Origin of the sequence: Rhodopseudomonas pseudopalustris (assembly GCF_900110435.1) — a bacterium.
In the GTDB taxonomy this organism is placed as follows: Bacteria; Pseudomonadota; Alphaproteobacteria; order Rhizobiales; family Xanthobacteraceae; genus Rhodopseudomonas; species Rhodopseudomonas pseudopalustris.
In genome coordinates this window covers 567,713-616,328 of the sequence record NZ_FODT01000002.1, presented here as the reverse complement: position 1 = coordinate 616,328, position 48,616 = coordinate 567,713, and the positions used below count along the sequence as shown (strand labels likewise).

44 protein-coding genes and 2 pseudogenes (1 of these 46 only partly in view) are annotated in these 48,616 nt (G+C 63.9%); 11 read left to right on the top strand and 35 right to left on the bottom strand.

Features of this window, described 5'->3' with window-relative positions; genetic code table 11:
* The first annotated feature begins 632 nt into the window (after positions 1 to 632).
* The 6 genes from BMY71_RS06230 (at position 633) to BMY71_RS06205 (ending at position 8,069) form a co-directional block, all read left to right on the top strand.
* A complete protein-coding gene (locus BMY71_RS06230; protein ID WP_092682420.1) occupies positions 633 to 2,993 on the top strand; it encodes a TonB-dependent receptor family protein in 2,361 nt (786 codons plus the stop codon).
* 87 nt (positions 2,994 to 3,080) lie between these two features.
* Entirely contained in the window at positions 3,081 to 4,070 is a 990-nt protein-coding gene (locus BMY71_RS06225) for an ABC transporter substrate-binding protein (RefSeq protein ID WP_092682419.1), read from the top strand.
* Positions 4,067 to 4,885 (top strand): ABC transporter permease, encoded by an 819-nt coding sequence (locus BMY71_RS06220; RefSeq protein WP_244525988.1) that lies wholly within the window; start codon positions 4,067 to 4,069, stop codon positions 4,883 to 4,885. Before BMY71_RS06225 ends, BMY71_RS06220 begins: the two co-directional genes overlap by 4 nt.
* Positions 4,882 to 5,631: an ABC transporter ATP-binding protein gene (locus BMY71_RS06215; protein ID WP_092682416.1), complete on the top strand. Its 750-nt coding sequence runs from the start codon at positions 4,882 to 4,884 to the stop codon at positions 5,629 to 5,631. The genes BMY71_RS06220 and BMY71_RS06215 overlap by 4 nt, the downstream gene beginning before the upstream one ends.
* Positions 5,628 to 6,851, top strand: coding sequence for an NnrS family protein (locus BMY71_RS06210; protein ID WP_244525987.1), 1,224 nt, complete (start codon positions 5,628 to 5,630; stop codon positions 6,849 to 6,851). Before BMY71_RS06215 ends, BMY71_RS06210 begins: the two co-directional genes overlap by 4 nt.
* Before the next feature lie 24 nt (positions 6,852 to 6,875).
* Positions 6,876 to 8,069 (top strand): NnrS family protein, encoded by a 1,194-nt coding sequence (locus BMY71_RS06205; protein WP_092682414.1) that lies wholly within the window; start codon positions 6,876 to 6,878, stop codon positions 8,067 to 8,069.
* 154 nt (positions 8,070 to 8,223) lie between these two features.
* On the opposite strand, the gene BMY71_RS25190 is transcribed toward BMY71_RS06205, so the two are convergent.
* On the bottom strand, positions 8,224 to 10,437 hold the full coding sequence (locus BMY71_RS25190) for a sensor domain-containing diguanylate cyclase (protein ID WP_244525986.1): 2,214 nt from the start codon (positions 10,435 to 10,437) through the stop codon (positions 8,224 to 8,226).
* 331 nt (positions 10,438 to 10,768) lie between these two features.
* On the opposite strand from BMY71_RS25190, the gene BMY71_RS24310 reads away from it, so the two are divergent.
* A complete protein-coding gene (locus BMY71_RS24310; protein ID WP_139202603.1) occupies positions 10,769 to 11,134 on the top strand; it encodes a hypothetical protein in 366 nt (121 codons plus the stop codon).
* 82 nt (positions 11,135 to 11,216) lie between these two features.
* Here the strand turns inward: BMY71_RS24310 and BMY71_RS06195 are convergent, their stop codons facing one another.
* The 7 genes from BMY71_RS06195 to BMY71_RS06165 form a co-directional block, all read right to left on the bottom strand.
* A complete protein-coding gene (locus BMY71_RS06195) occupies positions 11,217 to 12,212 on the bottom strand; it encodes an FAD:protein FMN transferase (protein ID WP_092682412.1) in 996 nt (331 codons plus the stop codon).
* Between the two features lie 10 nt (positions 12,213 to 12,222).
* Positions 12,223 to 12,768, bottom strand: coding sequence for a nitrous oxide reductase accessory protein NosL (locus BMY71_RS06190; RefSeq protein ID WP_092682410.1), 546 nt, complete (start codon positions 12,766 to 12,768; stop codon positions 12,223 to 12,225).
* Positions 12,765 to 13,592 carry a DUF2705 family protein gene (locus BMY71_RS06185; RefSeq protein WP_092682408.1) on the bottom strand — a complete coding sequence of 276 codons (828 nt, stop codon included), beginning with the start codon at positions 13,590 to 13,592 and terminating at the stop codon, positions 12,765 to 12,767. The genes BMY71_RS06190 and BMY71_RS06185 overlap by 4 nt, the downstream gene beginning before the upstream one ends.
* On the bottom strand, positions 13,589 to 14,491 hold the full coding sequence (locus BMY71_RS06180) for an ABC transporter ATP-binding protein (RefSeq protein ID WP_092682406.1): 903 nt from the start codon (positions 14,489 to 14,491) through the stop codon (positions 13,589 to 13,591). Before BMY71_RS06180 ends, BMY71_RS06185 begins: the two co-directional genes overlap by 4 nt.
* Positions 14,488 to 15,849, bottom strand: a complete 1,362-nt coding sequence (locus BMY71_RS06175; RefSeq protein WP_092682404.1) for a nitrous oxide reductase family maturation protein NosD — start codon at positions 15,847 to 15,849, stop codon at positions 14,488 to 14,490. The genes BMY71_RS06180 and BMY71_RS06175 overlap by 4 nt, the downstream gene beginning before the upstream one ends.
* A gap of 250 nt (positions 15,850 to 16,099) precedes the next feature.
* Positions 16,100 to 18,043: a TAT-dependent nitrous-oxide reductase gene (nosZ, locus tag BMY71_RS06170; protein ID WP_092682402.1), complete on the bottom strand. Its 1,944-nt coding sequence runs from the start codon at positions 18,041 to 18,043 to the stop codon at positions 16,100 to 16,102.
* 16 nt (positions 18,044 to 18,059) lie between these two features.
* Positions 18,060 to 20,342: a NosR/NirI family protein gene (locus BMY71_RS06165; protein ID WP_092682400.1), complete on the bottom strand. Its 2,283-nt coding sequence runs from the start codon at positions 20,340 to 20,342 to the stop codon at positions 18,060 to 18,062.
* A 149-nt stretch (positions 20,343 to 20,491) separates the two neighbouring features.
* On the opposite strand from BMY71_RS06165, the gene BMY71_RS06160 reads away from it, so the two are divergent.
* From BMY71_RS06160 to BMY71_RS06150, 3 genes and pseudogenes are all read left to right on the top strand, one after another.
* Positions 20,492 to 21,379 (top strand): ferritin family protein, encoded by an 888-nt coding sequence (locus tag BMY71_RS06160; protein ID WP_092682495.1) that lies wholly within the window; start codon positions 20,492 to 20,494, stop codon positions 21,377 to 21,379.
* A 31-nt stretch (positions 21,380 to 21,410) separates the two neighbouring features.
* Positions 21,411 to 22,883 (top strand): annotated as a pseudogene (locus tag BMY71_RS06155) (heavy metal translocating P-type ATPase); the annotation flags it as partial.
* A gap of 57 nt (positions 22,884 to 22,940) precedes the next feature.
* Positions 22,941 to 23,120 carry a hypothetical protein gene (locus tag BMY71_RS06150; RefSeq protein ID WP_092682398.1) on the top strand — a complete coding sequence of 60 codons (180 nt, stop codon included), beginning with the start codon at positions 22,941 to 22,943 and terminating at the stop codon, positions 23,118 to 23,120.
* Here the strand turns inward: BMY71_RS06150 and BMY71_RS06145 are convergent.
* The 22 genes and pseudogenes from BMY71_RS06145 to BMY71_RS06040 form a co-directional block, all read right to left on the bottom strand.
* Positions 23,093 to 23,335 carry a DUF2274 domain-containing protein gene (locus BMY71_RS06145; protein ID WP_092682396.1) on the bottom strand — a complete coding sequence of 81 codons (243 nt, stop codon included), beginning with the start codon at positions 23,333 to 23,335 and terminating at the stop codon, positions 23,093 to 23,095. The two genes, BMY71_RS06150 and BMY71_RS06145, sit on opposite strands and share 28 nt — an antisense overlap.
* Before the next feature lie 11 nt (positions 23,336 to 23,346).
* On the bottom strand, positions 23,347 to 24,549 hold the full coding sequence (locus BMY71_RS06140) for a TraB/TrbI/VirB10 family type IV secretion system protein (RefSeq protein WP_092682394.1): 1,203 nt from the start codon (positions 24,547 to 24,549) through the stop codon (positions 23,347 to 23,349).
* On the bottom strand, positions 24,546 to 25,550 hold the full coding sequence (gene trbG / locus BMY71_RS06135) for a P-type conjugative transfer protein TrbG (protein ID WP_092682392.1): 1,005 nt from the start codon (positions 25,548 to 25,550) through the stop codon (positions 24,546 to 24,548). Before trbG ends, BMY71_RS06140 begins: the two co-directional genes overlap by 4 nt.
* The gene (gene trbF / locus BMY71_RS06130; protein WP_092682390.1) at positions 25,547 to 26,227 is read right to left on the bottom strand and encodes a conjugal transfer protein TrbF; all 681 of its coding nucleotides are present in this window, start codon (positions 26,225 to 26,227) and stop codon (positions 25,547 to 25,549) included. Before trbF ends, trbG begins: the two co-directional genes overlap by 4 nt.
* Complete coding sequence (gene trbL / locus BMY71_RS06125) at positions 26,227 to 27,402, bottom strand: P-type conjugative transfer protein TrbL (protein WP_092682388.1); 1,176 nt, start codon at positions 27,400 to 27,402, stop codon at positions 26,227 to 26,229. The genes trbF and trbL overlap by 1 nt, the downstream gene beginning before the upstream one ends.
* Complete coding sequence (trbK-alt, locus tag BMY71_RS06120; protein ID WP_092682386.1) at positions 27,402 to 27,767, bottom strand: putative entry exclusion protein TrbK-alt; 366 nt, start codon at positions 27,765 to 27,767, stop codon at positions 27,402 to 27,404. Before trbK-alt ends, trbL begins: the two co-directional genes overlap by 1 nt.
* Complete coding sequence (trbJ, locus tag BMY71_RS06115) at positions 27,767 to 28,501, bottom strand: P-type conjugative transfer protein TrbJ (protein ID WP_092682384.1); 735 nt, start codon at positions 28,499 to 28,501, stop codon at positions 27,767 to 27,769. Before trbJ ends, trbK-alt begins: the two co-directional genes overlap by 1 nt.
* Positions 28,498 to 30,939, bottom strand: coding sequence for a conjugal transfer protein TrbE (trbE, locus tag BMY71_RS06110; RefSeq protein ID WP_092682382.1), 2,442 nt, complete (start codon positions 30,937 to 30,939; stop codon positions 28,498 to 28,500). The genes trbJ and trbE overlap by 4 nt, the downstream gene beginning before the upstream one ends.
* 24 nt (positions 30,940 to 30,963) lie before the next feature.
* The gene (locus BMY71_RS06105; protein WP_092682380.1) at positions 30,964 to 31,245 is read right to left on the bottom strand and encodes a VirB3 family type IV secretion system protein; all 282 of its coding nucleotides are present in this window, start codon (positions 31,243 to 31,245) and stop codon (positions 30,964 to 30,966) included.
* Complete coding sequence (locus tag BMY71_RS06100) at positions 31,245 to 31,574, bottom strand: TrbC/VirB2 family type IV secretion system protein (RefSeq protein ID WP_092682378.1); 330 nt, start codon at positions 31,572 to 31,574, stop codon at positions 31,245 to 31,247. Before BMY71_RS06100 ends, BMY71_RS06105 begins: the two co-directional genes overlap by 1 nt.
* A pseudogene (gene trbB, locus BMY71_RS06095) lies at positions 31,571 to 32,541 on the bottom strand (P-type conjugative transfer ATPase TrbB). The gene BMY71_RS06100 and the pseudogene trbB overlap by 4 nt, the downstream one beginning before the upstream one ends.
* A gap of 139 nt (positions 32,542 to 32,680) precedes the next feature.
* Positions 32,681 to 33,121 carry a CopG family transcriptional regulator gene (locus BMY71_RS06090; RefSeq protein ID WP_092682376.1) on the bottom strand — a complete coding sequence of 147 codons (441 nt, stop codon included), beginning with the start codon at positions 33,119 to 33,121 and terminating at the stop codon, positions 32,681 to 32,683.
* Between the two features lie 8 nt (positions 33,122 to 33,129).
* Complete coding sequence (locus BMY71_RS06085) at positions 33,130 to 35,124, bottom strand: conjugal transfer protein TraG (RefSeq protein WP_092682493.1); 1,995 nt, start codon at positions 35,122 to 35,124, stop codon at positions 33,130 to 33,132.
* Between the two features lie 125 nt (positions 35,125 to 35,249).
* Positions 35,250 to 36,998: a relaxase/mobilization nuclease domain-containing protein gene (locus tag BMY71_RS06080; RefSeq protein ID WP_092682374.1), complete on the bottom strand. Its 1,749-nt coding sequence runs from the start codon at positions 36,996 to 36,998 to the stop codon at positions 35,250 to 35,252.
* A 247-nt stretch (positions 36,999 to 37,245) separates the two neighbouring features.
* The gene (locus BMY71_RS06075) at positions 37,246 to 37,884 is read right to left on the bottom strand and encodes a lytic transglycosylase domain-containing protein (protein ID WP_347336021.1); all 639 of its coding nucleotides are present in this window, start codon (positions 37,882 to 37,884) and stop codon (positions 37,246 to 37,248) included.
* Positions 37,885 to 38,153: 269 nt separating this feature from the next.
* Positions 38,154 to 38,669: a S26 family signal peptidase gene (locus BMY71_RS06070; RefSeq protein WP_092682370.1), complete on the bottom strand. Its 516-nt coding sequence runs from the start codon at positions 38,667 to 38,669 to the stop codon at positions 38,154 to 38,156.
* The gene (locus tag BMY71_RS06065; RefSeq protein ID WP_092682368.1) at positions 38,666 to 39,130 is read right to left on the bottom strand and encodes a DUF2840 domain-containing protein; all 465 of its coding nucleotides are present in this window, start codon (positions 39,128 to 39,130) and stop codon (positions 38,666 to 38,668) included. Before BMY71_RS06065 ends, BMY71_RS06070 begins: the two co-directional genes overlap by 4 nt.
* A gap of 312 nt (positions 39,131 to 39,442) precedes the next feature.
* On the bottom strand, positions 39,443 to 40,324 hold the full coding sequence (locus BMY71_RS06060; protein ID WP_092682491.1) for a replication initiator protein A: 882 nt from the start codon (positions 40,322 to 40,324) through the stop codon (positions 39,443 to 39,445).
* A gap of 22 nt (positions 40,325 to 40,346) precedes the next feature.
* Complete coding sequence (locus BMY71_RS06055; RefSeq protein WP_092682366.1) at positions 40,347 to 40,631, bottom strand: helix-turn-helix transcriptional regulator; 285 nt, start codon at positions 40,629 to 40,631, stop codon at positions 40,347 to 40,349.
* 125 nt (positions 40,632 to 40,756) lie between these two features.
* Positions 40,757 to 41,233: a DUF2285 domain-containing protein gene (locus BMY71_RS06050; RefSeq protein ID WP_347336020.1), complete on the bottom strand. Its 477-nt coding sequence runs from the start codon at positions 41,231 to 41,233 to the stop codon at positions 40,757 to 40,759.
* Positions 41,234 to 41,342: 109 nt separating this feature from the next.
* Complete coding sequence (locus BMY71_RS25185) at positions 41,343 to 41,537, bottom strand: transcriptional regulator domain-containing protein (protein ID WP_092682361.1); 195 nt, start codon at positions 41,535 to 41,537, stop codon at positions 41,343 to 41,345.
* Between the two features lie 157 nt (positions 41,538 to 41,694).
* Positions 41,695 to 41,973, bottom strand: a complete 279-nt coding sequence (locus BMY71_RS06040; protein WP_092682359.1) for a DNA -binding domain-containing protein — start codon at positions 41,971 to 41,973, stop codon at positions 41,695 to 41,697.
* 157 nt (positions 41,974 to 42,130) lie between these two features.
* On the opposite strand from BMY71_RS06040, the gene BMY71_RS06035 reads away from it, so the two are divergent.
* On the top strand, positions 42,131 to 42,385 hold the full coding sequence (locus BMY71_RS06035; protein ID WP_092682357.1) for a helix-turn-helix domain-containing protein: 255 nt from the start codon (positions 42,131 to 42,133) through the stop codon (positions 42,383 to 42,385).
* A gap of 112 nt (positions 42,386 to 42,497) precedes the next feature.
* Here the strand turns inward: BMY71_RS06035 and BMY71_RS06030 are convergent, their stop codons facing one another.
* From BMY71_RS06030 to BMY71_RS06005, 5 genes are all read right to left on the bottom strand, one after another.
* Positions 42,498 to 42,821 (bottom strand): DUF736 domain-containing protein, encoded by a 324-nt coding sequence (locus BMY71_RS06030; protein WP_092682489.1) that lies wholly within the window; start codon positions 42,819 to 42,821, stop codon positions 42,498 to 42,500.
* A 560-nt stretch (positions 42,822 to 43,381) separates the two neighbouring features.
* Positions 43,382 to 43,858 (bottom strand): hypothetical protein, encoded by a 477-nt coding sequence (locus BMY71_RS06025; RefSeq protein ID WP_244525985.1) that lies wholly within the window; start codon positions 43,856 to 43,858, stop codon positions 43,382 to 43,384.
* 195 nt (positions 43,859 to 44,053) lie between these two features.
* Positions 44,054 to 44,992, bottom strand: coding sequence for a DUF2493 domain-containing protein (locus BMY71_RS06020; RefSeq protein WP_175557619.1), 939 nt, complete (start codon positions 44,990 to 44,992; stop codon positions 44,054 to 44,056).
* A gap of 335 nt (positions 44,993 to 45,327) precedes the next feature.
* Positions 45,328 to 46,359, bottom strand: coding sequence for a DUF7146 domain-containing protein (locus BMY71_RS06010; RefSeq protein ID WP_092682351.1), 1,032 nt, complete (start codon positions 46,357 to 46,359; stop codon positions 45,328 to 45,330).
* Positions 46,356 to 48,616, bottom strand: the 3' portion of a protein-coding gene (locus BMY71_RS06005; protein WP_092682349.1) for a strawberry notch-like NTP hydrolase domain-containing protein. The gene runs 2,119 nt beyond the window's last position; 2,261 of the gene's 4,380 nt are visible here — the last part of the coding sequence; its start codon lies beyond the right edge, outside the window — the gene reads right to left on this strand; its stop codon occupies positions 46,356 to 46,358. Before BMY71_RS06005 ends, BMY71_RS06010 begins: the two co-directional genes overlap by 4 nt.

The following is a 48,616-nucleotide window of genomic DNA, read 5'->3' as shown; positions in this document are numbered from 1 at the left end:
TCGCCAAGGTCAAGTTGCGAGGCCGCGACCGGGTCGACGCCGCCTTCAACCTGGCGCTGGCGGCTTACAATCTGATCCGCCTACCAAAGCTCCTGGGAGCAGCGGCGTGAAGCTCCCCAAGACAGCGAGGCCATCCGCACTCAAAGCTGAAGCCGTCGCATGTCGAACGACTGCAGCCTTCAATCCCAATGAATGCCGGACTTCTTCAACAGCCTGCTAAACGACGCCGCGCGCGCGATCGTCGCCGATCGACACCAATTGTCGACACTCGCTAATATGCCGTAGCGATCGATCTGGCCTCCATTATTTGAAGCTTTCTAAACACCACGCCCCTCTTTGGAATTGAAGTAGTGACACTCCGCTCAAATACGAGTCTGAATCGCCAATTGTTTGCGTTAGCGCAACCAGCCTCCAGGCAACGACTTGTAGGCTCAACGCCGATCGAGAAAGCCTGACTGCCATCGAGATCAAATCCTGACGAGAAAGACGCAATTGTTGCCGCGCGCGGATCAATCCCAGCGCGGCAAATTCGCACGAATTGCCGTCTCCTCACATTTGATTCGGTCGATTTAGATCGACTCCAAGCAGCGCCGAGCCGGCACAGATGTCAGTGAACGATCAGGGGTATTGGAATGAACGTCGTTACACATGCCGAGGCCGTCGTCGTCGCGGGTCGGGACCAGCGAGGAGTTGGCCGGAGACGACTGCTGGCAATTCCTGCGGCGCTGCTGCTGTCGTCAGTCAGCCATGCCTGTCTGGCGCAATCGGCAACACCGGGATCGACGATCAGCCTAGAGACGATCGTGGTCGAGGAGTCGCGACGGCCGGTCCGACCACCGGCGCGCGCGCGAACCTCGCTACCCACGCGGCCGATGGCGCCGGAGCCGGCGCTGACCAATCTTTCCGAGCAGGCAGCCGACAAGGTCCGCAACCGCTTCACTGTTCTGCCCGGCGGCGTCGCGCTCGTTCCCCAGCAGGACTACGCCAACGCCGGCAATCCGACGCTGGCGGCGGCATTGAGCGGCGTCCCTGGCGTCGTTGTGCAAAGCTTTTTCGGCGGGAACGACCAGCCACGAATCCAGATTCGCGGCTCCGGCCTTCAGCAGAACCCGGTCGAGCGAGGCGTTCTCGTACTTTTCAACGGGTTGCCGATCAATCGCGCTGACGGCTCCTATATTGTCGGTTTTGCCAATCCTCGGCAGGCGGAGTCGCTCGAGGTGTATCGCGGCTATATGGCCAATCGCCTCGGCGCGACCGTGCTCGGCGGCGCCATCAATTTTGTCTCACCGACGGGCTCGACCCAACCAGGATCGCAACTCACCGTCAGCGGCGGCAGCTTCGGTCAGATCAACACCAGCGGGCAGACCGGATTCAAGAAAGACAATGCCGACGGTCTGCTGCAATTCGACACGGGCCATCGCAGCGGATTCCGGGACTACAACTCGTCGGAACGTGTGAGCGTCAACGGCAATGTCGGCGTGGCGCTCTCCGAAAACGTCAGGACCCGGGTCTTCATGGGCTATACCGACCTCGGTTTTGACGTCGCGGGTCCGTTGACCAAGAATGCGCTATACGCCAACCCGCGGCAGGTCGCCACCGGGCCGACAGTCAATGCGGGCACCTCGATCAATCCGGGCCCCAATGTCGTCCGCGACAAGCCCCGGCGGGACGCGAGCCAGTTCTTGGTCGGCAACCGCACCACGGCGACGTTCGACGCGCATCTGATCGATGTCGCGTTCGGTTACACCTACACCGACGACACCTTCCGTTTTCCGATCTCTTCGGGTGTTCGCACCACGAAGGGCGGCGATTTCACCGGCCTGCTGCGCTACGCCTACAACCCGGTCGACGCGCTGCTGCCGCTGTTCGAAACCACCGCGCAATACACCGTCGGCTCGGCCGACCGCGGCAATTTCCTCAACCAGGGCGGTCAGACCGGCGCACAATTCGGCGCCAGCGAGCTGCGCGCGCAGACGCTGGCGTTGTTCGCCGGCGCCAATCTGCCCGTGTGGCAGCAGTTCGTGTTGTCGCCGGGAATCTCCTACGCCTACGCCACCCGCGACAATGACGATCAGTACAGTCTGGCGCGCCGGTCGACGATTGCCTACAGCCCGGCTTCACCAGCCACCCTGCTGCCGAACGGCTCGGTGCCGACCCAGGACACCAGCTACTCGCGCAGATATTCCGGCTGGAGTCCGAGCCTGGCGCTGTCCTATCGTCCCGATGCGTTGCAGACCTTCTTCATCGCCGGCAGTCACAGCTTCGAGCCGCCGACGCATGACGACTTGATCGCCACCGTGAACGGCACTCCGAATTCCAGTCCCGGCCGTCCCAATCCGGCCAATCCGGCATTTGTGTCCGCGGCGTTCGCGACGCCGAACCTCAAGGCGCAGACCGCCAACACGGTCGAAGGCGGCTGGCGCGGCCGTGCCGACCGCTTCTCCTGGGATGTGGTCACTTATTACTCGTGGGTTGACAACGAGCTGCTCTCGCTGCGCGACGTCACCGGAGCTTCGCTTGGCGCCATCAATGCCGACCGGACGACGCATTTCGGCGTCGAACTCGGCGCCGGCGTCAAGATCACGGAGCGTTTGTCGGGCCGCATTGCCTACACCTACCAGGACTTCCGTTTCGTCGACGACTCCTTGCGCGGCAACAACCGGCTGGGAGGCGCTCCGCCTCATCTGATTTATGCTCAACTGCAGTTCCAAGCGACCGATGCGTGGAAGATGCAAAGCGCGGTGCGCTGGAGCCCGGCGAAGGTTCCAGTCGACAACATGAACACGCTCTATGCCGATGCCTATGCGGTCGTCGATCTACGCAGCGAATACCAGATCGACAAACACTTCCGCGTGTTCGGCGAGGTCACCAATCTTTTCAACAAGACTTATGCCTCCTCGACGCTGGTCGTCGATCAGGCGCGCGCGGATCAGGCGGCGTTCCTGCCGGGCGATGGTCGGGGATTCTATGCAGGAATCAAAGCGACGTTCTGATCGAAAGGGAGAGTTCGTTTTCCGTAGAAGCGTGATGATCCCGCGCTCCGCTTTGATTGATGACACAACGACAACAGGAGGCGTTTCATGACTGCGCCCATCAGCCGACGAAGGGTCCTCGCTGCCGCAGGCGCGTGCGCGGCGCTGCCGCTGTGGCCGAACCACGCCTCTGCCGCTGCGCTGCGGGAAATCGTGCTCACCGGTCCGCCGGCGGGGCCTTCGATCACACTCGCTCATGCCGTGGCCACTGGCGCGGTGTCATTTCTCGCGGACAAGACGACGTTCAGGGCGTGGCGCGATCCGGACGAGATGCGCGCCGGGCTCACCTCCGGCACCATGCCGCTCGTCATCATGCCGACGGCTGCGGCGGCGAATCTCTACAATCGCGGTCTCGGCATCCGGCTCGTCAACGTCATGACCCACGGATTGCTTTACGTCATTGCCGCCGATCCCTCGCTGAGCAGTTTCCCCGCGCTCAAAGGCAAGCGTCTCGCCGTCCCCTTCCGCAACGACACGCCCGAATTCCTGTCGAATATCCTGCTGCGAAGCCACGGGATGGAAGCCGGCAGGGATCTGCAGGTCAGCAGTACCGGATCGCCGATCGAGGCCATCCAGCTTCTGCTCGCCGGACGCATCGATGCCGCACTGGTTCCCGAACCTGCCGCCACCGCTGCCATCCTGCGCGGCAAGATCGCAGGCCAGGTGATCCATCGCGTGATGGACGTGCAGGCCGAATGGGCAAAAGTGGCGGGCGGATCGTCGATCCTGCCGCAGGCGGGGCTTGCCGTCACCACCGCCTTCCAGGCCGCAAACCCGGCTCTCGTGACACAGCTGCACGAGGCGCTGGTCAAGGCGACCGCGGAGGTCAATGCAGCCCCCGCCGTCGCCGCCGGCCATTCCGCCGCTTACTTCGAATTGCCGCTGCCGATCATCCAGCAGGCGATTCCGCACTCCAATCTCGTCTGCGTCGCCGCCCGCGACGCCCGCGCCGACCTCGAGCATATGTTCACAAGCGCCGCGGGCGCCGATCTCGCCATGTTGGGCGGTCGATTGCCCGACAAGGACTTCTACTTGTGACCGTGCCGGGCCTCGTCTCCGATCGCTCGCTTGCAGCGCTTCGTTTCCTCTGGGGCGGCTGGGCCGGCGTCGCGGCGCTCGCCTTGCTCGCCGCACTCTGGCAGGCCGGGCACGAAGCCTATGGCGACTTCATCCTGCCTGCCCCGCTGGCGACGCTGTCGGCGGCCGGCACGATCCTCACGGACCCGCACAACTGGTCGACCGCGCTGGAGACGATCCGACGTGCCTTGCAGGGATTTGTTTTGGCGACGGTCCTGGGAACGACACTCGGGTTGATCGCCGGCTATTCGGCCGCCACGTTGCGGCTGGCGCGGCCGCTGTTGACCGTCATCCTCGGCGTGCCGCCGATCGCCTGGATCGTGCTGGCGATGATCTGGTTCGGCTCGACCGACGGAACCGTGCTCGTCACCATCGCGATCGCCGCCACGCCGCTGATGTTCGTCGGCGCGGCCGAGGGGGTGGCCAGCCGCGACCGCGGTCTCGACGACATGGCCAAGGCGTTCGGCGCCAGCGGCTGGCAACGTGTCAGGACAGTCGGCATGCGCCATGTCGCCGCTCACGTCTTCCCTGCCCTCACCATTTCGCTCGGCTCGGCCTTCAAGGTCGCGGTGATGGCGGAACTGCTCGCCAACACCGGCGGCATCGGCGGCGCGCTGGCGCGCGCCAGATCCAACCTCGATGTGGCGACGGCGCTGGCCTGGGTGATGATCGCGGTTGGCGCTCTCATCGCGGTCGAATACGGCGTCGTGCATCCGATCAGATCGACTTTTGAACGCTGGCGCGAGGCCGCCCGACCCTGGGGCGTGAAGCGATGAGCACGCTGAAGCTCAACGGCATCGGCCATGCCTATCTCGGCCGCACCGTACTGGACGCGGTCGATCTTGCGATCGAGCCGGGCGAGCTGGTGGCGCTGGTCGGTCCATCCGGCTGCGGCAAGAGCACGCTCGCGCACATCGCTGTCGGGATCGTCGATCCGCTGCGGGGCCGTGTGACGCGCGACTACACCCGCCACGGCATGGTATTTCAGGAGCCGCGGCTGATGCCGTGGGCGACCGCGGCCGACAACATCGCCTACCCGCTGCGCCTCGCCGGCGTTTCGCGGGCGGAGCGCCGGGAACGGGTGCTTGTTGCCGCCGACAAAGTGGCGCTCGACCGTGACGACCTTGGTAAATTCCCGGTCGAACTCTCCGGCGGCATGCGACAGCGAACGGCGATCGCCAGAGCCCTGGTGGTGGAGCCGGACTTCGTGTTTTTCGACGAGCCCTTCACCGCGCTCGACCAGGCGCTGAAGCGCCGCATGCAGGACCTCGTGATCGCCGCAGCGACCGCACAAGCCTTCGCGGCGCTGTTCATAACCCACGATCTGATCGAGGCGGTCCGGATCGCGCACCGCATTGCGGTGCTCGATCTGCATGGCCGCGGCATCGCCGGCCAACGTCGCTTGCCGGGGACGCCCGGGCTGCGCGAAGATCGCGTGGTGTTCGAGACGGTTCAGCAATTCCTGAACGACGACCCGCTGTTCTGCCATATCAACGATGTCGACGAACGGAACGTGGCATGACGGTCGCATTCGGGACAGATACCCTCGCGGGATATCGCATGCCGCTTCTCCGAATTCTGGGCGACGAGGGATTTCGTATCTTCTTTCCGCTCGCGGCGTTGCATCTGGCGCTTTCGCCCGTGCTCTGGACGCTGCTTCATGGCCTCGACCTGCCGTTAGCAAGGACGATGCCGGCCGGCATCTGGCATGCACAGGAGATGCTGATCGGCGGCTTCGGCGCCGCCCTGATCGGGTTCATGACCACCGCTGTCCCGGAATGGACGGATACCAGGCGTCTCCAGAACGGCCCTCTGTTCGTTCTTGCCGGCCTATGGGCAGGCCCGCGGATTGTCGGCCTGCTCGGCGCCGACATGCTGACACCGGTCGCGGCCTTGCTGGACGCCGCCTGGCTGTTTGCCCTTGTGCTCTATCTGCTCACCGTCTCGTGGCGCAAGCGGACCACGCGGCTGCTGGCCTTCGCGGGCTGGATCGCGACGCTGCTACTGGCAAGTCTGGCCTTGCGCTTCGCCTTCTGGATGTCGGATCTGGCGCTCGTGCAGACGATGACCCGCGTTCTCACGCTCGTTTGGTGCGGTCTGCTGGGGCTTGCGATCGCGCGTATCACGGTCCCCGTCACCAATCTCGTGCTCGACCCCAGCGAACAGACGTCACCCTACCGGCCGCATCCGGGCCGTCTCAATCTCGGCGCGGGGCTTGCCGCGATCGCGATCGCGGGCGAGTTGCAGGGATTGTCCCCGGCGGTCTCGGGCTTTCTGTGGATCGCGGCCGGAGCGGCGTTCATGGACCGCGTGACCGAGTCCTTCGTCGGCCGGGAGATGTGGCGGGCCGAAATTCTCGCGCTCGCCGGCTCCAGCGCGCTCACCGGCGCGGGGCTGTTGCTGGTCGGCGGGGGCCGGCTCGGGCTACCGATTGCCGAGACCAACGCTCTCCATGTCGTCACCATGGGCGGGCTTGGGCTGGGCGTGTTGTCGGTATTCTGCATCGCCGGCCTGATGCATACCGGCCGAACGCTGCCTTTTGGCCGCCCGGCGAAAGCAGCACTGTTGGTGCTGGTTGTAGGCTTGGTGCTGCGCGTTGCGCCGGACTTCGGCGGGCTAAGCCTGCCCGGACCGGCGCATGGTTTGGCGTCGCTGACCTGGGCATCGGCCTTTCTGATCTGGCTCTTGGCCTACGGGCCGTCAATCGCGGATCAGAGAACAATCGGATCCCGCACATGCTGAGCAGAACTTGAAGCGGTAACCACGATGGCGATGCAGCATTTCTGGACCGGACCAGCCCTGTTCTCTTACGGCTTTCGGCCGTTCTTCCTGTTCGGAGCTCTCCACGCCGCTCTGATGGTTGGGCTTTGGGTGCCATGGTATCTCGGCTTCATCCATCTGCCGAGCGCCTTTCCGCCGGTCGTTTGGCACAGCCATGAATTGCTGTTCGGCTATGTGCCGGCCATCATGGCGGGATTCCTGCTCACCGCGGTCCCCAATTGGACGGGCCGCCCTCCGATCGTCGGCTGGCCGCTGATCGGCCTGTTCGCCCTGTGGCTTCTCGGCCGGGCCGGCGTCGCCCTGTCGAACCTCTCCCCGCCGGCCGTCGTCGCGACCTTCAGCCTTGCCTTCCTGCTCGCGCTGTTCGCTGTTCTTGCCCGCGAGATCGTCGCGGCCAAGAATTGGCGCAATCTCAAGCTGCTCGCCGGCATCGGCGTGCTGACGCTGGCGCAGGCACTGTTTCACTACGAGATCTGGCGCTATGGTCGCGCAACCTATGGGGATCATCTGGCCCTGGCCGCGGCCCTCACGATGATCATCATCGTCGGCGGCCGCATCGTGCCGAGTTTCACCGGCAACTGGTTGAAACAGGAAAATCCCGGTGCGCTGCCCGCATCGCCGGGGCCGTTCGACCGGGTTGCGGCGATTGTCGGGATTGCCGGATTGCTCGCATGGGGCGGCGCTCCGTCTATCCCAGCGGCCCACACGGCCGTTGCCGGCCTCCTGCTGATCGCTGGACTGCTGCAGGGGATACGGCAATTGCGCTGGCGCCCGGAGCGCACGCTAGCCGAGCCGCTCGTCGCGGTGCTGCACCTCGGTTATGCTTTTCTTCCGCTGGGTTTCCTGCTGGCAGCCTACGCGCTGTGGACCGCGGAGAAGTCCGCCGCAACCGCCGCGACCCATGCCTGGACCGTCGGTGCCATCGGCTTGATGACACTCGCTGTAATGACCCGCGCGATCCGCGGCCACACGGGGCATCCGCTGACCGCACCGTTCGGAACGATAGTGATCTACGCACTGATGGCCACCGCAGCCGCAACTCGCATCACCGCAGCGCTCTTGCCCGAGACGGCCTTTGTCGTGCTCAGTCTTTCGGGCGCAGCCTGGGTGGGGGCGTTCGTGCTGTTCGCCAGCCTCTACGGGCCGATGCTGCTCCGGCGGCCCGCGATGCAACGTTGAACGAATGTTGCGGCTGTGCATTGGTCGCAGCCTTTGCCGCTCGCTCGGCAGATTTTCCTAGCGCCCGGCTGCACGCAAGTTGGTGGTGGAGCCGAACTGCGACTTCGCGCCGTCTTCGAATGAACGATGTTCGTTACCCCGTTCTAACTGGAACCTATCCTAAGTGCATCGGCACCAGATCGGGCGACGTCACGGGCGCAGCACACTCGACGCGGTTCCGGCCATTCAGTTTGGCGCGATAGAGGGCGTTATCGGTGCGCGCCAAAAGGCTCTCGACAGAGTCGCCCGCGACGTACTCACCGACACCGAAACTGCAGGTGATAGCGCCGACCGACGCGAAGGCAGACTGAGCGGCGGCGCGCCTCAGCTTCTCGGCGACCAAGGCGGCAGTCAGGCCATCGGTGGCGGGAAGCACAAGGACGAATTCCTCTCCACCCCATCGCGCCAAAAGATCCGTCTGCCGGATCCCCGCTGAAAAGATCGCAGACAATTGGACCAGGACCTGGTCGCCGGCCTGGTGGCCGTGTACGTCGTTGACCTCTTTGAAACGATCTATGTCACACACGATCAAGGAGAACGCGGTCCCGTAGCGCTGGGCGCGGGCCAGTTCGTGGGCGATGACGACGTTGAACTTCGCCCGGTTGTAAAGTCCGGTGAGCGGATCCGTATTCGCCTTGACCTCAAGACTATCGGCGAGCGTCTGCAGGTCACTGCGGCTTTGCATTTGAACGCTATCGCGGACGCCGTGCTCCTTTCCGAGGAAGTGAAACAAGGCAGTCAGGGCCAATTGCAGGGTAATGATGATGCCAAGAAATCGGCTTGCAAACATGCCTGCCAGCGGAGTGACAATCAGCATGGACCATTCGGTTTTGGGGATGGCGCTTCTCATCACGTAGCTACGGCGACCGTTGAACATCGTCCAGGCGGCGTCGGTGATCTCGCTTGCGAGCATCGGCGCTCCAATCGGGGCCCCGAATTTCTCGGCAATCGTCGCTTTAGCGCCGATCGGCCACAAGCCGCGATTCAGGGTGCCGGGCCGATTGCTCAGCATCACCACGCCATTGCCGTCAACGAAGAAAAACGGTCGATCGAAGCTTTGCAGGCTGGTACTGAGCTTCACGAGAGACTTTTTCAGCATCGCAACGCCCACCACCGTTTCATCCTCACGGCGGATTGGATAACTTGCGACGGAGCCGGGCGGACCGCCCTCATTGTCTTGGACAAATTCACGTCCTGCCCCACCCGCCATCGCAACCCTGAAATACAATGCGGTGGCAGCATTGGGTGCCCCCAACAGTCCGAACTCCCGGTCGGACGAAGCAATGACTGCGCCCGACAGATCCAGGATCTGTCCGAGCGTCGCGCCCGAGGCTTCGACATTGCGACCGAGCACGGTTTGCGCACGTTCAGCTTCGCCGCCGCCCGTGAGCAGTGAATGCACCGCTCGAGATCCGGACAGCGCCTTCACCATCGCATCGACCGTGGCAGTCTCTCCGTCGAGTCGGCTGACCAGCAGTTTGAGATCGCCTTGCGCTTCAGTCTGGATGTTCTCCTTGTAGATATCGCCCAGGAAATTCGTCAGCGCCCAGCCTCCGGCAAAAATCACAGCGAGCGCCGCGAGCGTCGTCAAAAAATGCCGTTGCAAATAAGCGGTGTATAGATTCGATCCAACAGCAACGGTCTGCAGCCTTCCCCAGACCGACCACATCATCACTGCCAATGCGGCGGCCAACAGTCCGCGCACGAGCTGAATCGGCACGCCGGTGAGTGTCACAAACCAGTTCTGGTTCAGCGTGTTGGCAGGCCAGAAATCTCCGGCCGGAACAATGAGGCCCGCGGCAAATCCATATAGTGCAAAGCAGGCTGCAGCGCACAGCACCAACGGTCGCGAGAGGATCTCCAGGGTTCGGGCCCGGATTATCATGACCACGCAGGTGCCGAACGCGCCAGGCGCACCGAGCAGGTACCGTGCCAGAATATTCGCGCTGACCTGCCCGTTGACGACACCGGTCGCGACAACGGCCATCAACAAAGGAACATAGATCCAACGGCCGGGCATCGGAGCTCCGAGCCGGATTGCTGCCAGCCGCGCGAACTCCAGCGGAAATAGATAGGAGGCCGACATCACTGTGGTTCGAAACGCCTGAAAGGCGGGCCCGTCGTCAACGATCAGCGCGGTAAGGTCGAGCCATTCGCTGCCGCCATGGACGAGACCGAACCATCCGAGCAAATCGAACCTTGCAGCTTTTCCTACCGCGCCGCGAGCGATCGAAAAGCACACGGCGCCGAGCAACATGAAGGCAAGGCCGTAGAAAAAGAAGATAAAATCGAGTTGGGTCGCAAGAAAAAGACCCATTTGTTCGCGCACCGCGTGATCCAGAATTCGGGGAAAATCGGTCCAGCACCGAAGAACACTGGAGCAAACTTGTTAACAGTTCAGCTATCGAAAACAGGTTCCGATTCTGGAACAGAAGCGCCCGAGGCTGGCACGCCACTGGATAGTGCGTCTGTACTTTGGAGTGAGCGTCTGGACGGCGTTCAAATTGAGACCTCGGACGACGCGCAAAGACGTGCTAGCACTGCCGAAACCTCTCCGTTGTCTTCGGGTCACCAATTATTTCGGTGATAACATCCTCAAACTGGTGCTCATAAATACCTCTCTTCGGGAGCTTGGATCAAGGACCTCGACGATCTCCTGATTGTTTCCGAAACATGATGACCACCTGCTCGCGACGCTCGAGGTCGTTCGCGTATTAAATGCCGGCCTTTACGAGAGAAGCCTACTGGTGCCGCGACGATCAGTTCGCCGCCACGCGCTTTCTCGCGGCGAGGCCGGGCGGTTGGCGCAAGAGGGGCAGGCTTTTACCAGTTCAGGCGGCCCACCACCAAAACTGCACGCTGCCCCTAAGCTCCGGCTTGAGGCTATAGCCTTGAAGATCAATGGTGCCTGCCACCTATCAGACAGCGAGCTGCTCGCTTCAGGCTCGCAGAAGTTGAGTGTCTGCAGCGGCTTCCTGCTTGACCGCCTCGTCCGGCGCATCCGCGAGCCGAAGAGGGAAGCCTGATCAAATGCACGCTTGCGTTCGCTGCGCGAAGAGGCGCTTCATGAACTACGCGTTGACGCAGACCGATCGCGCTCATCACAATTCAAGCTGCGAGCACGACTCGCTCTCCATCCGCTCTCACGATCCACGCCTCCACATTCGGCCGCCTCTCCATGATCTCTTTGATGCGCGCCGGCGGCAGCAGGCTGAAGGCGGTCGACAGTGCGTCGGCTTCGGTGGCGGTCGGGGCGATCACGCTTACCGAGCGATACAGCGCGGGGCTGCGGCCGGTGGCGGGATCGAACAAGTGGGTGAAGCGGCCGCTGTCGTCGAAGCGGAAACCGGCACCGGCGCTGGTGGCGACGGCGCGGTCGACCAGATCGATGCTGCCGGTCAGGGCGCCGGGCTGCGTGGCATCGTCAAGCCCGACGCGCCACGGTCGGCCATCCGGGCGCGCGCCGAGCGCGCGGATCTCACCGATATCGATCAGCGTGGTCGACAGGCCGGCGTCGCGCAGCAGCTCGGCGACGCGGTCGGTGGCAAACCCCTGAGCGATGCCGTTCAGCGTGATCGCCGCGCCGCGCTTCATCAGCGCCACGCGGTCGGTGCCGATTCGCAGCCCGTCATGGCCGACCCTGGCGAGCGCATCGGCCAGCGCCGGCTGCGACGGCCCATCGGGATCCGGGTGCGCCGAAAAATGATCCTGATACAACCGCCACAATGGCTGCACGGTGGGATCGAAGGCGCCGTTGGTGAGCTCTGCAAACTGCCGCGACGCGCGCAGTAGCGCGACCATCTGCGGATCGGGACCGATCAGCAGGCCGCTGCGATTGAGCTCGCAGATCGCGGAGTCGGGCCGATACAGGCTGAACTGCTGCTCGAGCTGTCGTACCATGGCGACGCACTGCGCGATCAGCCGTTCGGCGACGGCGCGATCCGGATGATGGATCTCGATCGACGCCTGCGCGCCCAGCGCCGACCCTTGCCAGCGCAACAGCTGGTCCGCCCGCGCGCCGCGGACGCCGGCCAGCATTGTCGCGCCGAGGGCGGTCGCCGCGATCGCGATCATGCGCCGGCGCGTCAGCGAAGAATGCGGCATGGCGGCCTCGTCAGTTGATGGTGGAATGCGCCTGATGGTCGCCGCTGTGGTCGGCGGCGCTGTCGCTGCCGAGCACATAGGACGATGGGATTTCCTTGAACGACACGATCCGGCCGCCATGCTCCGCAGCGAAGGCCTCCGCCGCGGCCGGCTCGGCGAACGGCACGGCCTCGGCGGCGCCCATGCCGCCCTGTCGGCGGCTGCCGATCACATAGAGCGCCTTGCGGGCATCGATCCAGTTGTCGGCGCCCGGCTCGTCCCAGCTGCCCTTCGCCATGTCGGAGACATAGATCGCGCGGATGTCGCGCGGCTGATCCGGCATCAGGGTGAACGCCACAGTGTCGCGCACCGAGGAGAACCAGAACGGATCGATCCGGCTGCCGGTGATGATCTGCCCTTTCGGCCCGGGATGCTCCATCAGGTTCATGCCGCAGAACACCCCCATCGCGTCACTGTTCAGCGCCACCGGCGGCGGCATTTTGCCGACGCTGGCGTCCTGATTGCAGCCCGCCAGCGCAAAGGCGGCCAGCATCGCGCAGACGATTCGAAACATCATAGCTCCCTCCGTCCGAATGCCAGGATCGCCAGCCCGAGCGGGGCGACGATCCAGCCGATGAGACCGAGCAGCAGCGCGCTCAGGCCGATATGGGCCGTGCCGGCGAGACCGGCCATCCCGGAAAACTGGCTGACATTGGATCCGACCAGATTGCTCAGCCGGTACAGGTCGGTCGGATTGAGAAACAGCAGCGCATTGAGCACCGACGCGGTGATGACGCGGCCCTGGTCGACCACCAGCAGCCCGAGCAGCGCGGAGTCGAACAGCAGCACCATCAGCAGCCAGACGCCGACCGCGGCGCCGGCCGCGGTGCCGCGGTCGCGCACCAGCGCGCTGATCAGATAGCCGATCGCCACGAAGGCAGCGCCGAGCAGGACCGAGCTGCCGAGCATCGCCGCGAAGGCGATCCAGCTGGCCGCCAGCACCGAGGCGCCGGTCAGCGCCAGCGCCAGCCCGGCGGCGCCGTAGCCGACCAGCGTGGCGAAGCCGAGGATCGCCACATGGCCGACGAATTTTCCCAGGATCACCTGGCTGCGGCCGACCGGATAGCTCAGCAGCAGAATCATGGTGCCGCGCTCCATCTCGCCGACCACCGCGTCGTGCGAGATCAACAGCGCGATCAAGGGCACCAGGAAGATCGTGAGGCTGGACAGGCTGACGACCACAACGTCGAGCGCGCCGGCGCCGACTTGGCCGGTGGGGGCGCTGCCCAAGAAGGTCAACGACAGCGCCAGCGCGGCCAGCAGCAGTGTGGTTGCCAGCACCCAGCGGTTGCGCAGGCCTTCCTGGATCTCCTTGGCGGCAATGATGGCGATCGTCCTCATGCCGCGTCCTCCTGGCGCTGCAGGAAGTGCGCATACAGATCGTCGAGCGTCGGCGCGGTGACTTCGATATCGCGCACGCGCGGATCCGCGGCGGCGAGCCGCAGCAGATGCATTTTGCTGGCGTTGCTCTCGACCAGAACGACGTCGCGCAGCGCCGCCGCGTCGCCGCCCGTCGCCCAGGCCGGCGGCGCGCCGCCCGGCTCGCGCAGTATCGCGACACGGATCGGTAGTTGCGAGATCTCGCGCAATTCCTCCATGGTGCCCTGCGCCGCCAGCAAGCCTCGGTTCATGATCAGCACGTGCTCGGCGCGATCCTCCAGCTCGTTCAGCGCATGCGACGAGATCAACACGGTGGCGCCATCGTCGCGCAACTCGTCCAGGATTTCATAGAAGGTCTGGCGCAGCGCCGGATCGAGCCCGGTGGTCGGCTCGTCGAGTAGCAGCACCTTCGGTCGGCCGAGCAGCGCCTGCGCCAGCCCGAGCCGCTGCCGCATGCCTTTCGAATAAGTGCCGACCCGACGATCCGCCGCGGCCGAGAGTCCGACGCGATCCAGCACCGGCCATGCGCTGGCCGGCTTGACCTGCTTCAGCCGGGCATAAAACGCCAACGTTTCGCGCCCGGTCAGCGCGGCGTTGAAAGCGACATTCTCCGGCAGATAGCCGAGCTGACGTCGTCCGGAAAACTCACCGGCGGCGGGATCCTCGCCGAGCACCGCGACGGCACCCCGATCGGCGCGGATCAGTCCCAGCATCAGCTTGATCAGCGTGGTCTTGCCGGCGCCGTTGTGGCCGACCAGCGCGTTCAGCCGCCCCGGCCGCAATTCGAACGACACGCCGCGCAGCGCGCGGACGCTGCGAAAGCTCTTTTCGACGCCGGCCACCTTGACGCTGGCCGTCATGGCGCGCGCTCCGACGCGGTGGGTTTCGGCGGCGGTGCGATCAGCGGCCTTGTGTCGACCACGCCGCCCGGATACAGCGCCGGAAACTGGCTCTGCGCCCAGCGCAGAACCTGAACCGCCGGGCTGTTGATCAGCACTTTGGCGGCCGGCGCGGTCCACAGCACGCGATCGACCAGATCATTCGGCCGATAGGCGGTGTCCGCAATGCCGTCGCCATCGAGATCGAATGCCGGGTTGTCGCTCCAGTAGTTGCCGCGGCCGCCCTTCGACCAGTCCAGATCCCGGGTGCCGACATATTTCACCTGGTTGCGGTTGCCGACAAAAGCATTGCCGGTGACGCTGTTGCCCTCGGAGCCGGCGGTGAAATGCACGCCGATGCCGCAGCGCTCGAACCAGTTGTCGTGGAAGCGGTTGTGGTTGGCGTTATAGATGAACACGCATTTCTGCGGCCCCTCGCGCGCCGGCTCGGCCGATCGCGGTTCGGGCATCATGCCCTTCTCGTCGCCGGCTGCCTCGTCGCGCGCGTTGCCGCCATTGTTCAGCGCGCCACCGATCACGTGGTTGCCGGAGATCTCGGACCGATTGGCGTAGTTGAACAACAGCCCGTAGTCGCGATCACGATCCGAGATGTTGCCGGTGATCTTCAGGCGGTTGGAGAACATGATGGCGTAGCCGCCGTGATTGCCGGCCGAGAGATTGCCGGACACCTCGCTGTCGTTGGTGTACATGTAGTGCACGCCGAACCGGACATTTTCGAAACGGTTGTTGATGAAGCGATCCTTGCTGCTGGTGATGGTGAAGATGCCGTCGCGACCATAACGGATGGTATTGCCCTCGATGGTCACGTGCGGCGCGTTCCACACCGAGACGCCGTTACCGGCCTCGTTGAGCCGGATATCGCGCATGCCTTCGATCACATTGCGCTCGACCCGCGATCCGCTGGCGCCGTGGACATAGACGCCGAACAGGTTGCCCTCGAACCGATTGTTCTGGATCAGCGCCCGCTCCGCGGTCTTCTGCAGGAAGACGCCGGAATCCATGCTTTGCAGGTCGCGACCCGAGCCCTTGATGGTGATGCCGCGGACCGTCACGTCGGGCGCACTGACGGTGACGACGCTGCCCTGGCCGTTGCCGACGATCGCCGCGCCCTTCTGCCCGGACAGCACCACGCGGCGCGCGATGGTGATCGCGCCATTGTGGTTGCCGGGCGCGAGCTCGAGCACGTCGCCGTCGGCGGCGCGATCCAGCACGCCCTGCAGCGGCTGATCGGGCGCGACGCCGATGGTTTCCGCGACTGCGGACCCGCAGGCGCCGAAGGCGAGAATTGCCATCGGAATGAGACGCGACCAAAGCGACACGTGAGGTCCTCGGAGTTTGTTCAAGTTAAGATCAGCGAAAGGAACGGGCGCTGGCCGCGGCGTCGGGCAACTCACCTCTCCCCGCTTGCCGGGAGAGGTGGAGTCAGCGCTCGCGACATACGTTCGGATACTGCTTTCACGATCAGTTTCTGCTTTCTTGCGACGACGCAATCCAGGGCTCCGCATGTTGCTGCTGGATTGCTTCGCTGTCGGGCGGCGCGTACGCCGCCCTCGACTCGCGATGACGTTCTCAGGCCGTCTTCGGCTCGACGAACATGCGGCCTTTCATTTCCATATGCATGGCATGGCAGAACCAGGAACAGTAGTACCAGTACACGCCTGCCTTGTCGGCGGAGAACGACACCGACGCGGTGGCCTGCGGCGCCACTTCCATGTTGATGTCGTAGTTCACGATCGAGAAGCCGTGGGTGAGATCCTCGACGTCGTCGATGTTGGTGACGTAGACGGTGACCTGATCGCCCTGTCGGACCTGAAATTTTTCCAGACCGAAGTTCGGGGCGGTCGAGGTCATGTAGACGCGGACATTGTTGCCGTCGCGAACGACCTTGGATTCTTCCTCGAGCTTGACGCCGTCGAGTTGCGCCTGCTTGACCGCGTCGGAGAACATCGGGTCGGCCCGGTTCCAGATCGAGATCGGATTGATCTTGGAGCGGTGCACGATGGTGGCGTCATGCGGTTCGGCGAAGCTCGGACCGTCGTGCACCAGCTTCATCCTGTCGCCGGAGATGTCGATCAGCTGATCGTTCTCCGGCTTCAGCGGACCGACATTGAGGAACCGGTCCTTGGAGAACTTGTTCAGCGAGATCAGCCACTTTCCGTCTGCCTCCTTGGTCTGGCCCATCGAGGTGTGGTTGTGGCCGGGCTGATAATGGACGTCGATCTTCTCGATGATCGGATTGACCTTCTCGCCCTTGAAGGCACGTATCGCCAGATCGATGTTCCACTTGCAGATCTGGCTGTCGATGAACAGCGTGGTGTAGGCATTGCCCTTGCCGTCATAGGCGGTGTGCAACGGGCCGAGGCCGAGCTCGGGCTCCGCCACCACGACGTCGCGCGGCTTGATCTTGTCGTCGAACAATTGGTCGAACAGCCGCACGTCCATCACCGTGGCGGTCGGCGACAGCTTGCCATTGGCGACGATGTGGATGCCGTCCGGCGCGGTGTTCATGCCGTGCGGGCTGTTGGAGATCGGGACATAGCGGGTGTACTTGGAGCCTTTGCGGCCGTCGAGCACCGGCACGCCACCCATCTCCTTGAAGTCGCCGTTCTTGACGCCCTCCTCGATCCGCTTGAGATTGAAGATGACGACCCAGTCCTGCTCGTTGGCGGTCATCTCGGCGGCGTTGACGCCCTCCTCCGAATTGTAGCAGGTGGCGAAGGCATATTTGCCCTGGTAGTCGGCATCGACATTGTCCAGGTTGCCATCCACCATCACCTGCCAGGCGACTTTCATGGTGTCGCCGTCGATCGCGGTGAAGATCGCGTGATATTCCTTCGGATTGTCGAGAATCTTGCCGTCATTGACCAGCGGCACGCGATCCTCGCCATTGCAGAACACGTAGCCGGTGCGCGGATATTTCTGCACCCGCAGGCCGTGCACGGTGTGCTGGTTCGGCAGCTGAATGACCTTGTCGCATTTCATCACGTCGAGCCGCACCCGGGCGACGCGGGTGTTGGCCTTGTCGTTCATGAAGGCGTAACGGCCGTCATAGGTGCCGTCTGTGAACGACAGATGCGGATGATGCAGATCGCCATTCAGATAGGTTCCGCCGCGGGTCTTGAGGAATTCGCGGGTCTCCGGCAGCAGATTCTCGGTGAGGATCTTGAGGCTTTCGTTGGTCTGGCCCCAGCCGGTGGCGCTGTCGCGGTTGAACACCGGCACCCGCATCAATTCGCGCATCGACGGCAGGCCGGCGATCCGCAGCTCGCCGGTCTGGCCGCTGGAGAAGAACACGTAGTATTCGTCGAGCTCGCCCGGCAGTACCTCGTGTTTCTGAACCGCCGGCCGCGCCGGCAGCTTGGTTGCCGCCTTGGTCTGCGCTTCGGCAGCCGTCGTCAGGCCATCGCCGCCCGAAAACCCGATGCCGCCGGCCAGCCCAACACCGGCCGCCGCGGCCGTGGTCCCCAACAGCGCTCGCCGGCTGACGGTTTTGTCGTTGGTATTTTCGGTCATGGTCGTCTCCTTGACTTCAGGTTGCAGGTGGAGCGATCGCTTCGGCCGACAAACCCGGAATGGGCCGGCCTCCAGCGGTGATCAGCGTGTCGGGGCCCTTGCCGGACCGTATCGAGGGCGACGACAGCGCCTCGCGCTTTTCGCGCTTCAGCCGCACCTGGATCATGTGCGGACAGCGATGGTCGTCGAAATACAGTTCCTGACAATGCATGCAGTAGATGCACTCGTTGACGTTGATGTGGCCTTCGGGATGGATCGCCTGCACCGGGCACTCATTGGCGCAGCGCTGGCACGGCGAGCCGCATTCCTTCCAGCGCCGCAGCCATTCGAAGGTGCGGATCCGGCCGGGGATCGCCAGCGCGGCGCCGAGGGGGCACATGTAGCGGCAGAAGAACCGCTCGACGAAGAGACCGGCGGCGAGCACCGTCAGCGCATAGATCACGTAGGGCCATTCGCGGACGAATTTCAGCACGATCGCGGTCTTGAACGGCTCCACTTCGGCGAGTTGCTCGGCCAGCGCGGTGGAATACAGCGACATGCCAAACAGGCCGAGAAAGATGATGTATTTGATCGGCCATAGCCGCTCATGCAGCCCCCACGGCAAACGATATTGCGGAACCTTCAGCGCCTTGGCGAGATTGCTCAGCAGCTCCTGCAGTGCGCCGAACGGGCAGAGCCAGCCGCAGAACGGGCCGCGGCCCCAGAACAACAATCCGGCGGCGACTGCGGCCCACAACAGAAAGATCAGCGGCGCCGAGAGGAAGTATTCCCAGTTGAAGCCGCTCATCAGCGAATTGGCAAAGGTCATCACATTGACGACCGACAGCTGCGCGTTGGCGTACCAGCCGAGCCAGACCAGGATGAAGGCGAGATAGCCGCGCCGCACCCAGGTGTAGAGCGCCGGCCGGCGCACCAGCGAGTTCTGGAAGAAGAAGATCAGCGTCAGCACGCCGAGCGCCGCGATGGTGATGCCGATGTTGACGACATTGCCGCGCCAGATCCGCATCCACAGCGGCTCCTCGTCGAGCGGATTCGCAGCGGCGCCGGAGACGGGCGCGGGCGCTGCGGCTGGCGACGGCGGCTGGATCACTGGCGGAGGTGCCGGCTCGGACTTGATGTAGGCTTCGGGGAGCGTGTAGCCGAGATCGAAGGTCAGCAGCGCCTTGTCGCGGGTGTTGATCACGCGCTGCACCGCCAGTTGCAACGACCATGGCTCGGTCGGATCGAACGCGAAACCCGACGGCACCACGAACAGCGCTATCTCGCGCAGCTCCGGCGCGCCCTCCGCGGCGACGGCACCCAGTCGCGTGTGATCGCGATCGCGAAACCGCATGCTGTTGCCATCCTGGATCAGCTCGATGCGATCGAAGATGCCGCCACGCACATAGCCGGAGCCCTTGAAGGAATAGCGCCCGCTGCCCGCCACCAGGATCGCCTGCTGACCCGGCTTCAGCCGCGCGGCCAGCCGATCGAAACCGTCGTCGCCAAGCAGGCTGCGGCCGATGGTCGGTACCGCGACGTCGGCGGCGAACATTTCGATGAAGCTTTCCTCCGGGTCGCCCTGCTCTGGGTGCTCCGCCGCGGCGGGACTGCCTGATTTCTCGAACGCCTGGTTGACGTCGGCGACCGTCAGGTGCAACCGGCGGATCGAGCCGTCGCCGAGCAGCGTCTCCCAGTCGCGGATCTCGCCGCTGCCGCCGGCCAGCGACTTGCGCAATGGCGGCGCCGCAGCAGCGGCGCTCGGGTCCTGGGTTCCGATCCGGCCACTCCTGATCAACTTGGTCGCGGAGCGAACGATGCTGTCGCCCATCACCAGCACGGTGACGGTGGCGCCGCTGACGATATCGATCTGCGGCGGCCGTGCGTCGCCGCGCGCAACGCTGGCCATATCGGTTCCGGTCAGCTTGTTCATCACGTCGAGGATGCGCTGCACCGGAATGCCGACCAGCACGATCGGCTCTTTGTGATCGACCAGCTTCAGCCCGGTGAGCACGCCCCTGGGATCGATGCCGACCAGAATGTGAATCGGCTTCCCGGAATAGCCGGTAGCGTTGGAAACCTCCGAGTTCAGGTAAGCGAATCCGACTAACTCGTCTTTCCTGTAGACCGGCGCGATAGCCGGCTCTCCTTGCAGCGGACCGAATCTGTCGGCGCCGGGCACCAGCTCGGTCGGCTCCGCCTTGCCGAGAAAATCGGTGAGTCGGCTCGCCGCCGAGCACGTCGAGACGCTGAACCAGCAGCAAGCAGCAAGCACTACGCCAAGAATGCGATGAATGTGAGCGAACCTTCCCAATTGCATTGTTCCAGTTGCAGCAGAACGCCGTTGTTCTGGATTTGCGATATTTTGCGATTGAGGTCCTATAGCAGTCGAATCGAGCGCTTCTTTGCGCTACAGCAAGCTAGATGGATCTCTATGAGCGACTAGGCCGCAAGCGGGAGACTCCCACAATGCGTAATGAACCGCTCTTGACAGTCGCGCCGCTGACGTCGGTCAGCAGCTTGGCGGAACTCTACGCGATCGCCCTGTTCCAGGCCGAGACCGCATCGACGCGATATCAGCAACTCGTCGCGTCGGCGGACCCGTCTTTCGTGCCGGTCCGGCGCGTATTCGAGATCTTGACGCAAATCGATCGCGAACGTGCGCGGACCATTATCTTAGGCTCGCTGGCATCGCTAAACAAGCGCCCCGATTCGGCGGACCTGCGTTGGACGCCGACCGATATCGTTCCCGCCGATGAGTTGTCCGATGTCGTCAACTCGTCGCTCTCCACCGCGTACGATGCCTGGGCGCTCGCGGTTCGTCACCGCGAGCGGGCGTTCGTGTTCTGGACTTACGTGGCCTCTCTGGCGACCGATCGGGGCGTCTGCGCGGTCGCCGAGGATTTCGCCCGGGCAGCTCTGCAGGACGGCAGTCTGCTTCGACGCGAGCGCCGGCTGGCCTGGCGTTCGCTAAGCGAAAGCGGGAGAGACGGGGGCACCCCCGTCTCCGAGCCTGACTCCGCTGCGCTTCTGGAAAGTTTACTGCTCAAGGATATCAAGTTGTGGTCGCAGCAATTGACGCCGCAACAATGCGACGTGCTGTCGAAGCTGATGCCCTCGCCGTTGCCACCGGCTTCCGAACCACAGGAGGACATTGCAGATGCCGGGACGCTCGACCAGATCAGGCGCCGCGTATTGCAGCGGGCCGAGCAATTGTCAGAACTCTATCTCGAAGAAGCGGATCGGGCCGCGGACGAGTTCAGCCTGGAGTTGGCCCAGAAGCTGGCCGCGCAGTCGATTGCTCGACTGGCAAGGCTACGTGACGTAGCTTCTGCTGCGTCTGTGCGTCCATCCTAACTGGTCATTCTCGTGTGCCGACGGCGGGCGAGTCCAGGCAGACACGCTGGTCGTGGGATCGATGATCCAGGTGCGTCCGGGCGACCGGATACCCGCAGACGGGATGATCGTCTCCGGAGAGAGCTCCATCGACGAAGCGCCGGTGATCGGCGAAAGCGCGCCCGTCCGGAAGGGACCCGAGGAGAAACTGTTCGCGGGCACCATCAACGGCGACGGATTGCTGAGCGTCCGCGTCACCGCAGCCGCCGCGGACAACACCATCGCGCGCGTGGTCCGGCTCGTCGAGGAGGCCCAGGAATCCAAGGCTCCTACCGAGCGCTTCATCGACCGCTTTTCCCGATACTACACGCCCGGCGTCGTGGTGGTCGCCTTCCTGGTCGCCGTCGTCCCGCCGCTGCTGTGTGTCGGCGTCTGGAGCGAGTGGGTCTACAAGGGGCTGGCGATCCTCCTGATCGGGTGTCCGTGCGCCCTGGTGATCTCGACGCCCGCGGCGATCGCCGCCAGCCTGTCCGCCGGTGCGCGCCGTGGGCTGCTGCTCAAGGGCGGCGTCGTCCTCGAACAGATGGGCAAGATCACGCTCGCATGCTTCGACAAGACCGGAACGCTGACCGCGGGAAAACCGGTCGTAACAGACGTGCTGTCGTTCGGCACGTCTGAGGACGAGGTGCTGCGCCTCGCGGCGGCGCTGGAGACGGGGTCCAGCCACCCGTTGGCGACGGCGATCCTGGCCGAAGCCTCGAAGCGGGGAATCGCGCCGCCGTCCACCTCGGGGTCTTAGGCCCTCGGCGGAAAGGGCGTCAGCGCGGTCGTTGACGGCCAGCAGATATTCCTCGGGTCGCCCAAGGCTGCCGCGGAAATCGGCGTTCTTGACCTTGATGCTGAAGGCCGTGTCGCGACCCTCAACGACGAGGGCAAGACGGTTTCGATCGTTGTGATCGGAAAAAAGATGGCGGGAGCCATCGCCATGCGCGACGAGCCGCGTCTCGACGCCGCGAAGGGCCTGAAGCTTCTGACCGACGCCGGGATCCGGACGGTCATGCTGACCGGAGACAACCGCCGGACCGCCACGGCGATAGGCAAGTCGCTCGGTATCGAGGTGCAGGCCGGGTTGCTCCCGCACGACAAGCAACGGATCGTCGCGGAATTCCAGTCGCAAGGCTTTACCGTCGCGAAGGTCGGCGACGGCATCAACGACGCGCCGGCGCTCGCCGCCGCCGATGTCGGGATCGCGATGGGCGGCGGCACCGACGTCGCCCTTGAGACCGCCGGTGCCGCCGTTCTTCACGGCAGGGTCTCCGACGTCGCCGCGATGGTCGATCTTTCGAAGCGCACGATGCTCAACATCAAGCAGAACATCACGGTCGCGCTTGGACTGAAGGCGGTCTTCCTCGTCACGACGGTCGTCGGCCTCACCGGCCTATGGCCCGCCATCCTCGCCGACACCGGGGCCACCGTGCTGGTGACGATGAACGCGCTGCGTCTGCTGGCTCCGCAGAAGACCTGAAAAGACCACGCAAGTTTCCAGAAGCGCCTCGTCGGCGCTGGGATCTGCATTAGTTTGATGACCGAATCCTGTATTGGCGCGAACTATACCGGGCTGGTCTTTCGCGTGGCCCATGGCGATACTGGCGAAATCCGGATCGGCTATTCCGCGCATTGGCAAGAGAACGACAACCCAGCTCTGGCAGGCTTCCTGAAGCTACTGGGCGAGCGCTATCCTTTGTCGCTCAAAGCGGCTTGATCCTTGCGGCGAGCTTTTCCGAACGTACGATCGGTGGCCATGAACCGCGCCAGCATCGGTGCGACCAATTTCGTGGGTTCACTGATCGATTGTCCCGTCTCTCGGGCGAGCATCGCGGCATATGCAGCAAGATCGCGATGGACGCTCGCCGGTAATTCTACGTTGAGCCTCACGGGCTTGTCGTCTGCGATGGCTCCAAGTTTAAGTTTTGCCATGTCTATTACCCTCAGGTTTTGTAAGGTTCGAGAACGAGGTCCCAGTTGACGATGACCCGCACCGGAAATCCCGGCCGGATCGTCAAGGTCGGCTGGATATTGAGATTGCGCCGAACCACTTGCTGGCCGGTCTGATTGATGCTGTCGCTTGAGCCGCGCCGAAGTGCGCGGACAATATCGGCGTTGTTGCCGCTGCTATCGGCGCTTGACCCGAGTTCCGCCCCCACGCCGAGCAGCGTGGACAATAGTGCCGCCTTGAACAGCGAGCCCCAATGATTGTCGACGCCGTCCTCGAGCCCGGCGTAACCCGCAGTATCGGCGCCAGGCTGACGCTCCAGCACGATTGATCGCCCGTTCGGCATGATCAGACGTGTCCAGACCAGCAGCACGCGGGATTGTCCGAAGGCAACCTGGCTATCGTAGATCCCGATCAGGCGGGCGCCTTGCGGGATCAGCAGCCAACGGCCCGTTGGGCTATCGTAAATATTCTCGGTCACCTGAGCTGTGATCTGGCCGGGAAGGTCCGAACGGATGCCGGCGATCAACGACGCCGGAATGACATTGCCGGCCTGCACGACATAGGAAGACGCCGGCGGAGCGACTCGATCCGGGCTGTTTGTGCGACGGTCGACAGCGCCGTTTACGAAGGCGAGTTTGCGGTCCTGACCGTTCTGCGCGAAGGCATCGTTTGTTGAAGACTGAACCGGCTGTGCCGGAATTTCTTGGGACACCTCGCGGGCGACCGGGTGCACGGCCGGCAACTGCAGCTCACGGCTGTTGGTCGGGGCAAACAGGCGGCTGAGGCGCGCCGCTTCAACTTCCTGGTTGTGGCGCAGCTGATCCCGATCGCCACCAACGACGTTGGTCGAAGCGGCCTTGTTGGCGTTCAGGATCGGCCGACCGAGGTCCCCCGGCAGCGCTGGCCCGAGCGGCGGTGCCTGTCGCGGCACCCCGGCATAGTCGCGCGGCAAGCCGTTCACGCCATCGGCGACTTGTCGATGCTCGGTGGTGTAGAGTTCACTCGAAGGTGTGGTTCGCGATCGATTATTCTGCAGCGCCCATAGGACTGCCCCAAGAATCGCAAATGCCCCAACGGCCGCACCGCCCGCCAGCACCCTGCGCGACAAGCGTGTCACACGGGGGCGTTCCGCCCCCAATCGCATCGATACTTCCGGTTCGGCTTCGGCACGGCGGTCGTCGGCTGCCCCGGTCATCGCCCTCTCCCGTCGATGCGGCTGATCCGGACGGTCTGTTGACGTTCGCCGCCCATGCGAAGCTCGGCTGCGGCAAACAGACGGTCGACGATGTAGTAGTTCTTCCGGATGCGATAATTGACCAGCTGCCCGTCGCCTTCGGGGCCGATCACGAACAACGGCGGCATCTCGCCTTGGGCGATCCCGCCCGGCATTTCGATATAGACTTTTGAGCCGTCATCGAAGGCGGAGAGCGGCCGCCACGGCGGGGTGTCACCCTCGATCGCGTAGCGAAAGCGCAGCCGCGAGACATCGACCCCGGTGACGACCGGCGTCGCCGCCTCCGCATCGGCATTCTGACGGCGCAGCGCAATCAGCTGATCCTGCGGATATTGCCAGGACACCGACGCCATATAGGTCTTTTCGGCAGAACGAAGCTCGAGCAAATAGGTTCGACGATCGGTGTTGATCACCAGATTGGAGACGAGGTCAGGTCTGGTCGGCTTCACCAGGATATGGATACGCTTTGTCGGTCCCGCCCCGCTTTCGGTGTCGCCGATGATCCAGCGCACGGTGTCGCCGGCGGCGACCGGTCCAGAGCCCAAGAGTTGCTCGCCTTCCTGCAGGGCGACATCCGTCACCTGCCCCGGGGCGGCATAGACTTGATACAGAGCCCCCGGCGAATACGGATAAACCTGCACCGCGTTGATATAGCCGTGACGGGTGGGCTGGACGCGCGCCGCGGCATTGGCCTTCTCGACGCGTTGGCGTGGATCAGGATTTTCCGGCTTTGAACGCGTCCCCTTCAGCGGCTTCAGCTGACCCGGTAGCGGCAAGGGCGTCGGCAATTCAACGATCTCGACCGGCTTTGGCGGATCAGCCATTTGCACTGCGGGTTGCACGTTCTCGTCGTAGGAAATCTCCGGCGGAGGCTTCAGCGGAATAGTGCAGCCTGCAAACACTGAAATGGGAAGTAGCAGCACCGGCCAGGCAGCGTGGCGCAACAAATGTGACTTCATCATCCAAGCTCCTTCGACCAGTTGATGGCGTTGACGTAGATCCCAAGCGGATTCTTGCGCAGACGATCCGCATCTCGCGGCGGGTCGAGCACGACGGTGACGATCGCGGTCCAGCGCTCGGTGACGCTCAAGCTGCCGTTCTCATAGGCGCGTTGAATCCATGCGACGCGGAACGAGGTCGGCGAGGCACGGATCACACTGGAAACTTCGATCGAGATCTGAAGCTTTCCGAGATTGGCGAAGGGATCGTTGGTGCGGGCAAAATCGTTCAGCGCCGCGGCACCCCGATCGGTGGTGAAGTCGTAGGCGTGAAGCCAGTTCTGCCGCAGCACAATGCCGTCGGTGGGAAGACCGCGAACTTCCTCAATGAAGCGCGCGAGGTGGAATGCGATCTGCGGATCGGTCGGCTGAAACCGGCTATCGGCCGGCGCCACCGTCTGGACCTGACCGAGGCGATCGACCTCGACCACCCACGGCGTCACGGTGCCGCGGACCGATTGCCAGACCAGCCCCGAGGCCAGGCCACCCGATAGCAGCAGACAGCCAAACGCCATCAGCCGCCAATTCTTGGCCTGGACCCGGGCCGAGCCGATCCGCTCGTCCCACATCTGCGCGGCCTTCTGATAGGGCGTCTCGGGTGTGGGCGCGCGCCCGTAATGCACGGAAGATCGTTTGAACATCAGCGTTTCCCCTCGGAGACATCGACCGACGCGCCGCCGCCGCCGTGATCGCCGGAGCGCACCGCATGGGCCGCTGCGGAAACCCCATGGCTGACGGTTTGCGAGCGCTTCATCCGCGCGGCCCACGCCGGCTCTCCACCGGATGACGAAGGATCTGCCGACGCTGTGCCTTGCCCCGCTTGATTGGATGCGCTGCGGCGCAGCGGACCTGCGATGGTAGAGCTGCTCGCCTGCACCATGGCGGCGGCACCACGGGCGCCACCTGCAAGGATGCCGCCGGCGGCCCCAGCTGCCATGGTGGCGCCGGCCGCACCGGCCGCGACGATGCCACCTGCCGCAAGGCCGGTCCCAACTGCGGCACCAGCGCCGAGCTGCGGGCCGCCTGACACAATGCCGTTGGCGATGCCGGGCCCAAATATCCCGAGGCCCAAGAGGGACAAGGCAGCGAGCACCAGCGCGAGCGCGTCTTCGATAGTGGGCTGGTTGCCACCAAATCCGGCGGTGAACTGCGAAAACAGCGTGGTGCCGATCCCGACGATGACGGCCAGCACCAGCACCTTGATGCCCGATGAAATCACGTTCCCGAGCACACGTTCGGCGGCAAATGCGGTCTTGCCGAACAGGCCGAACGGGATCAGCACAAAGCCCGCGAGCGTCGTCAGCTTGAACTCGATCAGGGTGACGAACAGCTGGATTGCCAGGATGAAAAAGGCCAGCAGCACCACGACCCAGGCGAACAGCAGAACGACGACCTGAACAAAGTTTTCAAAGAAGCTGATGTAGCCCAGCAGGCTCGATATCGATTCGAGGATCGGCCGCCCGGCATCGATCCCGACCTGGGCGACGCGGCCCGGCCGAAGCAGATCGGCCATCGACATTCCGCTGCCGGACGCCTTCAAGCCGAGCCCGGCAAGACTTTCAAAGACGATGCGGGCCAGGCTATTCCAGTTGCCGATCAGATAGGCGAACACGCCGACGAACAGCGTCTTCTTTGCAAGCCGTGCGATGATGTCTTCGTCGTGCGCCCAGCTCCAGAATATCGCCGCGAGCGTGATGTCGATCGCGACGAGCGTGGTTGCCAGAAATGCAACTTCGCCACTCAGCAGACCGAAACCGGAATCGATGTAGCGGGTGAAGACCTCGAGAAAGCGGTCGATGACGCCGGTGCCCCCCATCAGCGTGTCTCGCTCTGCTGGGGATCGATCTGGGTCGGCAGGAACCGGTCCTGAATCTTGAGCGGCGCGGACGGGGTCTTCGGCAGCTCAGCTGGCGAGGGTCGCGTTCGCGCAGGCGCAAAGAACTGCCTGCGATTGTCGGCCCATATCCGGCGGCAGGCCTCGAGAGCTGTTGCTTCGGTAGAGGTGATAGTTCGGCAGCGCTCGAGCTCGGAGGCCAGCGCATCGGCCTGATCGCGCTCGAGTGGTGCCATCACGCCCACCTCGTCGCTAAGCCCGCCGTGAACGATTGCGACGGCTACGGCAGCGGCCGCGAGAATCATTGCGGCCATCCGTACCAATTGTTGAGAGCTGATGTGCTTCATTAATGGAACATCTGGACGTTAGCGGGTTGATAGCCGACGCCTGGAGTCAGGAAGCGGCGAAGCTGCTCCCTGCCCTGATCCTGCGCGGCACTGCGTTGTGCGGCTTCAAGGCTTGCGGCCCGTCCTTGCGCCGCGACAGTCGCGGTCAGATCCGCGAGTTGCTGTCCTTGCAAGGCGATGAGCTGATTGCCCGCCTGGGTCGCCTGCAGCGCCCCGGTCGCGGACTGGCTCGACGTCACCAGCGCCGACATCTCGCTGCGATGGGTATCGAGATTGTCAACCACGCCGGCCTGAACTCGCAGCGCGTCCTGGAGCGCCGCGACCGAGGTCTGCCAGCGCTGCTGCGCATGGCCGATCAGATCCTGGCTCGACATTCCTGCCGTTGCCGGCGCGTAGCTTGTCGCGAATGCCTGGTCGATTTCCTGGACGTCGTAAGCGATACGTTGCGCCTGAAAGAGAAGCTGCTGGGTGCGCGCCATTGACGATTGCAGTTGCTGTAATGAAGAGTATGGCAGGCTGGCGAGATTCCGCGCCTGATTGGTCAGCATCTGCGTTTGATTCTGCAGCAAAACGATCTGGTTGTTGATCTGTTGCAACGCGCGTGCTGCGCTCAGCACGTTTTGCGCGTAGTTGTTCGGATCGAACACCACCATTTGGGCCGAGGACGGCGCAGTCGAGCTTGCGATCATGAGCGCCGCGGTGCTCACCACAACGATGTGACGGATTCGCTTCATGCTGAGCGCTCCTGGATGGAGAGTTTTGGGATGAAATCGGTCGCCCACCCGGCGCCACGATGAGTGAGCCAGGCAGCGAGAAATCCGTCGCGACCATGGTCGGCGAGGATGCTCTCGATCGCGGCCTGGTCGGCTTTCGAAGAGGCAGCCGTCAAAGCCAGTGCTATGCCACCGAGACCAAGCTCGAACAGCCGGTTACCGCGGCGCGACTGGCAGTAATAGTCACGCTTCGGCGCGGCCCGGGCGAGGATCTCGATCTGGCGGTCGTTCAGGCCGAAGCGACGATAGATCGCGGTGATCGGGGGTTCGATCGCGCGCTCGTTCGGCAGGAACAGCCTTGTCGGACAGCTCTCGATGATGGCCGGTGCGATCGCCGAGCCATCGATGTCCGACAGCGACTGGGTGGCGAAGATCACCGAGGCATTCTTCTTGCGCAGCGTCTTCAGCCACTCGCGAAGCTGGCCGGCAAAGCCCTCATCGTCGAGTGCGAGCCAGCCTTCGTCGACGATCAGTAAGGCCGGCCGGCCGTCCAGTCGGCGTTCGATCCGGTGGAACAGATAGGCCAGCACCGCAGGAGCAGCGCTGGTGCCGATCAGGCCCTCGGTCTCGAAGACCTGAACCGTCCCCTCGCCCAGCCGTTCAGCCTCGGCATCGAGCAACCGGCCATAGGGACCGCCCAAGCAATAGGGTTGCAACGCCCGCTTCAGGGTCTGGGACTGCAGCAGCACCGACAGGCCGGTGAGCGTGCGCTCCGAGATGGGCGCCGAGGCCAACGAGGACAGCGCCGACCACAGATGCTCCTTGGCCTCGGGCGTCAGACGGATGGTTTCGCGGGCCAGAATGCTGGCAATCCATTCCGCTGCCCATCCGCGGTCCGCGGCATCATCAATCAAGGCCAGCGGCTGTAGCGCGACAGGCTCAGTCGCGTTGTCCGACAGCGCGCCGCCGAGATCATGCCAATCGCCTCCCATCGCGAGCGCCGCGGCGCGGATCGAGCCGCCGAAATCAAAGGCGAACACCTGCGATCCGGCGTAGCGTCGGAACTGCAGCGCCATCAGTGCCAGCAGCACGCTCTTGCCGGCCCCGGTCGGACCAACCACCAAGGTGTGTCCGACGTCGCCGACGTGCAGCGAAAACCGGAATGGCGTGGCACCCTCCGTACGGGCAAAGAACAGCGGCGGAGCATCAAAATGTTCGTCGCGCAGCGGTCCGGCCCAGACCGCCGAGAGCGGGATCATGTGGGCGAGATTCAGGGTCGAGACCGGCGGCTGTCGGACGTTGGCATAGGCGTGACCGGGCAGCGATCCGAGCCAGGCTTCGACCGCATTGACGGTCTCCACCATGCAAGTGAAGTCGCGGCCTTGGATGACCTTCTCGACCAGCCGGAGCTTTTCGTCGGCGGCCCGCGGGTCGTCGTCCCAGACCGCGACCGTCGCGGTGACAAAGGCCTGTCCAATCGCGTCGGAGCCCAGTTCTTGCAGCGCCGCGTCCGCGTCCATCGCCTTGTTCTGGGCGTCGGTATCGACCAGGGTCGCGGCCTCGTTGGTCATCACCTCCTTCAGAATGGCCGTGATCGATTTGCGCTTGGCGAACCACTGCCGGCGAATCTTGGTCAGCAGTTTTGTGGCGTCGACTTTGTCCAGCATGATCGCGCGGGTCGACCAGCGATAGGCAAAGGCGAGCGCGTTCAATTCGTCGAGGATGCCCGGCGTGGTGGCGGTCGGGAAACCGACGATGGTCAGCACCCGCAGATGCGCATCGCCAAGCATCGGCTCGAGTCCACCGGTCAGCGGCTTGTCCGCCAGCAGCGCATCGAGATACATCGGCGTTTCCGGAACCCGGATCCGGTAGCGCTTGGTCGAGATGGTGGAATGCAGATAGGTCAGGGTGTCCTGGTCATCGAGCCAGGCGCTCTCGGGCATAAAACCTTCGACCAGCTGCAGCACCCGATCGGTGCGATCGACGAAGCCGCGCAGGATCTCTCGCGCATCACTGGCCTCACTGCGCTCCCGCCCCTCGTAAAGCAGACGCTCTGCGCGCGCGACGTCCGAAGCCGGGGGCAGATAGAGAAAGGTCAAGAAGTACCTCGATTCGAAGTGGGCGCCCTCCTCCTCAAATTGCGCGCGGCGCTCGAGATCGACCAGGGCCGACGCCGGGTCCGGAAACTGGCTTTCCGGATATTTGCTGGCGGGATGACGTTGTGCCTCGACGAACACCGCCCATCCTGATCCAAGCCGGCGCAACGCATTGTTCAATCGTGCCGCAACGCCGACCAGTTCGGCGGGGACCGCGGAATCAAGGTCCGGTCCGCGAAAGCTGGCGGTGCGCTGAAACGAACCATCCTTGTTCAGCACCACGCCGCGGCCAACCAACGCGGCCCAGGGCAGGAAGTCGGCCAAACGCGTCGTCGCGTGGCGATATTCCGAGAGGTTCATCATCAGATCGTCTCTATGTGAGGTGCCTCAGACCGACAAATGTGCGGCGATGCGCAGATGCCGGCGCACCACGTCGACGAATTGCGGATCGCGCTTGGTCGCCCACACCGCGGCGCCATGGCCGATGACCCACAGCACGAGACCGGCCAGCCACAAGCGCAGACCGAGACCGAGTGCTGCCGCCAGCGTGCCGTTGAGGATCGCGACTGCACGCGGCGCACCACCAAGGAGGATCGGCTCGGTCAATGCGCGATGCACCGGCACGACAAAGCCTGCGATCGGCTGCTCGGAACTGGCGGGCGCGTCCATCACACGACCACGCCGCCGCCGAACGAAAAGAACGACAGGAAGAAGGAGCTCGCCGCAAAGGCGATCGACAGGCCGAACACGAGCTGGATCAGCCTGCGGAATCCGCCCGAGGTGTCGCCGAATGCCAGCGTCAAGCCAGTGACGATGATGATGATCACTGCGAGGATTTTGGCGACCGGCCCTTCGACTGATTGCAGGATCTGATTGAGCGGTTGCTCCCACGGCATGCTGGAGCCCGCGGCCCAGGCGTGAACCGAGGTGAGCGCAAAGACGCAAGTGGTAGAGGTCGTGAATCGGAAGCGACGGATTGGATGGCATGATCCCGTCATGGCTGATCTCCAACAGGTTTGAGGACGTAGTCGCCGTCAGCTCCGAGCCCGTCCACGTGAGCAAGTTCGACCAGCCGGCGTTCGGAGCCGCGGCCGGCGAGCACGGCGATCATTTGAACGGTCTCCGCGATCAGCGCGCGCGGCACGGTGACGACGGCTTCCTGAATGAGCTGCTCCATCCGGCGCAGCGCGCCGAGCGCGGAGCCTGCATGGATGGTGCCGATGCCGCCGGGATGGCCGGTGCCCCACGCCTTCAACAGATCCAGCGCCTCGGCTCCACGAACCTCGCCGATCGGAATGCGGTCGGGCCGAAGCCGCAGCGATGAGCGGACGAGGTCGGACAGCGAAGCCACGCCGTCCTTGGTGCGCAGCGCGACGAAATTCGGCGCCTGGCATTGCAGCTCGCGGGTATCCTCGATCAGCACCACCCGATCGGCGGTCTTGGCGACTTCCGCCAGTAGCGCGTTGGTCAGCGTGGTCTTGCCGGTTGAAGTCCCCCCCCCGCGACCAGGATGTTGCGGCGATCGGCAACAGCCGCGCGCAGCGTCGCGGCCTGGCGCGCGGTCATGATGCCGCGGGCTGCGTAGCCATCGAGGGTGAAGGCCGCGACTGCGGGTTTGCGGATGGCAAAAGTGGGCGCCGCAACCACGGGCGGCAGCAGTCCCTCGAAACGCTCGCCGGTGTCCGGCAACTCGGCCGACACCCGCGGTGAGGTCGGATGTACTTCAACGCCGGCATGGTGCGCGACCAGACGAATGATCCGCTCGCCATCACGCGCCGACAAATGCTCCCCTGTATCGACAAGTCCTGCCGCCAGCCGATCGATCCAGAGCCGGCCATCGGGATTGAGCATCACCTCGACGATCTCGGGGTCTTCCAGCCAGAGCGCGATCGAGGCCCCCAAGGCGGTCCGCAACATGCGCGCGCCGCGCGACGTCGCCTCGTGATTGAGCTGATGAATTGGCATCGCCGTCCCCCACCCATCGACCGCGCATCGCGGCCAAAACGTCGGGGATGATTAGGAAAGGCAGGACACGCGATTGCGCAACAAGATCAGCTCGGTCGTCGTACTGTGGCGTAGCAAGGCAGGTGATCGGCGAACCGCCTCACGAGGAGCTATCCGTTGGGCCTGGCGGAGCGGCGTTCGGACTCACGTCCTGGGTGATTTCCTGGGACAGGGTCTGGCCCTTGGCCAAACGTCGCCCGAGTGCCTTGACAAAGCCTTCATAGCGCTCGCGGCCCTTGGCCTGCGCGGCCGGTTGGGCGGTGTCCGGCAGTGGCGGCGTCACCGTCAGCCAGAAGCGGACGAACAAAGCGAGCGCCTCGTTCGAGATCGTGACGTGCCGCTCCAGCCGTTCGGCCTGCCGGGTGAGGCGATCGAGCCGACGGCTCAACGCTGCCTCCATCCGTTCCGAATTGTCCGGCGACAGATACGAGGCCAGCGCCGTCTCCACCACCAACGCCTGCGGCACACGCTTGCGGTTGGCGTAGTCGGCGAGCTGGCCCGCGAGGTCCGGCGGCAGCCGAAACGTATGTTTGGTCCGCATAGCGCCTCCTACAACTCGATGCCATCGCCCGGATCCATCGCCGCCTGGCGTGCAAGACCGCGAGCCTGCCGGCGCAAGACGCGGGCCCGCGCCGCATCGTCGTCGGGCTCGTCGTCGGCAAAGCCAAATTCCGGCGACGGGGTCACACGCTCGGGCGCGATCTCCTCATGCTCGGGAAGCTCGGGTTCGCGACGGATGCCGGCATTGGCGGGATCAGTTTCGACGCTGCTCGACGCGTCAGAACCCAGACCAGAGTTGCCAGCCGCAGGAGCGGGGAATCGGCTCCAATCATCGTCCGGCACCACCCTGCCCTGCTGAGATTCCGCCGATGGTGGCGGCAGGATACGCTCGGTCAATCGAGCGTCCTCGAAGTAGCGCGCCTTCTTCGCCCGGATCGGCGGGCAACCGGATATCAGCACCAGCTCATCGCCGGGCGGCAGTTGCATCACCTCGCCCGGCGTCAGCAGCGGCCGCGCCGTTTCCTGCCGGGACACCATCAGGTGACCGAGCCAGGGGCTGAGCCGGTGCCCGGCGTAGTTCTTCATCGCCCGCATCTCGGTCGCAGTGCCGAGCGCGTCCGACACCCGCTTGGCGGTGCGCTCGTCATTGGTGGCGAACGACACCCGGACGTGGCAATTGTCCAGGATGGCATTGTTCGGCCCGTAGGCCTTCTCGATCTGATTCAGCGATTGCGCGATCAAAAAACTCTTAAGCCCATAGCCTGCCATGAACGCCAGTGCCGACTCGAAGAAGTCCAGGCGGCCGAGCGCGGGAAACTCATCCAGCATCAGTAGCAACCGATGTCGCCGTCCCTTCGGATTGAGATCCTCGGTCAACCGGCGGCCGATCTGGTTGAGGATCAGCCGCACCAATGGCTTGGTCCGACTGATGTCGGAGGGCGGCACCACCAGGTAGAGCGTCACGGGACGATCACCTTCGACCAGATCGCTGATCCGCCAATCGCACTGCTGCGTCACCTTTGCCACCACCGGATCGCGGTAGAGACCGAGGAACGACATCGCGGTCGACAGCACGCCGGAGCGTTCGTTCTCGCTTTTGTTGAGCAGCTCACGCGCCGCCGAGGCAATCACCGGGTGTGGTCCTGCCTCGCCCAAATGAGCCGACGTCATCATTGCCCGTAGCGTCACCTCGATCGGCCGCTTCGGATCGGACAGAAAGCCCGCAACACCGGCAAGCGTCTTGTCGGGTTCGGCGTAGAGCACGTGGAGGATGGCGCCGACCAGCAAGGCATGGCTGGTCTTCTCCCAATGATTGCGCCGTTCCAGCGAGCCCTCCGGGTCGACCAACACGTCGGCGACATTCTGGACGTCGCGGACTTCCCATTCGCCGCGGCGCACCTCGAGCAGCGGATTGTAGGCCGCCGAATTCGAATTGGTCGGATCGAACAGCAACACCCGGCCGTGGCGGGCCCGAAATCCCGATGTCAGGGTCCAGTTCTCGCCCTTGATGTCATGGACGATGCAGGAGCCCGGCCAGGTCAGCAGCGTCGGCACCACCAGGCCGACGCCCTTGCCGGACCGCGTCGGCGCAAAACACAGCACGTGTTCAGGTCCGTCGTGACGCAGGTAGTCTTGTTCGAACCGGCCGAGCACGACGCCGTCGGGCTTGGTCAGACCTGCGGCACGGAGTTCCGGCAGCGACGCCCAGCGCGCCGAGCCGTAGGTGGCGGCGAATTTTGCTTCGCGGGCGCGCCACACCGACAGGCCGATGGCGACCGCGATCGCCAGGAAGCCGCCGGAGGCCGCGATGAAAGCGCCCTCGACAAACACATGAGGCGCATAGGCATCATAGGCGTACCACCACCAAAAGAACGCCGGCGGAAGATACATGGGCACGCCGGGCCACAGTTCAAACCAGGGCTGCCCGAGTTGCGGCTGATAGCCGAGCTTCCATGCCACCCATTGCGTCGCCGCCCACATGGTGACGAGCACGACCGCGCAGACGACGATGATCTGGCCCCAGAGGATTTTTGTGGCGGACAAGGAACCTGTTCCCGAAACGACGATTTCATTCAAGGAAGTGATGCTCCGATCGCGCTTCAAGGCGGTTGTTTGCCGATACGCATTGCCGCGTAGCGTGGCGCAGAATTGCCGGCCCTGCGCGCAGGTCACAGCCCAAGCCCGCGCTTGCGGCCAAAACTCCAGTCAACTCCTCCGCCCGGCTTGATGACGCCCGAGACATGATTGCCGAGTTGCTGCTCCAAGGCCGGCCGCCACGGCACCAACTGGAAACCGAGACCGTCATCGATCATCGCGAACCGGCCTGAGCTCAACGTGACCCGCTCCCGGTAGACGCCGGCGACGTGATCGCCCTCGGCAGTGGAACGATAGGCGAGCCCATTGTCAGCCGAAATTTTGTTGGCTGCGGCATCGAGCTCGCGCCGCCGCAGCGTTTCAAGTAGGTCGCGCGCAAAGATGATCCGGTTTCCTTGGCGACGCGCCAGCCCCTCGCTCGCCAGATGATCGGCACGACGATCCATCGCCTCGCGCAGCTCGGCGCCGAAGCCGCCGCTGGCCGCGGGATCGCGGGCGATGAGCTGGCGATCGAGCCAGGTCGCGCCCGGTGCCGCGATCTGGTCCTGGAGATTGAGGTCCGACCGAATGGCGAGCGATAATCGTTTCTTGCCCTGGGCGTCGTCATAGGTGCGCGCTTCGACGATCGCGCCGGGCACGGCATCGCCGGTCAGTTCGAGATCGGCAAAGCGCAGATGGTGCGTCCTGCCGTCGACCCCGTCGACCACCGCATAGGCGGAGCCCTTCAACTCGTCATGGAGACCGCGTGCGACCAGCCGGCCCAGCACCGGATCAGCGATGTCATCGCCATGGATCGCGTAGCCGGACACATCAGGCGCTCGACCGCAACCAGCCATCGCCTTGTGCATCGTCTTGATGATGTCACCGCGGACGGAGAGATCCCGCAGGGTGTCCTCAAAACCGGGCTTCAAACTCCAGCACCCCGGCTCGACCTGCTCGGCGAGGCCAAGCCGTTCAAGCTTGGCGACCCTGCCGATCATCAGCCGCCGCACCTCCGGATCGCTGTCCGCAGCATCGGGGCGGAGATTGGCAATGCCGGCCCCCTCATCGGCGGCGTGTTGCAGCGCGCGGTCGAGCCCGGTCCAGCGCTCGGCATCGATGTCCTTCTGAATCGCAGACTGGATCTCGTGCTCGCTTCGTGGACCGAGCTCCAAGGTGACGCGTTCGGCGGCGCGGGCCCGAAACCCATGACTGATGTAGTCGCGGCTGATGACGAGGTCCCGGCCGTCGTCGGCGCGCCCGCGGACCAGGATGTGGACATGCGGGTTGTCGGTGTTCCAATGATCGACGCCGATCCAGTCGAGCCTGGAGCCGAGATCACGTTCGGCATCGGCCATCAGCTCGCGCGTAAAAGCTCGGAGGTCTTGCATTTCCGCCGCGTCCTCCGGCGAAACGATGAAGCGAAAATGATGACGATCGCCCTCGCATCGCTCCGCAAAGCCACGTTCATCGGCGACGTCTGAGCCGGCATCGAACATCCGGGCGTCCGCGCCATCGCGGGTAACGCCCTCGCGCTTGAGATAGCTGACGTGCTTGGTGAGCGGCGCCGATCGAAACCGGCCACCGCGATGGCGCACCACGCGCGCTTTCACCACCACCCGCCGCGACGCAGAGCGCAACGACAACGCCAGCGCCGCGGAACGGCCCCGACCGAACCGCGAGCCAGTGCTTCGCCCTTCCCGGCCAAAACCCTTCCCCGAATGCCCGGCCTTCTTGGCGGCGCGCATCACCTGGCCGACAAAGCTGTTTGGTTGAACCGCGCCGCGGCCGCGATCGCGGATACGGCCGGGACGCAGGCGCAGATCGTCATTGCGCTGCTTCATGACCAGGTCAGAGCCTGTGCCGAACAGGCGATGGCGCTTTGACGTTTGATTTCATTTGCACTTTTGTCGGAAGCGCCAGCAGGCGACCTTGGGCTCCTTCGCAAATCCTGATACCAACCAACCACATGCGCACGACGGAGGTCGGCGCTTTTATCTGGCAATCTTTCGCCCGAAACTCCCCGCGTCGCCTGCTTCCAACTCAGAAGCTGAACCCAGCCCGACACAACCCGCCACACTGCGATGCTGATCATTGCGATCGACCCGCGTTGGCCGTGCGCACAAACAGGTTGTCCGAGCGTGGCACCAGGGCCGACAGGTCGGCGACGGCAGAGGCGTTTCGTGAACCGTGAGATCGCACGTCGTTCGACGGCGGAGCGGCGGCCAAATTGTTTGCTGACCGCGCGGCGAACAGCGGCGAATGCGTCGACCACGACGATTTTCTCGCGACCGAGGTCTGCGCCCCGATCGGATTGCCGTCGAGCATCGGCAGGACCGCAGCGATGTAGGCTTGCGTCTCTTCCGGCAGCGCTCGCCCCGTCGCCAGATGCTGTTCGTAGCGTCCGGGGCCCGCATTGTAGGCAGCGAGAAACCCAGGTCGGCCGTAGCGATCATGCAGTTCGCGGAGATAGGCCGTCCCGGCCAGAATGTTGTCGCGGGGATCGTACGGGTCGCCGCCGAGGCTGTAGCGAGCACGCAATTCGGCCCAGGTGTCAGGCATGATCTGCATCAGCCCGAGGGCGCCCTTCGGCGATCGGGCTTGCGGATTGCCGCCGCTCTCAGTGCGCATGATCGCGCGGATCCAGCGTTCCGAGATCGCGAACCGTTGCGACGCCTCGGCGATAAAGGGCGCGATGGACTCCGCATGCTGTTGGGGCACGGTCTGCACGCCGAACTGCGATTGGTCTCCGCGGGCATGGTCAAGCCACCACGGCGATGATGCAAGAATTGCGACAGCGCAAACCATCCAGGCGACGGATCGCCCGCGTGACCGGACAATCGTGCGGGGTGACCGTCGAGGAAGAACACCGCGCTCTGCATGCGGCGTCTGGCCGATTTGGCGCAGGATAGCGACGTGAGCCTTAGCCGGGAAGAAGGAAGGCCCCGTGGTCGAGCCACCTGCAGAAACAACCGAGGCCTTGCGAGGGGACGGCATGATCAATCCTCCTCCCTGGTCCAAAGAGGATCAGCCCGTCCGACGATCACCGTCGCCGGCAGCACGCCGAGATATCGGCCGTCAAGCGAGGCCGCCGACTGCCAATTCATGAGGAAGACTTCGCCGGCGGAGACCACGCGGCATCCATGCCAGACTGGCAGCGATCGGCCTTGGCCGTCGCGTTCGCGCGCCTCTCCCAGCACCATATCATCGATGGTGATCGTGAGATGATTCCTGCAAACCGTCTGACCGGGCAGCGCCAACACGCGCTTCAACATCGGAATGCCGCGGCGCAGATAGCCGCGCTCATTCAGGAAGCTCGCAAGCGGCTCCGGCGGTTGGATTACGACCAGGTTGGTGACGGCAAGCTTGCGGATCGGACGCAGCCTGTAGAGGCCCACCGGCACACTCTCGGATGTGTTCCAAATGAACGGCTTCGGCGATTGCTGCCCACTTGAAGCGATCAGGATCGCGCCAATCCCGATTGTTCCGAGAAACGTCACCGCCCTGCCCGTCATGACGAAGTCCTGCGTCGTTGCAGCCATGCCTGATGGCGCGACCGCGTATAGCCGCGGGGCACCTCATTGACCGACAGCCGGTTGTGGACGTGGTGCCAGTAATCAGGGGCGGCGTCGGCCGGATCAACGCCGAGCGCCTCGACGGCATCGACGATCTGCAGCACTTGTTCAACCTTGGACCAGCCGGACAGCCGCAACAGGATGTCGCCGCCTGGGCGCACAAACGGCACGGTGGTGCAGCGCTGGCCGGGCGCGACCGCCCTGACAATGTCGATCCGCGACACGACCGTGCCGAAATCATTCGCGCTCCACCGGACGAACGCGAAGATGCTGCCTGGCGCGAACGAAAGGACGCGCCGTTTGCGGTCGAGGATCTGTTCCTGGGCCGCATGACCGAAGCGAATCCAGTTCTCGATCCGCTTCTCCAGCCAGAGCAGTTCGACGTGGGTGAGGCTATCCATGGCTGCCTCCCGTGATGGGAGAATTGCCTAGCCAAGACGCCTCGGATTCGAAGAGCGATCGTATTGCTGACTCGGCCCTTCGGGCTTCGATGGGCGATCGTTGTGAAGCATCGCCTCGCTGGAGGTGAAGCATCCACATCGCCACAACCGCGGCGTCCGTTAGATAGAATCCGAAGGATTCTAGGTTAGAGAAGTTACGGCCGCTGGAAGCTCTTGAACGACCGCGCATTTCGGTCGATTTCGGTCCCCGATAGCACGAGGATCCGGTCCCCGATAGCACGAGGCTTGCGGTCCCTGATAGCACGAGATGATTCACAGCTTGTCCCCAGACACAGTTGCGAGGCGGCGACGACGCAATGCATCCGTCATCGGATTGACAGGCGTGGGCGTGAAGTTGAGGCGCTCGGTGCCGCGCAGTCCACGCTCGATCAGCAGCCGATAGCCGGGGATGGTCTGCCGGCGGACGATCTCGCGCAGGTCGTAGGCGAAGTGCTTTGGCGGCGAGAGGCTGCCGGATTTGGCATGGAGATGCCGCAGATCAAAACTCCAGCCGCCGGCCTGGCGACCACCGTGTTTGCGCACCAGCCGATAGAGCCAGCGTTCCAGACCGCCGGTCAGACCGAAATACGCCCCGTCGATTGTCAGCACGAGCGCGTCGTCCAAGACGCCGGCGTAGAACCAATCCGGCAAGATCAATTCCAGTCCGAGCGGGCGGCCGTGCGGATCGGCGGTCTCTTTCCATTCGTTGATCCACGAAAAGCGGTGCCGCCGACGCTCCGTCGGCTGACGGATCGAGGTCACGATCGTGGTGGATTGCAGCCGATCCAGCGCGGCTTTGAGGCGGTCGTAGTCGCGCACGCCGGTGCCACGGCCGACGAAAGTCAGGATCTCATAGGGCGTGGCCGCCATCAGCCGTGAGGTCTTCAGACCGGCGTCGCGGGCCTCGACAATCTGCGAGGCGGCCCAGATCAGAACGTCGGCGTCCCAGATCGTGGCCATCCCATAGTCCGGCACGGCTTCGACACGAATAATGACCTTGCCAGCGCGGAAATCGATCGGCGCGGTGCGTTTTGATTTGGCCAGTGAGAAGAACGGATAGGCCATCAAATCCTGCGCATCGCGCGGCGAAAGATCGCCCGGCAACGCACGAAACAGATCGAGCTGCTCGCGCTCCGATGTCGTTTGGCGTCGCATCATCTCGCTCCTGGCGTGACGATCAGCGACGGGTCTGGCCGGCATAGGCCGGCGAGACCGCTGCATGCCGTTTGGCGGGCAAGACGACTCCCGCTCCTGGATCGGAGGTCGAACTTTTGGCCCCGCGATCGGCCCAAGCCTTCAGATCATCGAGCGCGTACACGACGCGGCCGCCGATCTTCCGGTAGGTGGGGCCGGTGCCGTAGGTCCGATGTTTTTCCAGGGTACGACCCGACAGGCTCAGGAATCGCGCAGCCTCGGGCGTGCGCAAGTAGCGCGGCGGAAGACCGGCATTGGGGTCGGCCATTTGAAAGCCTCCGTGATCTCGTGGAGCGCGCAAACGGTTTGCGGCGCGTCGAAGGTCACGATGGCGGAGTGCGGATGTCGAAGGGGATGCCGATAATCGCAGCGACGATATTCGGCACCCTCACCTCAGCCGGACTTTCGCTTGTTGCGGCGGGATTGATGCAGCAGGTTGCGATAGCCGCCGCGCATCAAGGCGACGCCGGTTTGTACCAGGCGGATCGTCTTGTTTCGCAAATCATGGGTCTTCCAGGCGCGCTCGGGAATTCTCTTCTCACCGAATAGTACTGACGCAATCGTCCGGTAGGTATTGCCCTCGGTCCTTCCGTCGAGAGCGCGCAGCGCCAGCACCAACCGCTTGCGGCGCTGTGGAGACAGGTCATGATAGGAAGGACCGGCGGCACGCCCATTGAGCGTTCGCCACAGCCGTCGCGCGGCGTGCGTGCGGATTTCGAAGTCCGAGTCGAACAAAAATTGGGCGGCGTAGGACTCGCCGATCACCGGCGGCTGGCGTAGCCAGAGCCGATGTTCAACCTCTCGAACCCGCACCACAACGTGCCAGCCATCGGCCGCTTGGCGGATTTCGCCGCCCGACAAATGCGCCAAACTAAGCCCGTCGCCGGCGGCAGCCGCGGCGGTTGGTACGATCGCGATGACGGTCGGGAGGACTTCCGGGGTCCAGAATATCGCCTGATCCAGCGAGGAGAGCGTCGGATCAGCTGCGAAAAGAGAGACCCCAGCGATTTCTGAAGCCGGTGATCAGCATCGGATCGGGAGTGCGTCCGAGGATCGCCTGGGAGTCATTGCGAAACGCGGGGTTGCGCCGGAGACATTCCCACGCAAAACCGATTTGATCGAGCGCATCCGCGCGGTTGTAACTCGTAGCTGATCGCCAATCAGATTGAGGCATGCGTCGTTCCCCTGCGGCGCGAACGTAGATGATACCTTCCAAATAATATCGGTGAACGACTCTAGCCCACCGCAACATTGCAACTTTTGATACTAGAAACCCATCATCACATCTGGGTGAAAGTTTGTTCTTGTCGCCGATGAAGAGGCAATCAGACTCATTCCAATGCGCTGGGACGCAACAGATACCGATAGCCGCTTTCAGACATCCACTTCGCCCGTGCTAGATGACTATCGTATGCGTGACGAGCGCGTTCAGGTTCCCGAATGGGATCAATGTGCAAAACAATCGTCGCAACTTCGCGCCAATCAGCGGCTTCCGCATCGGCATCGAGCAGGCGCAGATAAGTAACCAGATGCTCCTGGTCGTAGCTGGTGAGCGCCTGCCCCGTCGGGGCCGCGTCAGCAACATCGGGATCAAGCGGAGGATTTCGCATCAAGCATCCTGCAGCAGCAATTACGCTTCAAGCGACCAACCTTTGGAGAGAAATTACGCCGCGTTTTGGCCGCATTCCAGACCGGGGACGGCGATCGAGACCGAATACACACTATAGGAGATAAACCTCATAGTATGTAAAGACGCAACTTGCGCAGATGGATATGCGCAGGCTTGTCGGCCGAAATTTCGAGAGATTGAGGAAAGAGAAGGGCTTTACGCAGGAGCGTTTCGCTGAAGCTTCTGGCTTCACCCAGCAATATGTCAGCGGTCTCGAGCAAGGCAAGCGCAACCCGACGATCGTCACGCTGTTTCACCTTGCGGCCGCCCTTGGCGTCAGTCACGTCGACCTTGTGCAACCAGATGACGAATCTGGGAGCGAACGCGCGAAACCGGCGAGGCACAAGCCGTGATCGGACGTGGACTCTGAATGCGTTTTGGGAAGGCTGATCCCCCGATTGCCGCGGGGTTTGGATGCTGAATCGAAACGCCCCGCTCGGTTGAGCGAGGCGTTCCAGATTGAGGTCAATCGCCGTTCGGCTTGCGGCTGCGGGACCAGATCAGGGTGTAGGTCTCGGCGTCCTCGGCGTCGAACAGGTTGGCGTAGATCGGAGCGTTGAAGCTCGGGTCGTCGAGCTTGACCGAGAGGTAGTCGCGGCCTTCGCTGGAGCGCTTGGACCAGGCGGCGCCGATTTCGGCGCGGCCGACATAGACCCGGTGGCTCGGCGCGTTGTCGTTGCTGCGGTCGGTCTCGGGGACGATGCGGACGCCTTTGGTCTGAAGGCTCAGGGTGACGATCTCGCCCTGGAATTCTTGGCCGGACTTCTTGAATGAACCGATGTTAGCCATGTCAATTCTCCTTGCTGTTTTCGAGCCCGCGACCACCGCGGCCTCGATGGCGATCTGAAAGCCGAAGGCGATCGACGCCGCACCCATTGGGGCCGTAGCGCAGCGGAGGATGGCGGTGGGGAGACTTTCTTGCCTCGCGAGGAATGGGCGCACCGGGCCCCCGCACTTTCGCGGGGTGGTCCGCCCAGGGGAAGAAAGTCTCACCTCAGCCATTGCGGTCCAGGCGATCGAGGCGCAGCCGGCCTTCGGCCAGATCAAGCCAAAGAGAGGCAAGGTGCTCGTGTGCCTGAACAGCATTTGGGAGAAAGACGTGCCAGCTAACGACCGGCGCACACAAGAGGCCGCGCGCGACCGGCGAAGCAACAGAAACCCTGGCGTACAGAAGAGTGACTCTGCATCCCGAGCGACAGAGCACAGCGTGTGCCCGCCCCACGGGTTTGAAGTCCGCGAAGATTCCAGCCGCCCCACCCAAGCGCTCGCAAGCGAACGCCCGACAACACAGTCAAAAACAGCGCAGCATTCATGCTCGATTGCCGAACCAAACGACGAAGGTCGCGCAATCACCCGCTGGTCGTTGCCGACTCCAGCGGCGCTCGAGACGATCCTGTGTGAACGCCCTCGATCGACAGCGGGGCTGCCAGCATTGTCACCCGTGCCCATGCCGTGCCGGCGACGGCGACCGCGCCGACCAAGGCAAACGCTTGGCCCCACCCGTTGGAGACCATGCCGAGATGAGCAAAGCCAAGGGTCAGGTGATAGCCGGCGATAGCCGCCGGAACTACGAACAGCATGCTGATCACAAAGCGGACGATAGCCGAGCGGGTAACGGCAAAAGCATACTGCCCGACAACCAGTGCGAACGCGCTTGAAACGATGCCAACAACGATGGCGCCGAGCGGCCCTGCCCCGGTTTGCACTGCATAGAGGCCGGCGGTCACACCGACGAAGAATGGCAATGCATAAACGGCAAGCCTGAACATTGCCCAGCAAAGCACGCCGAGCCCCGCGATATTGAGAAGAATGCCGATGATGATCATGGTGGTGACTCCCCGTGACAAATGTTGCAAGGGTCGCGCCTTCCACCACCACCACGGCGCATGGAAAGCACTACGGAAAGCAATTGTGGCGCCAACGAGAATTTGCAGCGGCGACTTCTTGATGTGGGCTAAATCATCAATCGCGGCTCGGTTTCGACCGCAGGTGGTGATCCCGACGATAGAGGAAAGCGGCGCTCACGCGCCGCGCTCTCCAAACTTCCACACCGGAATGCCGAGCTTGCGGGCCTTGTCGGCCATGTTGTCCTGAATGCCGGTGCCGGGAAACACCAGGACGCCGATCGGCAGCACGTCGAGCATCTGATCGTTGCGTTTGAACGGCGCCGCCTTGGCGTGTTTGGTCCAGTCCGGCTTGAAGGCGATCTGCGGCACCTTGCGGTGATCGGCCCAGCGGGCGGCGATCAGTTCGGCACCCTTCGGCGAGCCGCCATGCAGCAGAACCATGTCGGGATGCTTGGCGCGGACCTGATCGAGCTTGTCCCAGATCAGGCGATGATCGTTGAAGTCGAGCCCGCCGGTGAAGGCGATCTTGGGCCCTGCGGGCAGGAGCACCTCGGTCGCGGCGCGACGCTTGGCAGCGATGAAGTCGCGGCTATCGATCACGGCCGCGGTCAGGGCGCGGTGGTTGACCAGCGAGCCGCTGCGCGGATGCCAATGCGATCCGGTGTGACGAACGAAGTGTTCGGCGGCCTGGTCGCGGAAGAACTCCATAGTGTTGCGGCGCTCGATCAGCGTCATGCCCTCGGCGGTGAGGCGCTCCAGCTCGACCGAGCGGATTTCGGAGCCATCCTGGTCGCGCTGGCTGCGCTTCTGCGCCTGTTCGTTGTCGTCGAGCTCCCGCTCAATCCGTTCGTTGGCGCGGTGGAACAGGTTGACGGTCGACCACAACAGGTCCGGAAGATCGGGTTCAAGGCGGGTTTCGCTCAGCGTGGCGACAAGGGCATCGAAGATGTCGGCGATGGCGCCCGCGATCATTCGCGCTTCGGGCAAAGGTCTCGGATCTGGCTCGTCCTGGAACGGACGATAGCCGTGGAGCTGCAACTCGGTCAGGATGTGGTCGGTTGGCGATGCGCTTTGCTGCGACTCGAAGCCGGTGTCGTCGTGATCTATGGTCATGATACTCGCCTCTGGCGGATCGACCGCGCCCATCGCGGCCTTCATGGCGACGAACTGCGGCGGGCGAGCCGGACCTGCACCGCCGAGCGCAGCGACAGCGGCCGAAGCGAAGCGGAGGATGGCGAGAGACGGCTATTTTGCCTCGCGATGCAAAGGCGGGTCTTCCCCGCCGGCGGAAAATAGTCGGCGAAGCCATTGCGGATCCGGAACGCTTGCCGCATCGATCGCCCTCTCAAGAAGGCCGTGCGCGCGGTGCTCTCCGCCACACTGGGAGCATCCCCGATCGATCATGCGGGGTAGTAAGGCGTGCCGCCCGCTTCCGTCCCCTCATCCCATCAGAGCGGCATGAATCTCGTGATGTCGTCCGGGACAATCTGCGTCCGCACCGCTGCCCATAGCGCGTCGATGCCGAGCTGCCGCAGATCTTCGTTGAAATCGCCGCCCCAGGGCGACAGCGCTATCGCCTCGATCCCTGCCGACTCGGTTCGTCCAAGCAGACATTCCAGCGCGCCGTCGCCGGCCGGATCGTTGTCGCGAACGATATAGAGCCGGCGCAGTGTTGCCGGAAAAAGGATGGCGGCCAGATGCGCGGCTGAGAGCGCGGCAGCCATCGGCATGGTAGCCATGACGGAGCGAACCGACAGCATGGTTTCGATGCCCTCGCCCGCCGCCATCACGTCATCGGCCACACCGAAGTGGACCGCGTTGCCGAGCAGATCGCCCATCGCGCGCCGCGGCGTGTCGATCGATGCCTTGTCGCGCCCGGAGGGGTCGAGCCAGGTCCGATGCACGCCGGTGATACGTCCCTCGAGATCGGTGACGGCTGCGATCAGTGCAGGCCAAGTCTCGGTCGGCGCATCCCTATCCGGACGATAGTAGCAGCGGGGGTGGAAGCGCAGGCTCCCCACGCCATCAAGATCGGTGATGCCGCGGTGATGCAGATAGACTGCCGCCAACGTCCCGGCAATCGGTTCCGACATCGCGAACAGACGCCGCGCTGATTGCGGCGAGCCGGTGGGTACTGGAGATGACGATGTGCGATAGTCCAGCACTGGATCAGGTCGTGGCAGGTTCAGGAAGCGCCGCGCCTCCTCAGCGACATCGCGGAAATCCACCAGGCCGCAGCTTTCGCGGATCACGTCGAGCAGATCGCCATACTCGCTGGTGGCGGCATCAGTCCATTTGCCCGCACGGCGTCCACCGTCCCTGCCCGTCAGGCGGACGAACATCGAGCGACCGGCGGTGTTCCTGACGTCGCCGACCTGCCAATAATTGCCGACGCGACAGCCATTGGAGAGATAGTGGCGGCACACCGCCTCGGCCTCGCGCGCGAGGCAATGCGCCAGATCCGCCACGCTCGAGTTCACGCGGCGGCCCGATCAGCGATGCGGAGCACCGGATAGTGTTCCAGCACTTTGGCCAACACCACCGGGCCGGTCGCGTCGACCGGCACGAAGAAGCGCAGCTTCCAGGAGATGATTTCACTGAACAGGCCGTAGGCGCGCAGCCGCTCGCGCAACGGCTCCGAGAAGCCGGTCAATTCGATCCGGTTCGCACCCATCACACGGACGCGGCGCAGTTGAAGCGCTTCGGCCAGATCGATGATGGTCTTGCCGTCGAGCAACGCGACGAACGCCGCATCAGGCGTGATGGTCGAGATGCCCGCGTCGCTAGCGGTCGCCGCCCACGCCGCCGACACTTTACGGCCGATGATACGTTCCCCGGAGTCAGTCTGCAGACGATAGACCCGGGTCGATTCATTCGGCAACCGCTTCCAGATCGGCAGCAGCAAGCCAGCCACGATGTGAATCTCGCTGCAGGCAAATTCCGGGACGTCCGCCACTTCCGCCACCCAGGCGCGTGCAAAGGTGTCACGGTCGGCGTCCTGCCAATGGGTCTGCGGCATCAATGCCAACGGCAAGGTCGGATGCTCCATCGGCCGGATCAGCCGGACCCGGCGCTCCACCTCGCCATCGTCCAGCATGATGCTGCGGGTCGGAACCTGCACCGCCGCGCGACCGGACTGGCTGTTGACCAGACACAGCGCGCGCGGATCGGACAAGCGCTGCAGCGCTTCGTCGAGCGTCACCGGTCGGTTGCGCTCGCGCTGGGTGATGTTGAGAAGACGGGTCTCGGCCGAGGTGCCGGGATGGGTGTAGATGGTCTGCCGGCTGGTGACGGCAAAACTCTCGGCGGTCAGGGTTTCCAAGCCGGCGTCATAGCTGCCGGAGGCGATCGCGCCCTCAACGCGCGCGGTGAGCAATTGCTCGAACGCCGCAAACAGGATGTTCTGAAGCTCGATCGTCAGTGCCAGCAGCCGGTTCAGGAAAGTGGTGATCGGCGGCAGGTCGTCCCTGATTCCGTTGGAGTCGATCAGCTTCAGCCCGGTGGCGTCCTCGAACGCTTGCAGTGAGCAATCGGCGATCTTGCCGTTGACGAGCAGCAGATAGAGCTGCCGTAACGCATCGCGCGCGTAGTGGCTTTCAAGATTGTCTTCAGCTCGGAACAGGCCCTGCCCGCCGGTCTGGCGCTGGCCTTTGGTGATGGCGCCGAGCGTGTCGAGCCGCCGCGCGATGGTCGAGAGAAAGCGTTTCTCGGCCTTCACATTGGTGGCGATCGGCCGAAACAGCGGCGGTTGCGCCTGATTGGTGCGGTTGGTGCGGCCAAGCCCCTGGATTGCGGCATCGGCCTTCCATCCGGCTTCCAGCAGGTAATGCACCCGCAGGCGCCGGTTCTTGGCCGACAGCTCTGCGTGATAGGAGCGCCCGGTGCCGCCGGCTTCCGAGAACACCAGGATCCGTTTGACGTCGTCCATAAACGCCTGCGCCTCGCCGAGATTGGCGGAGCCGGCGCGGTTCTCCACGGCAAGGCGACCCGTGCCATCGGCGTTGGTCTTGCGGATGATGCGCCGGCAGCGTCCGGTCACCTCCGCGACCATGTCGGTGCCAAAGCGCTGCACGATCTGGTCGAGTGCACCATGCACACCCGGCAGCGAGGCCAGATGTTCGATCAGCCGGTCCCGCCGCGCGACCGCGTCCCGGCATTGCACCGGCTGGCCATCCCGGAACACCGGCCGTGACGACAAATTGCCTTCGCTGTCGGTAAAGGGTTCGTAGAGTTGGGTCGGAAACGAATGGGCGAGATAATCCAGCACGTATTCCCGCGGCGTGATGTCGACCTGGACGTCGCCCCATTCCTCGGTCGGGATTTCGGCAAGCCGGCGCTCCATCAGCGCCTCGCCGGTCGAGACGATCTGGATCACGGCGGCGTGGCCGTCGTGCAGATCCCGTTCGACCGACGCGATCAGCGTCGGCACCTTCATCGCTGTGATCAGGTGGTTGAAGAACCGCTGTTTTGCGGATTCGAATGCCGACCGGGCGGCGGATTTGGCCTGTGCGTTCAGCGTGCCGGTGGTGCCGGTGATGTTGGCGGCGCGCAACGCGGCATCGAGGTTGTTATGGATGATGCTGAAGGCACCGGCATAGGCGTCATAGATCCGGATCTGTTCCTCGGTGAGCCGGTGCTCGAGGAGTTGGTATTCCACCCCCTCGTAAGACAGCGACCGTGCCGCATAGAGGCCGAGCGCCTTGAGATCGCGGGCCAGCACTTCCATTGCGGCAACGC

What these genes read in the sequence shown, in the direction of transcription:
- BMY71_RS06230 (WP_092682420.1), top strand. Translation starts at nt 633, where the DNA reads ATGAACGTCGTTACACATGCCGAGGCCGTCGTCGTCGCGGGTCGGGAC.
- BMY71_RS06225 (WP_092682419.1), top strand. Translation starts at nt 3,081, where the DNA reads ATGACTGCGCCCATCAGCCGACGAAGGGTCCTCGCTGCCGCAGGCGCG.
- BMY71_RS06215 (WP_092682416.1), top strand. Translation starts at nt 4,882, where the DNA reads ATGAGCACGCTGAAGCTCAACGGCATCGGCCATGCCTATCTCGGCCGC.
- BMY71_RS06210 (WP_244525987.1), top strand. Translation starts at nt 5,628, where the DNA reads ATGACGGTCGCATTCGGGACAGATACCCTCGCGGGATATCGCATGCCG.
- BMY71_RS06205 (WP_092682414.1), top strand. Translation starts at nt 6,876, where the DNA reads ATGGCGATGCAGCATTTCTGGACCGGACCAGCCCTGTTCTCTTACGGC.
- BMY71_RS06195 (WP_092682412.1), bottom strand. Translation starts at nt 12,212, where the DNA reads ATGCCGCATTCTTCGCTGACGCGCCGGCGCATGATCGCGATCGCGGCG.
- BMY71_RS06190 (WP_092682410.1), bottom strand. Translation starts at nt 12,768, where the DNA reads ATGATGTTTCGAATCGTCTGCGCGATGCTGGCCGCCTTTGCGCTGGCG.
- BMY71_RS06185 (WP_092682408.1), bottom strand. Translation starts at nt 13,592, where the DNA reads ATGAGGACGATCGCCATCATTGCCGCCAAGGAGATCCAGGAAGGCCTG.
- BMY71_RS06180 (WP_092682406.1), bottom strand. Translation starts at nt 14,491, where the DNA reads ATGACGGCCAGCGTCAAGGTGGCCGGCGTCGAAAAGAGCTTTCGCAGC.
- nosZ (WP_092682402.1), bottom strand. Translation starts at nt 18,043, where the DNA reads ATGACCGAAAATACCAACGACAAAACCGTCAGCCGGCGAGCGCTGTTG.
- BMY71_RS06165 (WP_092682400.1), bottom strand. Translation starts at nt 20,342, where the DNA reads ATGCAATTGGGAAGGTTCGCTCACATTCATCGCATTCTTGGCGTAGTG.
- BMY71_RS06160 (WP_092682495.1), top strand. Translation starts at nt 20,492, where the DNA reads ATGCGTAATGAACCGCTCTTGACAGTCGCGCCGCTGACGTCGGTCAGC.
- BMY71_RS06150 (WP_092682398.1), top strand. Translation starts at nt 22,941, where the DNA reads ATGACCGAATCCTGTATTGGCGCGAACTATACCGGGCTGGTCTTTCGC.
- BMY71_RS06145 (WP_092682396.1), bottom strand. Translation starts at nt 23,335, where the DNA reads ATGGCAAAACTTAAACTTGGAGCCATCGCAGACGACAAGCCCGTGAGG.
- BMY71_RS06140 (WP_092682394.1), bottom strand. Translation starts at nt 24,549, where the DNA reads ATGACCGGGGCAGCCGACGACCGCCGTGCCGAAGCCGAACCGGAAGTA.
- trbG (WP_092682392.1), bottom strand. Translation starts at nt 25,550, where the DNA reads ATGATGAAGTCACATTTGTTGCGCCACGCTGCCTGGCCGGTGCTGCTA.
- trbF (WP_092682390.1), bottom strand. Translation starts at nt 26,227, where the DNA reads ATGTTCAAACGATCTTCCGTGCATTACGGGCGCGCGCCCACACCCGAG.
- trbL (WP_092682388.1), bottom strand. Translation starts at nt 27,402, where the DNA reads ATGGGGGGCACCGGCGTCATCGACCGCTTTCTCGAGGTCTTCACCCGC.
- trbK-alt (WP_092682386.1), bottom strand. Translation starts at nt 27,767, where the DNA reads ATGAAGCACATCAGCTCTCAACAATTGGTACGGATGGCCGCAATGATT.
- trbJ (WP_092682384.1), bottom strand. Translation starts at nt 28,501, where the DNA reads ATGAAGCGAATCCGTCACATCGTTGTGGTGAGCACCGCGGCGCTCATG.
- trbE (WP_092682382.1), bottom strand. Translation starts at nt 30,939, where the DNA reads ATGATGAACCTCTCGGAATATCGCCACGCGACGACGCGTTTGGCCGAC.
- BMY71_RS06105 (WP_092682380.1), bottom strand. Translation starts at nt 31,245, where the DNA reads ATGGACGCGCCCGCCAGTTCCGAGCAGCCGATCGCAGGCTTTGTCGTG.
- BMY71_RS06100 (WP_092682378.1), bottom strand. Translation starts at nt 31,574, where the DNA reads ATGACGGGATCATGCCATCCAATCCGTCGCTTCCGATTCACGACCTCT.
- BMY71_RS06090 (WP_092682376.1), bottom strand. Translation starts at nt 33,121, where the DNA reads ATGCGGACCAAACATACGTTTCGGCTGCCGCCGGACCTCGCGGGCCAG.
- BMY71_RS06080 (WP_092682374.1), bottom strand. Translation starts at nt 36,998, where the DNA reads ATGAAGCAGCGCAATGACGATCTGCGCCTGCGTCCCGGCCGTATCCGC.
- BMY71_RS06070 (WP_092682370.1), bottom strand. Translation starts at nt 38,669, where the DNA reads ATGACGGGCAGGGCGGTGACGTTTCTCGGAACAATCGGGATTGGCGCG.
- BMY71_RS06065 (WP_092682368.1), bottom strand. Translation starts at nt 39,130, where the DNA reads ATGGATAGCCTCACCCACGTCGAACTGCTCTGGCTGGAGAAGCGGATC.
- BMY71_RS06060 (WP_092682491.1), bottom strand. Translation starts at nt 40,324, where the DNA reads ATGCGACGCCAAACGACATCGGAGCGCGAGCAGCTCGATCTGTTTCGT.
- BMY71_RS06055 (WP_092682366.1), bottom strand. Translation starts at nt 40,631, where the DNA reads ATGGCCGACCCCAATGCCGGTCTTCCGCCGCGCTACTTGCGCACGCCC.
- BMY71_RS25185 (WP_092682361.1), bottom strand. Translation starts at nt 41,537, where the DNA reads ATGCCTCAATCTGATTGGCGATCAGCTACGAGTTACAACCGCGCGGAT.
- BMY71_RS06040 (WP_092682359.1), bottom strand. Translation starts at nt 41,973, where the DNA reads ATGCGAAATCCTCCGCTTGATCCCGATGTTGCTGACGCGGCCCCGACG.
- BMY71_RS06035 (WP_092682357.1), top strand. Translation starts at nt 42,131, where the DNA reads ATGGATATGCGCAGGCTTGTCGGCCGAAATTTCGAGAGATTGAGGAAA.
- BMY71_RS06030 (WP_092682489.1), bottom strand. Translation starts at nt 42,821, where the DNA reads ATGGCTAACATCGGTTCATTCAAGAAGTCCGGCCAAGAATTCCAGGGC.
- BMY71_RS06025 (WP_244525985.1), bottom strand. Translation starts at nt 43,858, where the DNA reads ATGATCATCATCGGCATTCTTCTCAATATCGCGGGGCTCGGCGTGCTT.
- BMY71_RS06020 (WP_175557619.1), bottom strand. Translation starts at nt 44,992, where the DNA reads ATGACCATAGATCACGACGACACCGGCTTCGAGTCGCAGCAAAGCGCA.